Raw genomic sequence first — 57,671 nt, 5'->3', positions numbered from 1 at the left:
CGTCAGCTGACGGCGGACTTGCAGGTGGTGGGGGTGGCGTGCGCCGGGTCGAGCGCGTTGGCCACCTCGTGGAAGGCGATCGTGTCGATCGTGCCGATGGCGGCGTGCTCGGAGATGTCCCACTTGCACAGGTCCTGGACCACGACGTTGCGCACGTTCGGGCCCGAGAGCTGCTGCGACTTGTAGGGCGTGGCGATCTCGTCGTACTTGGTCGAGATGACCGTGTACGTCACCCCCGGCACGGTGTCCGGCTTGGAGTTCAGCTTCTTGAGGAACTCCGAACCCACCAGCTGGTCCTCCACCCCGGGCAGGGTGAGGGAGAAGACCTTGCGTGCGCCGGGGACGGCGTCCACGAGGCGGGATATCCCCGAGACGGTGGTGCCATGGTTGTCGGGGGCGATGCCCACGAGTTTGCCGACCTTGGCGGCGCCGTCCAGGAAGTTGAGGTAGTAGCGCGGCAGCGGGCCGCCGCCCTGGGAGTGGCCGACCAGGTCCACCTTCTCGGCACCGGTCGACTTCCGGACCTTGTCCACGAACGCGGACAGCTGCTGGGCCGACTTCACGATCGGTCCGAGGCCGTTGAAGAGCGGCACCCCTGCCTTGTGCCCGTAGTCCAGCGAGTAGACGCAGTAACCTCGCTTGACCAGGTACGGCGCCAGCACGAGCCAGTTGTCCCAGGAGTTGCCGAAGGTGCCGTGCATCAGGACGACGGGCTGGGGGTGGGCGGCGGACGGCTTGCAGGACCAGTTGTTCCAGCCACTGGTGACGGTCTTTCCGGTCTTCGTGTCGGACGGGGCCGCGGACGCGGAAGAGACGCCTGCTGTCATGGCCAGGGCCAGCGCCGAGGCGGCGCAGGCGAGGGCGCGGAACGCTCTCTTGTGCGAGGGCATGGGGTACCTCCCAGAGTGGGTGGGGGTTGGACAGGGGGAGTTACTTGAGGGCGTGGGGAGTTAGGGGAGTTACTTGAGGGGTGGGGAATTACTTGACCAGGGACTTCCAGTCCGGTGACTGCGCCGGGTCCAACTGGCGCATCCTCTCCAGGACCTGGGGATCCTGGACGTCCAGCCAGTCGGCGAGCTGCTTGAAGGTCACGCAGCGCACGCCGTCGCGTGTGCACACCGACTTCACGACGTCCTCGACGGCCTTCATATAGATGCCGCCGTTCCAGTCCTCGAAGTGGTTGCCGATGAACAGCGGCGCGCGGCTGCCGTGGTAGACGCGCTCGAAGCCGTTGAGATAGCTGTCCCTGGCCAGCCTGCGCCACTGCGCGTACTTCGCCGGATCGCCCTGGGTGCTGTCACCGGACTGGTTGTAGAGGAAGTTGAAGTCCATGGAGAGGACCTGCCGCTCGGTCCCGGGGTAAGGGACGAGTTGCAGTGGGAAGTTCCAGATGCCATCGATTTTGGACGGCCAGATCTGGAAGTCGCCCGGCGAACTGGCGTCGTAGCGCCAGCCGAACGACTTGGCGGCCTTCAGCAGGTTCTGCTGACCCTCCAGGCAGGGAGCCCGGCCGCCGGCCAGTTCCTTCCGGTAGTCGAAGGGCAGTGGGGGAAGGTCCTGGTATCCGGTGTTGGTCTTCCAGTTCTCGACGAAGGAGTAGGACTGCTCGATCTCGCTCTTCCATTCGGCGACGCTCCAGTCGCCGCCGCCCTTGGCGCCGCAGAAGTGCCCGTTGAAGTGCGTGCCTATCTCATCGCCCTCCAACCAGGCGCCGCGCAGCTGTTCCAGGGTGTCCCTGATGTGCTGGTCGGTGGCGTACGAGATCGCCATTTCGCCGCGTTTGTGCTGCGGCGGCCGGTACTTCGACGCTTTCGACTTGGGCAGCAGATAGGTCCCGGTGAGGAAGAACGTCATCTGCGCGTTGTTCTTCCTGGCGACCTCACGGAAGTGTGAGAACTGCTCGTCGTCGCCCTGGAGGGCACCGTCCCAGGAGAACACCACGAACTGCGGTGGCTTCTCGCCCGGTTTGAGCTTCACCGGCTTGGGCTGGTGCGGCTGCGGGCCGGTGGAGGACGTCGAACCGTCACCCAGGATCCGTACCTTTCCGTCCCACTTCTCCTCCGGGTTCGAGGTCTTCGACCCGGATGGGGTGGGGGTCGGTGAAACGGACGGAGGAGCGGACGAGGGACGGGCGGAGGGAGCGACCGCGGTCCTCTTCCCGGCCCCGGCCCTGTCCCCATCGGATCCGCAGCCCGACAGCAGTCCGAGTACGAGGGTGGTCCCGGTCACCAGGACCGCCACGCTACGCTCCGTACGCATCAGGTGCGGTACGCGTACCACTTGGTGAACGGCAGCATCACCGAGAGGCTCAGCATCGACCGGCGGTAGGTGTCGAAGGAGTGGTACGTCAGATACGGGGTGCCGAGACGGTCGCGGTACGTCACCAGCATGGTGTGGTCCTTGGACCCGTCGCGGTTGAAGTCCGCCTGGAGGACGTCCCCGACCTCCATTTGGTAGACGTTCTTCAGCGGCTTCACCCGCTGCGAGTTCAGCGCGAACCAGGACCACTCGTTGGCGCCGGTCCAGGAATCCGACTGGGTGTCGGACCCATACCACCACTTCGTGTAGTCACCGGCCCTGCCGGGGGCGTGCTTCCAGCCGCCCGCCTTCAACGCCTGGCTGACGAAGTTCGTGCAGTCGCCGCCGGTCCCCAGCGGGTACGCCCGGTAGTCCGGGTTGTAGTGCTTCCAGTACTTCTCGGCGTAGTTGGCCATCGCCTGGTAGTCGAGGCCGGTCTTCGTGTCCTTCGGCAGCCGCTTGGGGAACGGCCAGACACTCGCCTGGGGTGCGTCAGGCATGTCGCCCGCGCCCGCTGCGGCCGTCCCCTTGGTCTTGGGCGCCGTCGGTGCGGGTGCGGGTGCGTTGATCTGCGGTATCTCGTCCAGCTCCCGGATGCCGGTCAGCTCCCACGCCCCGTTGCCGGCGGGGGCGAAGCTCAGCTCGTGGTGGGCCTGGAAGCCGGTGGTGCCCGGCTCGTCACCGCTGATCTTCCGGTAGGTCAGCTGCGTGGTCTCGGTCACGCGCACCGTGGCCTTCTTGCCGTCGACGCTGGTCCGGTCGACCGCGACCCGGGTGTCGCCGGCGGAGTACGCCTCGCCCAGGGCCTTGAGCTGCGTCTTGCGCTTGCGCAGCGAGGCCACGACAGACTTCTCCGAACGCGCCGTCGCGGACGAGAGGTGCGCCACCTTCGTGGACGGCGCAGTGGCGTGCCCCGTCACCTTGCCGTCGACGATCGCCGCCGTCCGGTTCGTGAGCACGACACCTGCGATGCGGCCGAAGGATTCGGCCGTCGTCTTGTCCACGCCTCCGGGCCGGGCCTCCGCCCCCGCGGTGGACGCCGGCACCAGCGCGGCCGACACCGCCAGGGAGACGACCGCCCCGGCAGCAGCTCTGAACGTCAATGATTTCACCGGTCTCCTTTCTCCTCCGGCCCTTTCGAGCCGGTCGGAAGGAATCCTCGAACACAAAGATCCGGAGTGGCAAGACCGAGGCGGCGGAAAAATTTACGGACGAATTCCGGGCAGAGCTGACGGGTAGCCAGTTAGCCTTGTTCTCCGTGGAGTTGAGTCTGTTGTCGCAGCTGGTACGGACTAATTCCGCGGTGAATTCCGTACCCCGCTGTGGGCTTCCCGCAATTCCCTTGCGGGTTTCCCGCAACCGGTACTGACCCGATTATGAATGTGATGTAAAACATTCGCCGGATAACGCTGATCGGGGTATTCCATTCGCGCCCCGCCGTGTAATGATCCAGCCAGGCCCAGGGGCGGTTGACCGTCGCACCCCCTCGACTCATCGCACCCCCCTCAACCCATCTCACCGGCACCGATCGCGGCGTCCCTCCGGCTGGGGCGTCCCTCCGGCTGGGGCGTCCCTCCGGCTGGGGCGTCCCTCCGGCTGGGGCGTCCGACGCTCCCGCGCGTTCCCGGTGCTTCCGAACGACCCTCCTGCCTCCCGGAGTGCCCATGTCCACAGAAACAATCCTGGGCGTCAGCCCGTTCGGTGAACCCGACCCGCGTCTGGTGGCGGCGGTCTGCCGTGCCGGAGCTCTGGGCGTGCTCGATCTCGGAAGGGGCCGGCGCCGCGCGGCCCGCGCGGCCCTCCAGCTGGTGCGGCAATGGGTGCCGGGCCCCTTCGGGGTGCGTGTCGGGGCGGGATGCGCGCTCGGGCCGGACGACCTGGCGGCCGACGGGGGCGTGCACACCGTACTGCTCGGTGCGGATGCCGGGTTGGCCCCGGGCGACCTCGCTGCCGGCCGGCACCGCGTCCTGGTGGAGGTAACCGACCATGAGGCGGCCCTGGCAGCCGCGCGCGCCGGGGCGCACGGTCTCGTCGCCCGAGGGAACGAGGCCGGCGGACGGGTCGGCGAGCTGAGCACCTTCGTCCTCCTCCAGCAGCTGGTGGCGGACCCGGAAATCGGCCTGCCGGTCTGGGCCTGCGGGGGCATCGGGCCGCACACCGCCGCGGCTGCCGTCGTCGGTGGTGCGGCAGGGGTCGTCCTGGACACCCAGCTGGCGCTGCTCGACGAGTCCGGCGTCCCGGAGGAGGCGGCGGCCGCCGTCCGGACCATGGACGGCTCGGAGACCGTGGTGGCCGCCGGCCAGCGGGTGCTGCGCCGCCGGGGACCGGACGCACCGCCGCTGCCGGACGAGCCCGGCGAGGTCGCCCGGCTGCTGGCCGCGGACGATCCCCGGACCCGGCTGCTCCCCGTGGGCCCGGACGGCTTCCTGGCCTCCTCGTTCGCGCGCCGGTGGGGCGATGTGGGCACGGCCGTCCGCGGTGTCACCGCCGCCATCCGGGAGGCCGTGCGCGACGACGCCGCCGCGGACGCGCTGCTCCGCCGCTCCCCGATGAGCCGGGCGCTGGGCACCGTGCTGCCCGTCGCCCAGGGGCCCATGACCAGGGTCAGCGACCAGGCGCGGTTCGCGGCCACCATCGCCGGCCACGGCGGGATGCCCTTCCTCGCGCTGGCCCTCGCCGGGCCGGTGGATGCCCGCGCCCTGCTTGAGCAGACCCGCGACGAACTGGGCGAACGCCCTTGGGGCGTGGGCATCCTCGGCTTCGCGCCCGCGCACATCAAGGCCGTGCAGCTGGAACTCGTCCGGGAGATCCGGCCCTCCTGCGCCGTCATCGCGGGCGGCCGGCCCGCGCAGGCCGCCGAGCTGGAGGCGGCGGGCGTCGACGCCTTCCTGCACGTGCCCTCGCCCGGGCTGCTCCGTCAGTTCCTGGACGCGGGGGCGCGCAAGTTCGTCTTCGAGGGCTCGGAGTGCGGCGGCCACGTCGGACCGCGGAGCAGCTTCGCACTGTGGGAGGCGCAGGCCGAGGTGCTGGAGGAGTTCCTGGACACGGCCGCGGGCGCGGACCCCGCGGAGCTGCGGGTGTTCTTCGCCGGCGGCGTGCACGACAAGCGGTCGGCCGCGATGGTGGCCGCGCTCGCCGCGCCGCTGACCGCCCGCGGAGTGGCCGTCGGACTGCTCATGGGCACCGCGTACCTGTTCACCGAGGAGGCGGTGGACCGGGGCGCCGTGCGGCCGTCGTTCCAGCGGCAGGTCCTGGCGGCACGGCGGACCGAGCTGCTGGAGACCGCGCCCGGGCACGCCACCCGCTGCGTGAGCAGCCCGTTCACGGACGAATTCCGCGGCGTCAAGGAGGAGTTGCGGGAGCGGGGTGTCCCGGAGCGGCAGGCGTGGGAGCGGCTGGAACAGCTCAACGTCGGGCGGCTGAGGATCGCCAGCAAGGGTGTGGAGCGGACCGGCGAGACGCTCACGGAGGTGGACGAGTCCCGGCAGCTGACCGAGGGCATGTTCATGGCCGGCCAGGTGGCCGTGCTGCGGTCCGCGGTCACCACCGTCCCCGAACTGCACGCCGCCGTCAGCGCGGAGGCCGCCGGCTTCTTCGCCGCGCGCGCCCGGCGGCTGCGCGAGGCGTTCCGGCAGGAGGCCCCGGAGCCCGTCCCGGCCCCGCTCGATATCGCCGTGGTCGGCATGGCCGGCATGTTCCCCGGCGCGCCGGACCTGGCCGCCTACTGGGCGAACGTGGTGGCGGGCACCGACGCGGTCGGCGAGGTGCCACCGGAGCGCTGGGACGCGGAGCTGCACTACGCGCCCGATGCGGACGGCGCCCGCACCGAGTCGAAGTGGGGCGGCTTCCTGCCGGACATCCCCTTCGACCCGCTGCGCTACGGCATCCCGCCGTCCTCGCTCGGCAGCATCGAGCCGGTGCAGCTGCTCGCGCTGGAGGCCGCGCGACGGGCGCTGCGCGACGCCGGCTACGAGGAGCGCCCCTTCGACCGCTCCAGGGCCTCGGTCGTGTTCGGGGCCGAGGCGGGCAGCGACCTGTCGAACGCCACCACCGTGCGCACGGTGCTCCCCGCCTACGTGGGGGAACTGCCGCCCGGGCTGGACGAGCAACTCCCGCGGCTGACCGAGGACTCGTTCCCGGGCATGCTGGCCAACGTCATCGCCGGGCGGATCGCCAACCGGCTCGACCTCGGCGGCGCGAACTTCACCGTGGACGCCGCCTGCGCCTCCTCACTGGCCGCGGTGGACGTGGCGTGCAAGGAACTGTCCGCCGGCACCAGCGACCTCGTCCTGTGCGGAGGCGCGGACCTGCACAACGGGATCAACGACTATCTGCTGTTCTCCTCCGTGCACGCGCTGTCCCCGACCGGCCGCTCCCGCACCTTCGACAGCGCCGCGGACGGTATCGCGCTCGGCGAGGGCGTCGCCTGCGTCGTCCTCAAGCGGCTGGCGGACGCCGAGCGGGACGGCGACCGGGTCTACGCGGTCGTCAAGGGCGTCGGCAGTTCGAGCGACGGCCGGTCCCTGGGACTGACTGCACCCCACCCGGCGGGTCAGCGGGCCGCGCTGGAACGCGCCTACCGCCACGCCGGGATCTCGCCGGCCGAGGTGGGCCTGCTGGAGGCCCACGGCACCGGGACGGTGGTCGGCGACCGCACCGAACTCACCACGCTCACCGAGGTGTTCACCGAGGCCGGGGCGGCGCCGGGCGGATGCGCGCTCGGCTCGGTGAAGTCCCAGATCGGCCACACCAAGTGCGCGGCCGGACTGGCCGGCCTGATCAAGACGGCGCTGGCCCTGCACACCGGGGTCAGGCCGCCCACGGCGCAGCTGACCCGGCCCAACCCGGCCTGGGAGGCGGAGAGCAGCCCGTTCGTCTTCCACACCGTCGCCCGCCCGTGGGCGGCCGCGCCCGGTGAACGGGTCGCCGGGGTCAGCGCGTTCGGCTTCGGCGGCACCAATTTCCATGTGGTGCTGCGCGGGCACGAGGCCGGGCCGCCACCCCGGCACGGGCTCGACGCCTGGCCGGCGGAGCTGTTCGTCTTCCACGGCGCCGACCGGGCGGCGGCCGCCCGGGAGATCGGCCGGCTGCTGGAGCTGGTCGCGGAGAACGACCGGCAGGGCCGTACCTGGCGGCTGCGCGACCTGGCGCTGAGCGCCGCCCGGCGCGCCGACACGTCCGGGAAACCGGCTTGGGCGGCGGTCGTGGCCCGTGACCTGGACGAGCTGCCCGGGCTGCTGGAGCGAGCCAGGGAGGGCGAGCACGATCCCCGGGCGGGGGTCTTCGGCGGGGGGCCGGACCGGTTGGAGCGGTCGGACGGGTCGGGCCGCTCGGACCGGTCGGACGGGTCGTATGACTCGTATGGCTCGGAGGGCTCGGCCGGCGAGGTGGCGTTCCTCTTCCCCGGCCAGGGAAGTCAACGGCCGGACATGTTCGCCGAGTTGTTCATCGCCTTCCCGGAGGTCCAGCGGTATCTGCAGACCGGTGACGAGTGGGGCGAGCAGGACGGGTGGGACGAGTGGGCGGACATCATCTTCCCGCCGACCGCCTTCGACTCCGCCGCCGAGGAGGCGCGGCGCGCCCGGGTCACCGACACCAGGGCCGCCCAGCCCGCACTGGGCATCATGGGGCTGACCGTGTCCGAGCTGCTGGGCCGGGCCGGCGTCCGGCCCGCGGCGGTGGCCGGGCACAGCTACGGCGAACTGGTCGCGCTGTGCACGGCCGGGGCGTTCGGCCCGGAGGCGCTGCTGGAGCTGAGCGCGGCGCGCGCGGAGGCGATCCTGGCCGCCGCAGGCGCGGAGCCGGGGACCATGGCCGCCGTGGCCGCCGGGCACCAGGACGTCGCCGAGGAACTGCGGGCGGTCGGGTTGGCCGACCGGGTGGTGGTCGCGAACCACAACGCGCCGCGGCAGACCGTGATTTCCGGTCCGGCCGAGGAGGTCGGAGCGGCGGTGCGCCGGCTGCGCGAGCGGGGCCTGGGTGCCAAGGCCGTGCCGGTGGCGTGCGCCTTCCACAGTCCCCTGGTGGCCCCGGCCGGCGAGCGGTTCGCCGAGGTCCTCGCCGCCCGGCACGTGGCCGCACCGGAGATCCCGGTGTGGGCGAACCGGACGGCCGCCGTCTATCCCGGCCAACCAGACGCGATACGGGCCGAGTTGGCGGCCCAGATCGGTTCCCCCGTGCGCTTCGCGCAGCAGATCGAGCGGATGTACGAGGCCGGCGTCCGGGTCTTCGTGGAGGCCGGGCCGGGTTCGGTGCTGACGGGCCTGGTGGGCCGGATCCTCGGCGACCGTCCGCACACCGCGGTGGCGTGCGAGGGCCCCGAAGGCACCGGACTGCGCGGCTTCCTGAGCCTGCTCGCCCACCTCGCCGTCGCCGGCGTCCCCGTCCGTACCGGCTGGACGCACCAGGGGCGCGACAGCGTCGAAGCCGTCCCCGGGACCTGCCCCGCGGCACCCGGCTGGATCGTCAACGGGCAGCTGACACGCACCCGCGACGGTGGCCTGCTGCCCGGCTCGCTCGCGCCCGCCCGACGCATTCCGATGGAGGAGATGACAGTGATCCGAGACCAGGACGGCGGCGCGGCGGACGACCGCGACCGGATGGTCCGTGAATTCCTGCGCACCAGCCGGGAGCTGGTCGCGGCACAGCGCGATGTGCTGCTGACGTACCTCGGTGGGGCGGCTGGTGTGCCGCCGGCCGCGCCGGGGCCGGTGCCGGACACGTTCCGGCCGGACGTGCACCGGCCGGGCGTGCTCCCGCCGGCCGTGCCGGAGCCCGCTCCCGGTGCCGCTGCCAGTACCGCCCCCGTTGCCGTTCGCGCGGAGTCCGCCCCGGCGCCCCCCGCGGCACCGGCCGACGTGCTGGCAACCGTCCTGGGCATCATCAGCGAACGCACCGGCTATCCCCTCGACATGATCGAGCCCGGTCTCGACCTGGAGGCCGACCTGAGCATCGACTCGATCAAGCGGGTCGAGATCGTCGGCGAGCTGGCCGTACGGCTGGGCTTCGGCGCCGGCGGGACGGAGCTGCCCCGGCTCGACGACGCGGAGCTGGAGGCGGTCTCCAAGGCCCGCACGGCATCTGGGATCGCCGAGCTGCTGGAAGAGCGGCTGCCCGGCGGGGCAACGGCCTCCGCGCGGCCGGTCCCCGCCACGGCGGAGGACCCCGGTCCGGCCGTCACCGGCAAGGCGCCCGTTCCGGCAGTCACCGGCGAGGCGCCCGGAAGGCTCGTCCTGCGCAGCGTCCGTCTCCCGTCCCCCGACGGGGACTTCGCGGTACTGGACGGAACCCGGTTCGCCCTGCTGGGCGGTGCCGGACCGGTGCCGGACGCGCTGGCCGCCCGGCTGGGCGCGCACGGCGCGGAGGCGGTCATCCTGCCGCCGGACCATGTGCTCACGGACGAGGACGGCCCGCTGGACGGGGTGTTCCACCTGGAGGCGCTGTCGCAGGACGGCGGCGGGCCGCTGCTGCCCGAGTCCTTCCCGGTGTTCCAGGCCGCGCTGCGGCGCGGGCCGCGCCGGCTGCTGGCGGCCGCGCCCGCCGCGGGCGGGGACGTTCCCGCTGCGCTCGACGGACGGGCGGACGGGCTGCGGGGCCTGTTCCGGACCGTCGCGCGGGAGTACCCGGACACCCTCGCCCGGTTCGTCGAGCTGGCCCCGCGGCTGACCGCCGACGAGGTAGCGGCCGCGCTGGTGGGCGAGTTGACGGCCGAGGAGCCGGCCCCGGTGGTGCTGCGGTCGGCGGACGGCGTCCGGTCCGGCCTCGAAACCGTGGCCGCCGGCCTGGGCGCCCTGGGCGACCGCGGCGCGGGCCCGGCCGGGGACGGTACGGCCGAGGCGGCCGCCATCGGCCTGGACCGGGACGCGGTGGTGCTGCTGGTCGGCGGGGCCCGGGGCATCTCCGCGCGGGTCGCCGCGACGCTTGCGGCGGCCTCCCGCTGCCGGATCGAGCTGGCCGGCCGGACCGCGCTGCCGGACGAGCCCGAGCACCTCGAAGACGCAGCCGTCCGGCAGGCGCCGGACCGGGCCGCGCTGCGGGCCGCCCTGGCCGACGGCGTCTCCTCGGAAAAGGGAGAACGCTCCCCGGCCGACATCGAGCGGGCAGTCTCGGAGATCCTCGCCCGGCGGGAGGTCCGCCGCACCCTCAACACCCTTCAGGAGCTGGGCAGTCCGGTGCGCTACCACACGGTGGATGTCCACCAACCCGAGGCGGTGCGCCGCCTGGTGGCGGACGTCCACGCCGAACACGGCCGGCTGGACGGCGTGGTGTACGCGGCCGGGATCATCGAGGACCGGGTCCTGGCCGAGAAGGACCCCGAGTCCTTCCGCCGGGTCTACACCACCAAGGTCGACGGCGCGCACACCCTGCTGGCGGCGCTGGACGGCCTGCCGCGGGCTCCCCGGTTCGCGGTGTTCTTCGGCAGCATCGCGGCCGTCCTCGGCAACCGCGGCCAGGCGGACTACGCGGCCGCCAACGACGCCCTGCAGTCCCTCGGCGGCCGGTGGGCGGAGAAGTCCAAGTGCCGGACGCTGACGGTGCATTGGGGGCCGTGGGCGCCGGACGGGGAGCACGCGGGCATGGTGACCCCCGAACTCGCCCGGGAGTACGCGCGGCGCGGCATCGGACTCATCGACCCCGAGGAGGGGGCGCTGTGCCTGCTGCGCGAGCTCGCCTGGGGCGAGGAATCGGCCGACGCCGTGGTCTACACCGCATCGGGCTGGTGAGATGAGCACGACGCACACACCGGCCGGCCGGCCCCCCGTCGCCATCGTCGGCATGGCGGTCCTCTTCCCCGGCGCGCCGGACCTCGCGGCGTACTGGCGCAATCTGACGGCGGGATTCGACGCGATCACCGAGGTCCCGTTCGGACGCTGGGACCCCTCCTTCTACGATCCGGCGGCCGCCGGCGGCCGCTCGGACCGGGTGTACTGCCGCCGCGGCGGATTTGTCGACGAGCTGGCCGAGGTGGAGGCGACCCGGTTCGGGATCGCGCCCCACTCGGTGCCCGGCACCGAACCGGAGCAGCTCATCGCGCTGCACGTGGCCGCCGAGGCGATCGCGGACGCCGGCGGCGAGGCGCGGCTGCCGGACCGGGACCGGATCGGGGTGGTCCTGGGCCGGGGCGGCTATCTGTCCCCCGGGATGGCGCGGGGCACCCAGTCCGTCCAGACGTCCAACCAACTGGTGCGGACCCTCGTGGAGTTGCTTCCCGAGCTGGACGCCGGACTGCTGGAACGGGTCCGGCGGGCGTACACCGGACAGCTGGGACCGGACGAGCCCGAGCAGGCGATCAACCTGGTGCCCAACCTGACCGCCTCCCGGGTGGCCAACCGGCTGGACCTGCGCGGCCCGGCGTACACGGTGGACGCCGCCTGCGCGTCCTCGCTGATCGCGGTCGACCAGGCGGTCGGCGAACTGGCCGCGGGCCGCTGCGACCTGGTGCTGGCGGGCGGGGTCCACCACTGCCACGACATCACGCTGTGGTCCCTGTTCTCCCGGCTGCGCGCGATGTCGCCGAGCCAACGGATCCGCCCGTTCCACCGGGACGCGGACGGGCTGCTGATCGGCGAGGGCACCGGTGTCGTGGCGCTCAAGCGGCTCTCCGACGCGCTGCGCGACGGCGACCGCGTCTACGCCGTCGTCCGCGGCACCGGGGTGGCCAGCGACGGCCGCAGCGGCAGCCTGGTCAACCCCGACCCCTCGGGCCAGGTGAAGGCGGTACGGGCGGCCTGGCGCGAGGCGGGCCTGGACCCCGCGGCACCGGATTCGGTGGGGCTGCTGGAGGCGCACGGAACCGCCACCCCCTCGGGGGACGCGGCCGAACTTGCCACCCTGGCCCAGGTGTTCGGCCCGGGCGGCGGCGACGGGGAGCGGCCGGTGCTCGGGTCCGTGAAGTCGATGATCGGGCACACCATGCCGGCCGCCGGCGTGGCCGGTCTGGTCAAGGCGGCGCTCGCGGTGCACCACGGCGTACTGCCGCCGACCCTGCACTGCGAGGAGCCCCACCCGGCCCTGGCCCGCACCCGCTTCCGGACGATCGCCGCGGCACGGGACTGGGAGACCGGCGACGGGCGGACCCGGCGGGCGGGCGTCAACGCGTTCGGCTTCGGCGGCATCAACGCCCATGTCGTGCTGGAAGCGGCCCCCGGCCCGGAACGCCGCCCGGACCGGTCACCGGCGACGGTCCGGGAGCCGGAACAGGTGCTGCGGCTGGCCGCCGACACCCCGCAGGAGCTCGCCGCGCTGCTGGACGCCGAGGACGCCGTCGTCCGCGCACGACGGTCCGCGCACGACGGACGCACCCGGCTGGGCGTCGTCGCCCCGACCGCCGGGCGCCTGGCCCTGGCCCGGAAAGCGGTGGCCAAGGGCTCCCCCTGGCGCGGGCGCGGCGACGTGTGGTTCTCGCCGGAGCCGCTGCTCGGCGGCCCCGCGGGAGGGCGGCTGGCCTTCGTCTTCCCCGGCCTGGAGGCCGAGTTCCACCCCCGGATCGGCGACGTCGTCGAACGGTTCGGCCTCTCGGGGCTGCTGCCCGCCGGGTTCGGGGGGGCCGGGACCGATGCGGCGGACGTGGCGGATGTCGGACGGCACGGGGCCGGCGTGATCGCCGTGGGGCGGGTGCTGGACGCCGCGCTGCGCCGGATGCGCATCGTGCCCGACGCCGTCGCGGGCCACAGCATCGGCGAGTGGACGGCCATGGCCACCGCCGGGCTGTACGCGGGGGACGCGGTCGACGAGTTCACCCGCTCCTTCGACCCGGACCAGGTGCGGGTGGCCGGGCTGTCCTTCGCCGCGCTGGGCGCACCGGCCGAGCAGGTCACCGCCGCGCTCGCCGCCCACCCCGAGGTGGTGCTGTCGCACGACAACGCCCCGGAGCAGTCGATGGTCTGCGGCCCGCCCGACCAAGTGGAGGGCCTGGTACGGCACTTCCGGGAACGCGGCGTCATCGGGCAGGTTCTGCCGTTCCGCTCGGGCTTCCACACGCCGATGCTGGCCCCCTACCTCGACCAGATCCGGCACTACGCGGACCTGTTCGAGCTGCGTCGGCCGACCGTGCCCGTATGGTCGGCGACCACTGCCGCGGAGTACCCCGGCGACGAAGCCGAGGTGCGGGAGCTCTTCACCCGCCACCTGCTCGAACCCGTCCGCTTCCGCCCGCTGATCGAGGCCATGTACGCGGCCGGTTTCCGGGTCTTCGTCCAGGCCGGTACGGGCCGGGTGGGCTCGCTCGTCGAGAGCACCCTGCGCGGCCTGCCGCACCTGGTGGTGGCCGCCAACTCCCCGCACCGGGACGGGACGGCGCAGCTGCTCCGGGTTGCCACGGCACTGTGGACGGCCGGGGGAGATCCGGACCTCGGGGCCCCGGCCGCCGCCGGTGCCCGCCGGGTGCCGCCGGTGCGGCTGGACCTGGGCGGGAAACTGGTGTCCCTGGACCGCGAGACGGTGGCCGCGGTGCGCTCGGCGCTCGCCGTCCGGCAGGAAACGGACTCCGGTGCGGCGCCGCCCGCCCCGGACGGCTCCCCGCTCGACGCCGAGCTGCGGGCCCTGTTGAAGGACACCGCCGACACGGCCCTCGCGGTGTCCCGCGCCGCGGCGGCGCCCACGGTCCGCACCGTGCTGCGGGTGTCCACCGACGCCATGCCGTACCTGCGCGACCACTGCTTCTTCGCGCAGCGCCCCGGCTGGCCCGACGAGGCCGACCGGTGGCCGGTGGTCCCGGCCACGACGGTCGTCCACCACATGATGGCGCACGCCGTACGGGCCCGGCCCGGGACGACCGCGGTGGCGGTGCACGACGTGCGGCTGAATCGCTGGGTGGCCGCGGCCCCCGCCGTCGACGTGCCCGTGACCGTCGAGGCACGCGGGACCGGCCGGGCCGGTGTGACGTTCGGCGCGTACGCGCACGGCGAGGTGGAACTCGCCGACCGGTACCCCGGCGGCGCGCCCCGGCCCTGGCGGTGGGCGCCCGGGGAGGAACGGGCCCCCGGGATCACGGCCGGGCAACTGTACCGGGACCGCTGGATGTTCCACGGCCCGGCGTTCCAGGGCATCACCGAGCTGACGGCGGTCGGCGACGCGCATGTGCGCGGCGTGCTCACCGCCCCGTCCGCGCCGGGTGCCCTGCTCGACAACGTGGGGCAGCTGCTCGGCTACTGGATTCTCACCACCCTGACCGAGCGGACCCTGGTGTTCCCCGTCCGCGTGCGGCACATCCGGTTCTTCGGCCCGCACCCGCCGTCCGGCACCCGGGTCGAGTGCCTCATCAGGATCGTCTCGGTCACCGACGCCACGGTGGAGGCGGATGTGCAGCTGCTCGTGGACGGGCGCGTCTGGGCGGAGATCGGCGGCTGGCAGGACCACCGGTTCGACAGCCGCACGGACACCAAGGCGCAGGAACGGTTCCCCGGGCGGCACACCCTCTCCGCGGTCCAACCGGGCGGCTGGGTGCTCCTGTTCGACGGGTGCCACGACCTCGCCTCCCGCGACCTCGTGATGCGGCGGCACCTGGGAACCGCCGAGCGCGAGGAGTACGAGCGGCGCTCGCCGTCCGGCCGCCGCCAGTGGCTGCTCGGCCGGATCGCGGCCAAGGACGCGGTCCGCCGCCGGCTGTGGGAGCACGGCGAGGGGCCGGTCTTTCCCGCCGAGATCCGGGTGGACAACGACGCGTCCGGCCGGCCGCGGGTGACCGGTGTGCACGGCCGGGTCCTGCCCGCCCTCGACGTCTCGCTGGCGCACCGGGCCGAGGCCGCGGTCGCCCTGGTCAGGACGCGCGGCACGGACGGGCGCCCGGCGCCGGTCGGTATCGACGTCGAGGAGGTCACCCACCGGCCGCCGGGGCCCCTGGCCGCCGCCCTCGGCCCCGCCGAGCGCGAACTCCTCGTCGCGCTGTGCTTCCGGACCGGTGAACCACAGCCGCTGTGGTTCACCCGGTTCTGGGCGGCGAAGGAGGCGGTGGCCAAGGCCGAGGGCACCGGACTGCGGGGACGCCCGAAGGACTTCGCCGTCATCGAGGCCCGGACGGACGAGGTGGTGGTGGCCGTGGGCGGCCGCCGGTACCCGGTGCGCTGCCGCACCGTCACCAACCCGCGGGACCTGCCCGGGCGGGAGTACGTGGTCGCCTGGACCACTGGACCGGCCGACGGGGCAGCCCACCCGCACGACGCACGACAGGAGAACCCGCAGTGAACAGCAGCCAGGCCGCGACACCGGATCAGGCCGGAGCACCGGACCCCCGGGCCCAGCAGGCCCTGCCCGAGGCCGTATTCGAGGAGATCACCGGCATGCTCCACGCCGTCCTCGGCGACTACGGGGGCGTGGACGACGCCGGGATCACCATGGACACCCGCTTCCACGACGACCTGGACCTGGAGAGCATCGACCTGGTCACCCTCGGCGGCCACCTCCAGGCGCGGTACGGGGAGTTGGTGAACTTCGCCGAGTACCTGGCCGGGCTCGGGCTGGAGGAGATCATCGGCCTGACGGTCGGACAGCTCGTCGAGCACATCACCGACTGCCTGCGGGCCGAAGGGGAGCGGTGACCCATGGCCATGATCGACGCAGGCGGCCTCACGGTCCACGTGGAACGGATGCCCGCGCGGACGACGACCGGCACGGCCCCGCCGCCCACCGTGGTGCTCATCCACGGGATGCTCATCGACAGCCTCATCAGCTACTACTTCACTCTGGCCCCCAGGTTCGCCGCCGCCGGGCTCGACGTGATCATGTACGACCTGCGGGGGCAGGGCCTCAGCGAACGGCCGCCGGCCGGCTACCGGCTGGAGGACCACCTCGACGACCTGGCGGCCCTGCTCGACCGGCTGGACCCGGCGGGCCCCGTGCACCTGGTGGGCAACTCCTACGGCGGAACCATCGCGTTCGGCCTCGCGGCGCGGCACCCCGGCCGGGTGGCCAGCGTCTCGATGATCGAGTCGGAGCCGGCCACCGGCGCCTGGTCCCGCAAGATGGCGGCCAACCTCGCGCGCGGGGCGGAGGAACTCGCCCGCGACGGCCTCTTCGAGGAAATCACCGAGAAGCACGGCAAGCACGTGACCAAACGCATCCGGTCGGCCGCCCGGCTGCTGCACTCCACCACCACGGCGCAGGACGTCCCCGCCAGCCGGGTCCTCGACGAGGACGCCCTCCGCGCGGTGGACTGCCCGGTGCTGGCCCTCTACGGGGCCGAGTCCGAACTCGCCGCGCAGGCAGGCTGGTTGGGGTCACTGCTGCCGCAGTGCCGCACCGTGGTGGTGCCGGACCAGGAGCACTGGCTCCTGGTCGGCGCCACGGAGCTGACCGGCGACCTGATCCTGGAGTGGATCCGCGCCCACCCGCCCGTACCGGCGGCCGAGGACGTGATCCGGTGAGCCGCTTCCTCTTCGTGGTGCCACCCCTGGCCGGGCACGTCAACCCCACGGTCGGCGTCGCCGCCGAACTGGCCCGGCGCGGGCACCAGGTGGCCTGGGCGGGCCTGCCGGAGATCGTCGGCCCCCTGGTGGGCGAAGGCGCGACCGTCTTTCGGTGCTCCTCCCCGGACCTGGCCGACCCCGCCCTGCTGCGGCCGCCCTCACTCCGCGGGCCGGCGGCACTGAAGTTCCTGTGGGAGCGGTTCCTCGGGCCGCTCGCCGAGCACATGGCGCCCGGAGTGCGGGCGGCCGTAGGGGAGTTCCGGCCGGACGTCCTGGTGGCCGACCAGCAGGCCGTCGCCGGCGGCCTCGTGGCCGAGCGGCTGGGGCTTACGTGGGCCACCTCGGCGACCACCACGGCGGGCTTCACCTCGCTGTCCGGCCTGCCGAAGGTCGACTCCTGGATCACTGGGCTGCTGGGGGAGTTGAGGCGGCGGATCGGCGACCCATGGAGCACCGCGGACCCCCGCCTGTCCGACCGGCTGGTGCTGGCCTTCAGCACCGAAGCCCTGGCCGGGCCGCTCCCGTCCGCCGGCGAACAGCTCCGGTTCGTCGGCCCGTCGCTCGCCGCCCGCCCGGCGGCGGACGACTTCCCCTGGCACCGGCTCGACCCCCGAACACCCACCGTGCTGATCACCCTCGGAACGGCCAACACCGAGGCGGCACCCCGCTTCCTCGCCGCGTGCGCCGAGGCGGTGCGCGGACGGCCGGACCGGGCGCAGGCGGTGATCGTCGACCCGACGGGCACGGTGCCGGAGTTCGCCGACCGGATACTGGTCCGCCCGCGCGTTCCCCAACTCGCCCTCCTGGAACGGTGCGACGCGGTGATCTGCCACGCCGGGCACAACACCGTGTGCGAGGCGCTCTGGAACGGCCTCCCTCTGGTCGTCGCGCCCATCCGGGACGACCAGCCCGCCGTCGCCGCCCAGGTGACGGACGCCGGAGCGGGCGTACGCGTCCGCTTCAACCGGGCGACCGCCGAAACGCTGGGCGCCGCACTGGACACCGTCCTCCGCGAGCCCGACTACCGCGAGGCGGCCGGAAGGGTGCGCGCGTCGTTCCGCGCCGCAGGGGGCGCCGCGGCCGCGGCCACACACCTCGAAGCCCTCGCGGCGGGAACGAAGTGACCCGCCGGCCCACAGCCCCTGCCGAACGAACAAGAGGTCCGCCCATGCCTGACCTGACGTGACATGTCTGACGTGACATGCCCCCGCCACCCCTCAGGCAGAGAATCAGCCCCTCTTACCGATCCACCCCCACCAATCCACCCACCAGTCCACGAGGATCCAGATCGCTGTGCGCAATCTCCGCAGAAAAGCAGCACTAGCACCCGTCCTGCTCACCTCCCTCTCCCTCGCCCTGGCCGGCTGCTCGTCATCGGGAAGCGGCCCCACCAACGCCTCGGACGAGGCGGCGAACACCAGTGAGACCACCCCTCGCCCCAAGATCGACTTCGGCCTCGACGCACCCTCCCCCAGGGGAGGCGAGCCCAGCGCGGTGGCCGTCCCGGCGGGCGGCGGCATCAAGGCGCACAAGTCGCCGGTGAAGGTCGACTCCATCGACCAGAACAGCGGGCGCGCCACCATCTCCCAGACCATCCCGCAGCCCACCCCGAGCGCGTCCGGTACGCCGGGACCGTCGGCGACGACGCCTGCGCCGAACAAGTCCGTCGCTCCTGCGCCGAACAAGCCTGTCGCTCCTGCGGCGAACAAGCCCGTCGCCGTGGGCGACATCGTCGCCAGCAAGCCCGTGCCCGGCGCGCCCAAGGGCGTCCTGGCCAAGGTCACGAAGGTGGAGAAGAAGACCTCGAAGGGCACCCAGGTCCGTACCGCCCCGGTCGATCTCTCCACGGTGCTGGGCGACACCAAGGTCACGAACAAGCTGCCCGTCGACCCCTCCGGCTTCAAGGTCGATTCGCTCGTCCCGGGGGTGAAGGTCTCCTGGGCCAAGCGGGGCAACGTCCACGCCGGACCCGAGGGCCTCAAGCTGCCCTTCGGCAGCCTGCGCGTCGACGTCGACACCTCGGTCGACACGGAGAAGAACGCGAAGGGGAAAGGGGTGGAAAGCCCCACCAAGGCGTCGCTCAAGGGCTTCGTCCAACTCGCGCCCGAGGTCGACTTCAACTACTACGGCCGCGGTTCCGGCGACGGCCCGTCGGGGGCCGGCCTGCGGCTGAGCGGCGACTGGTCCTCGGGGTTCCACTTCAAGGGGCGGACGGCCCCCACGACCAACGGCAAGCCGGTCCGGGTACCGTTCGCCATCCTGCACGCCAACCCGACCTTCTACATCGGTCAACTTCCGGTCACCGTCAACATCGACCTCACCTGCTACGTCCTGATCGACGCCGACGGCAAGGCGAGCCTTGACATCCAACAGGACCCGGTGAAGGGCGACTTCGCCCTCGGCTCCGCGTTCGGTCTGAGCGCGGGCTGGCAGCCGGAGGCCAAGGTGGACTTCACCCCGGCAACGCTGAAGGCGAGCGCCTCGGCCGCGGTCAACGCCAAGGTCCGGTTCGGCGCCGAGGCCAACCTCGGCCTCTACGGCAGCGTGGGCGTGAAGGGCGACGTCGCCGCACCGTACGTGCGCACCGAGGTCAAGGGCGGAGCCGGCGGGTCGACCGAGGGCAAGGCCGCGGCGAACGCCGACTGGAAGCTGTTCGCGGGAGTCGACCTGGAGGGATGGGCCATGCCCTATCTGAAGATCGGCGGCGTACAGGCACTTGCGATGCGCCTGCCGATGCCCAAGGTGCAGCACGAGGTGCAACTCGCCCACGGCAAGGGAGCCATACGGATCCCCCAGCCGCACACTCCGCAACACGACACGCCACCGGACGGCAAGCACCAGCCCGGCGGCAACAAGCCCTGACACCACTGACCCACCGCCCCTCCGCCCACCGGGCAACGCCGCGACGCAAGGCGTCGTCCGTGTGGGCCGGATGATGCGAGCGTGGGATCCCCCGTCGGGCCCCGTCATGTCTGACGGGGGTCCCACGCTCGAAGAACCTCGAAGAACTCCGCCGCCACCCGTCCATACCCGGACGTCACCGGCTGCGCCTGAAGCAACTGCCAGGACCGCGAGGTGGCGGGAGCCGGCGCAGCCCGGCCGGTTCGTCCAGTTCACCATCGACGATCGCGGACGGCGCGTCCGGCACCACGCCGTCGCGCTCCAGGCCCTTGGGCGGATCAGCAGGGCTTTCGCCGTTGCCGAAGGACAGTTCCGGCTGGAGGGCGCGGCGGGTGTGTGCACTCTGGTGGGTGAACCGGTGGTGTGAAGCTGTCTTTACTGGTTCTCGTCGGAGTACGGTCCGCGCAGGGTGTGCCGGGAAGTCTGGTCGGCGATACGGGCAGTCCTGCCCGCGCGGACCGGAAAGGCCACCCCCTTGATGAAGACCACCCGCCACCGCGGCGCTGCCCAGGCCGGCTCACGTGCCAGGGTGTCCAGGGTGTTCCACGCCAGGCCGGTGCTGCTGGTGGCGTTCGCGTTCGCAGTGATGGCCGACCCGGTGTCCTCGGTGGCCTATGCGATCGAGGCGGCGCTGCGGGCTCTGCACGGCGATCTCGACCTGCTGTTGCCGACGATGGCGCTGGTGGTCGGTCTGGTCGCTCTCGTCATTGTCAACTACCACCAGCTGGTGGCCCGTTACCCGGGCGGTGGCGGGGCTGCGGCGGCGGCCGGGGATGCCTTCGGGGAGGCGTGGGCGTTCGTTCCGATCGGTGCGCTGATCGTGGACTTCGTCCTCACGATCGCGATCAGTTCGGCCGCCGGAGCCTCCGCGGTCATCGCTTACCTTCCCGGCATCGCATCGTGGCGGATCCCTCTGGCACTGGGGCTGACGGCGGCGGTGGCGGGCCTGACCTGGTTGGGGCACTTGGGGCGGGCGGTCTTCGCCGCCATGACGCTCGCCTTCATCGCCATCACGGTTGCGGTGCTGACGGGGGGAATCGACGCTCCGGTGCACCCGAGTGGCACCATCACCCACCATGCCGCCCATGCGGCTCCGCTGTCGGTGGCTCTCGCGTTCCCGGTGGCGATGGCTCTGGCCACCGGTGTGGAGGCGCCTTCCTCGGCCATCGCCCAGCTCGGCCAGCTCGACGACGTCGGACGGCGACGGTTCGGCCGGATCACTCTGTGGCTGACCCTGCTCATCGTCGGCGGCCTCACCCTCGGCCTGACAGTCGAAGCGGTCCATCTGCGCATCGGGATCCCCGCACCGGACAGCACGCAGATCGCCGATCTCGCCCGCCGTGCCGACCCGGGCACGCGGTACGCGCTCTTCCAACTGGTCACCGCGCTGCTGTTGCTGTCGGCCGCGTCCTCCTCGTTCCAGGCGGGACCCGGGCTGCTCAAAGCCCTCGCGCGCCACCGCGGGCCAGGCGGCGATACGGGGGTCCTGCCGCGTGTGTGGGGGACCACCAACCGTCACCACACCCCTTACTGGGGTGTGCTGCTCTTCCTGGCCGTTTCCGGCGCAGTCATCTGCGCGGCCGGGGGCGAGGACCAGCGACTGGTGCTGTTCTATGCCGTGTCGGTGTTCATGTCCTTCCTCGCCGGGCTGATCGCCATGGCCCGCTTCTCCGCCCGCGACGGCGACCTCGCCCAACTCGCCGTGAATCTCGTCGGGGCCCTCGCGGTCGCCTTCGTCCTCGTGGCCAATCTCGCCCGCGGCGAACCGATCGCCTCCCTCGCCGCCGCACTTCTCATCGCCGGCGGCCTCTACTGGCTGTGGGTACGGGCAGGACGTCCGCGCGGTGTCCGTGATGTCACGGCCGAGGCCGAGTGATCCCCCGGCAGGTGGGGAAGTCCCGGAGGGCTCCGGACCGGGCGTCGCCGGCCTGTGACGGACCACGCGGTAGTCGACCGGACTTCAGCATGCAGGGTTCGTGAGGCTCCGTTGCGGAGTGCCGGGAAGTCTGGTCCGCAGCGTGACGGCAGAGCAGCCGCTGTCGACCGGGGCCCGGCACCGGCCGTTGCCGGCAGGGGTTTGTTGAAGTCCTTTGAAGCCAGCGCTCTGATCTGGTGACTGACTGATCAAGCCAGGAAAACGTGTTGCTCCGCCGGGGAGTGGCTACTACCGTCGCGTGAGCGCGACAGACGCGTGATCTTGGGATGGGGAGGTTGATGAATATGGCCGCCGTCGGCCCTCGTCAGCATGCCCTCATCCGGCCCGCGCGATAGCACAGCGCCGGCCGGGTCGTTCCAACGACCAGGAGAGACACGTGTCTTCCACTTCTTCACCCGCCCACGCCGACGTGCTCACCAAGCGCCTCGCCCTTCGGACCTGGACCCTGAGCGAGGCCACCGCGGTCCTCGACGACACCCGTTCCCGTTCCCCGCACTGGGCACACGACTTTCCCGCCGAAGGCGATCGTGTGGTCGCGGGCCTTCTCGACCAGTACCCCGCCTGGCTCGGCGCATACGGCCACCGTCTGATCATCGAGCGCGAGAGCGACTTGGTGGTGGGCTCGATCGGATTGTTCTGGCCGCCCGGCGACGGCGTCCTTGAGATCGGATACGGCATCGTCGCCTCCCGCCGCGGCCTGGGCTACGCCCCCGAAGCCACCCGGGCCCTGGCGGAGTTCGCCCTCACCACGCCCGATGTCCACACCGTGTCGGCCAATGTGGAACTGTCCAACCCGTCCTCGATCCGAGTGCTGGAGAAGGCCGGATTCCAGCGGTGGGCCACCGAAGAGAACGAGGAGAACATAGCCCGGTTCAGGCTCACGAGTCCGACTCCGAGTCCGGATCACTCACGGCGATGACCTCCCGGGCCCTGCAGGCTCTGCATGCAGGGCCCCAGTCCACACGGTCACCGTGCCCAGCGCGCCCGGGTATCTCCCACGTCCCGGGCTGTGGCCTGCTCTCCTCCTGCCCGCCTCACCGGAGCGTGCGCTCGCGGAGCGCTGCACACGAACATCACCCTGAAACGGATCTTCATCGATCATGAGCAGCACCTGGATCACGCGCGCTGAGACCAGCGCCGACATCCCCGCTATCCGTGCGATCGACCTCGCCGCCTTTCCCACAGCGCAGGAGGCCGACCTCGTCGACGCCCTGCGCACCGACCCGAGCGCCTGGATCAACGGACTGTCCCTCGTCACCGCAGAGGAGAACGGCAGCCTCGTCGGGCACGCACTGATGACGCGCTGTCACATCGGCAACGTCCCGGCCCTGTGCCTGGGACCGGTCGCCGTCCGGCCCGAACAGCAAAGTCGGGGCGCCGGCTCAGCTGCCGTTCAGGCCGCCCTGACAGCGGCCAAGGACGCGGGCGAGCACCACGTCGTCGTCCTGGGGCACCCGACCTACTACCCCCGGTTCGGCTTCACCCGCGCCTCCGCCCACGGCATCGGCCTGACCATCGATGTCCCGGACGAGGCCCTGATGGCCCTCACCCTCGACGCCGACCACCCGCTGCCCAGCGGAACCGTCCGCTACGCCGTACCGTTCGGCATCTGACGACCATCGGCAGGTAGGGCGGCTCGATGAACTCATACTTCTCATGAGTGAGTTGACTGTTCGTCATGCCCGGCAGCCCTACCGGGTTCCGCCCCCGCACGGGAGCGGAACCCGTGATGGATCACAACCTCCCCGGACAGCACACCTAGGGCTGAGGGCGTGGCAGCCGGGTAGCCACCACCGCGGAGGCCAGTGCACAGCAGGCCGCGGCGCCGAAGGCCAGCGCGTTGCCGTGGGCCAGGGCGTCAGGGCCTGTTGCGCCGCCCGCGGCCGGGTGTGATCGCGCGTAGGAGTCCGCTCCGGTGGTGGCCAGGGTGCTCAGGACGGCGAGCCCGACGGCACCGCTGACCTGGCGCGTGGTGTTCAGGATGCCTGCGGCGACTCCTGCGAGGAATGGCGGGACTCCGCCGGTAGCGCACGCCGTGATCGGGGCGAAGGCGGAACCGGCGCCGAGTCCGAAGACGACGCCCGGCAGGCCGACGGTCAGCGCGTAAGGGCCGCGCCCGTCGAGCGTCAGCGCCAGCGCGCCGAAGCCGGCTGCGGCCAGCGTCAGTCCGCCGATGGCCACGGCGCGGGCGCCGAACCGGGGGATGAGTCGTCCGGTCACCAGACCGGAGACCACCAACGCGAGGGCGGTGGGTAAGAAGCCCAGGCCCGCCCGGAGAGGGCTGTAGTGGTGGACGTTCTGCAGATGCAGGGAGACGAGGACCGGGCTGGCGAAGAAGGCCAGGCCGAGGAGGAACATGGTGGCGTTGGCGACCTGGACCGGGCGCTTGCGGACCACCGACGGCGAGACGAGGGGCTGCTCCGCCCAGCGCGTCTGTTGCACGGCGAAGAGGGTAAGCGCGATGGCTCCGGTGGCAACCGGGCCCCAGACACGGGGCGCGGCCCAGCCGTACTCGGTCGACTCCATCAGCCCGTACAGCGCGGCGGCCAGTCCAGCGGTGACCAGGATGGCGCCGGGCAGGTCGAGTCGCTGCCGGGGTGCGGGTGCGCCGTCCTCGCGCCGCTGTTCATTTTCCGGCGCGTCTCGCCGTACGTCGAACAGGACGCGCCAGGCGGTGGTGGCCGCGACCGCCCCGAACGGCAGGTTGATCAGGAACACCCAACGCCAGTCCAGGAGTTGGGTAAGTACTCCGCCCAGTACCGTCCCGGAGGCCGCGCCCACGGCGCCGACCGCGCTCCACACCGCCAGGGCCCTGGCTCTCCGTGGCCCCTCCGGAAAGGTCTGGAGGATCACGGACAGGGTGGTGGGCATCAACAGTGCCCCGCCCAGTCCTTGGACGGCTCGTGCGATGAGCAACGGACCGGTGTCTGTGGCCAGGCCGCCGACAGCGCTGGCCAGGGTGAACAGGGCGATGCCGGCCAGAAGGGTGCGGCGCCGTCCGTATAAGTCGCCGCAGCGCCCGCCGAGCAGCAGAAAGCCGGCGAAGGCGAGGGTGTAGGCATTGACGACCCAGGGCAGAGAGGTGGGTCCGATGCCGAGGTCGGTACGGAGGGAGGGCAGGGCGACGGAGACGATCGTGGCGTCCAGGATGACCAGGAACAGCACCAGGCAGGCCAGTGCGAGCAGCACACCCTCACGGACCTGGCGAATCGGTTGAACCGGTTGAACCGATCTGGCCCGTCGGGCGGGTTGGGGTGACATCGGTGATCGGAACGGGCGAAGCACGCGGCGTAATCGCGGAGTTCGGGACGTCCGGGCGGGCATGGCCTGCCGCACGGTCCTGGGCTGTGGAGCGGGTATGGGCTGTGGCGCGGGCATGGGGCGTCGTGCGGGCATGGCGGATCCTTCCGGAGGTGCGGAGGAACGGGGCGGCGCGGGGTCGGCCCCGGAACAGCGCGGATAGGCGCCGGAGACTCCTAGGTCACGGCAACAGATTAGGGCAACCTTAGCTATTTGTGAAACGCATTCATTAAATAGTGGTCGTGCCTCACTAGGCTGGTGGTCATGCGAGAGCCCACCCCCCGCCGTAAGCCCGCCGCCCGCTCCCCTCGTCCCGGTCGCCCCGCGGTGATCGACCGGGACCGCATCATCGCGGCTGCTCTGGAGCTGGACCAGGACACTCTCACCATGCAGGCGGTCGCGCGCCGCCTGGGCGTGGCGACCTCCGCGCTCTATCGCTGGGTGGGCGGCCGTGAGGAACTGCTTGATCTGGCCGGCGCCGAGCTGAGCCGGCGGATCGTGCCCCGGCGCGAACCCACGGAAGCCGACTGGCGTGACTGGCTGGCCGAACTCGCCCACGCGATCCGACGTGAGTTCCGCGCGGTGCCCGGCTTCGCCGCTCGCGCCCTCACCGGCGGGCACCGGGCGGCGGGGCATGACGCCGTCGAGCGCGGCGTGGTGACGGCCTTCACGCTTGGCGGGCTGCCGCCCGAACGCGCCCGTCAGCGTTGGTACGTCTTCGCGACCGCCATCCTGGGGTGGCTGGCCGCCGAGGAATCCGGGCGGTTCCCGGCCGACCCTCCGATGGAGTTCGACGCCTTGGTGGAGGTGTTGTTGGCGGGCGACTGAGCCGAGGGAGGCGCTGGTCATCGTGGACGGGCTCGCGCACCGGCTCGCGGTGACCCTGGACGCGGTGTGCGGTGAAGCGGTCGCCGTCGTGCTGCCCTCCAGGCGCGAGGGGCACGCACGGGAGATTGCCGCGCCGCACCGCGATCCACACTCCCCCGTCGAGCTGCTGGTGGCCGCCCGACCGGACGAGCAGACGCTGCGGGCGGCGGGAGTGGAACGGGTGGCCGCGCTCGTCCTCACCTACCGGGATGACCAGGTCAGCCTCACCGCCGCGTTGCCGGCTCGGAGCATCGACCCCACGGTCCGCCTGGTCATCCGCATGTACCACCGACAGCGCGGTGAGCATCTCGAACGGCTCCTGGACCGCGCCGTTTCGGCGCTCGGCCGGACCGGCGACACGGCGCTCCACATGTCCACCACCGTGCTGTCCGACACCGACACCGACACCGCGGTCCCCGAACTGGTGGCCGCCGCCGCGGTCGGGCAGGGGGACACGTTACAGGTGGACGGCCAGGTATTCCGCGGAGTCGTACGCCCTGCCCGTACCCCGACGCCACCACGCGCAGCCGCAGCGTCTCGGCGCTCGACGCGCTTCCCTTCGCCGCCGCCATGATGGGGCGTCATGTCCTGGGCGTCATGCCCGTCGTGGTGGTCTCGACCCGGCGTGGGCTGGACTTCCTGATGACGGGGGGCAGCCGCACCCGACGGCTCCGCGTGCGTAAGGGCTGCCCCGGTCCGCCGGGCACGTGGTCCGGCGGTCTGCCGGATGTCCGTGCCGCCGTCTACGACGTGACCGCGTCCGGGAGGTTGGGCGCGGCCGGCGGGTGACCGGCGGCGATGGGAACCGTGAGGACCATGGTCATGCCGCCGCCGGGGGTGTCCTCGGCGGTGAGGGTCGCGCCGATGGCCTCGGCGAAGCCGCGGGCGACGGCCAGGCCGAGGCCGACGCCTGCCCCGCGCGGGGCGTCGCCGTAGCGCTGGAAGGGTTCGAAGATGCGGTCCTTGGCGTCGTCGGGGACGCCGGGGCCGCGGTCGGCGACGCGCACTTCGACGCGGCCGCCCAGCGTGCTGGCCGAGACGCGGACGGGCTTGCCCTCGGGGCTGTATTTCACCGCGTTCTCGACGATGTTGGCCACCGAACGCTCCAGCAGGCCCGGATCGACGGCGATCATCGGCAGAACCTCGGGGATGTCGAGGATCACGCTGCCCTCCGGCACGCCGCCGAGAGCCATGGGCACGACCTCGTCGAGATCCACCTCGCGGATCAACGGCGTGACGGTCCCGGTCTGGACCCGGGACATGTCCAGAAGATTGCCGACGAGGTGGTCGAGGCGGTCGGCGCCCTCCTCGATGCCGGCGAGGAGCTCGGCCTGGTCCTCGTCGGACCATTCGACGTCGTTGGAGCGCAGGGAGGTGACCGAGGCTTTGATACCGGCCAGGGGAGTCCGCAGGTCGTGGCTGACGGCAGCGAGCAGGGCGGTGCGGATGCGGTTGCCCTCGGCGAGCTTCCGGGCGTGTTCGGCCTGGGATCGCAGGCGCTGGCGGTCGAGGACGACGGCGGCCTGGGCCGCGAAGGCCGCCAGCACGCGGCGGTCCTCGGCGGGCAGGACCCGGCCGGAGAGCGCGAGTGCCATGTGGTCGCCGACGGGCATGTCGACGTCCGCGTCCTCGGGGCGTACGAGCGGGCCGGCCTCGCCCACGCTGCCGGAGCAGGTCCAGGGGGCCGTCTCGGACTCCCGCTCCAGCAGCGCCACGGCGTCCATGGCGAAGGTCTCGCGGACTCGTTCCAGGAGGGCGTCGAGGGTGGTTTCGCCGCGCAGGACGCTGCCGGCCAGGAAGGAGAGGATCTCCGACTCGGCACGCAGGCGGGCGGCCTGGTGGGTGCGCCGGGCGGCGACGTCGACGACGGAGGCCACCGAGACGGCCACCAGCACGAAGATGACCAGGGCCAGGATGTTCTTGGGGTCGGCGATGGTGAGGCGGCCCACGGGTGGCGTGAAGAACCAGTTCAGCAGGAGCGAGCCCACCACGGCCGACGCCAGTGCCGGCAGCAGACCGCCGAGCAGTGCCGCCGCCACGGTCAGCGTCAGGAACAGCAGCATGTCGTTGGCGAGACCGAGTCCCGTGCCGATCCTCATCAGCATCAGGGTCAGCAACGCCGGTCCCGCCACCCCGGTCAGCCAGCCCCAGATGATCCGCGACCGGCCCAGCCGCGCGGTGCGGGCGACGGGGAGCCCGCGTCCCTTGGCGGCTTCCTCGTGCGTCACGATGTGGACGTCCAGGTCGGGTCCGGAGTCGCGGGCGACGGTGGCGCCCACACCGGGGCCGAAGACGTACTGCCACGCCTTGCGCCGGGAGGTTCCCAGGACGATCTGGGTGGCGTTCACGCCCCGGGCGAACTCCAGCAGCGCGGAGGGGATGTCCTCCCCCAGGACGTGGTGGAAGGTGCCGCCGAGGTCTTCGACGAGGGTGCGCTGGACGGCGAGTTCCTTGGGCGATCCGGAGGCCAGGCCGTCACTGCGGACGATGTGGACGGCGAGCACCTCGCCGCCCGCTCCCTTCTCGGCGAGGCGGGCGGCGCGCCGGATGAGCGTACGGCCTTCACTGCCGCCCGTCAGTCCGACGACGATGCGCTCGCGTGATCCCCAGATCCTCGAAACCCGGTGTTCGCTGCGGTACTCCTGAAGGTATTCGTCGACCCGGTCTGCCACCCACAGCAGCGCCAGCTCGCGCAGCGCGGTGAGGTTTCCGGGCCGGAAGTAGTTGGAGAGCGCCGCATCGACCTTGTTCGGCTGGTAGATGTTGCCGTGCGCCATGCGGCGGCGCAGCGCGTGGGGGGACATGTCGACCAGTTCGATCTGGTCGGCGCGGCGCACCACCTCGTCGGGGACGGTCTCCTTCTGCCGTATCCCGGTGATCGACTCGACGATGTCGCCGAGGGACTCCAGGTGCTGGATGTTCACCGTCGAGACCACATGGATCCCGGCTTCCAGCAGCTCCTCGATGTCCTGCCAGCGCTTGGTGTTGCGCGAGCCGGGGACGTTGGTGTGCGCCATCTCGTCCACCAGCGCCACGGCCGGTCTGCGTTCCAGGATCGCGTCCACGTCCATCTCGGTGAACACCGTGTCGCGGTAGTCCAGTTCCCGGCGCGGGATCTGCTCCAGGCCGTGCAGCATCACCTCGGTGCGCGGCCGGTCATGGTGCTCGACGAAGGCGACCACACAGTCCGTGCCGCGCTCGACGCGGCGGTGCGCCTCCGACAGCATCGCGTAGGTCTTGCCGACGCCCGGTGCGGCGCCGAGATATATCCGCAACTTGCCGCGTGCCACGTGGTCCTGCTCTCGGTGTCGAAGGGTGGTCGGAAGGGTGGTCAGGGGAAAGCCCGGGGTGTCAGGGGTCGAAGCGGTAGCCCTTGCCGGGCGCGGTGACGAAGTGCCGGGGATGCGCCGGGTCGGTTTCCAGCTGGCGTCTGAGCTGCACCAATGCAGACGCGGAGACAGCTGCCCGGTGTGGTGTGGGAAGGGCCCCATGCCTCCTCCAGCAACCGCTGCTGACTGACGAGCCGGCCGCTGTTGCGCGAAGACCGCGATTGTGGTGACCACGAAGGCCACTTCGACCATCGTGAGCTCCTGAGGAGAGGTACGGGCGAACGGACCAGGAGAGGGAACCGCGCCGTGGCTCGAACTCGCCCGTCGTTGACGTATCCCTTACGGCCATGGGGGCGACCTTGACGCATCTCTAACGCTTGCGAGGCAACCCTGGAAGCGACCGCGCGACTCGGCGAGAGCACTGACGGGGTGTCAACCGCCGGCGGTGGCTGCGATGGCTGCGGTGACCGGCAGCTCAGCGACACTCTCCGATCAGCTGTCCCGCCCGCGATCCCGCAGTCTGCTGCTCTGCACCACACCGAGGTGGCGATTCGGCCGTAGCGGGTTGGCTTCCAGGATCGCGGGTTCAGCCCACATGGACGCGGGGGCGGCGCTCGCGGTCGGGTTCCGCCTCGCGGAGGACTTCACGGGTGACGGGGGCGACTTCGCCCTGGCCGAACAGGAAGTAGCGCAGGAACTGGGCGAAGGGGTTGCCTTCGGTCCACTCGAAGTAGATGTGCGGTCGCTCGCCGGTCTCGTCGCGCACGTGCAGCAGCAGCGCGGCCAGCGCGTTGGAGACAGCCGAACTCTCCAGGCACAGCACGCGAAAGCGGCCGTGCAGCACCTCGCCCCGTACCCGCAGCTCGCTTTCGAACTCCGAGGGATCGACCACGGTCACCTCGACGAAGATGAGGTCGTCGGATGGCGGAAGGTCGTTGTCCGCGCGGATCTGCTGGAGCTTGTCGCGGTACTCCGCCACATCGCGCTGGTCGGGCTCGTTGGCGATGAACCGGATCTTCCGGTGGGCCGCGTCGCGGATGAACCGCTCGGCCATCGCGTCGAGCGCGACGCTCGTCACGCGCAGCTCGAAGGCACGGGCGAGACGGGAGAGAAACGACAGCAGGACGATGCCGGCGATGAAGCAGGCGCCGATCTTCACACCGTCCGGCCGCTCGATGACGTTGGCCACGGTCGTGTAGAGGAACACCACGGACACCACCGCGAAGCCGATCGTCCAACCGCGTTCCCCGGCCCGCCGGGCGGCAATCGTCACGGCGATCGCCGCGGAGCTGATCAGGACCAGCACACCGGTCGCGTAGGCACCGCCCTGGGCGTCCACGTCGGCGTTGAAGATCCAGGTCACCAGGAAGGCGACGGCGGTGAAGACCAGCACCATCGGACGCACCGCCCGGGCCCAGTGGGGCGCCATGCCGTAGCGCGGGAGGTACTGCGGCATGAGGTTGAGCAACCCGGCCATGGCCGAGGCGCCGGCGAACCAGAGGATGGCGATGGTGGAGAGGTCGTAGACGGTTCCGAACGGGGAGCCCAGGTACTCGTGCGCGAGGTAGGCCAGCGCGCGACCGTTCGCCGCCCCGCCGGGTTTGAAGGCCGGCTCGGGGATCAGCAGGGTGGTGACCAGGCTGGTGAGGATCAGGAAGACGCTCATGATCACGGCGGCGGTGGTGAGCAGCTTCTTCGCGCCGCGGATCCGTCCGGTGGGGCGCTCCTCGGTGTCGGTGGGTTCGCCTTCGACGTGGGGCATGACCGCCACGCCGGTCTCGAAGCCGGACAGACCCAGGGCGAGTTTCGGGAAGACCAGCAGGGCCACGCCCACCATCGCCAGGGCGTTGCCGTGTTGGGTGAGCAGAGCCCGGGACCAGTCGGGGACCACGTGCGGCGCGGCCAGGACGTGCCACAGCGCGGTGACGACCACGGCGACGTTGAGGGCGAGGTAAAGGCCCACCAGGGCGACCGCCACCCCGATCGCCTCCAGGAAGCCCTTGAGGAAGACGGCCCCGAGGAGCGCGACCAGGATCAGGGTGATGACCATCTGCTGGTCGTGCAGGACTCCACTGACGTGGGGGTTCTCCACCAGGTGGGTGGCGGCGTCGGCGGCGGAGAGGGTGATGGTGATCAGGAAGTCGGTCGCGGCGAAGCCGAGCAGGGCCAGCACGAACAGCTTGCCCTTCCAGAAGGACAGCAGTCGCTCCAGCATCGCGATCGAGCCCTGGCCGTGGGGGCTTTCCTCGGCGACCCGCCGGTAGACCGGGAGCGCGCCGGCGAGCGTCACGACGACCAGGACGACGGTGGCGACCGGTGACAGCAGTCCGGCGGCCAGGGCCGCGATGCCAGGCTGGTAGCCAAGCGTGGAGAAGTAGTCCACACCCGTCAGGCACATCACGCGCCACCACCGCTGCCCCTGATGGGCGCGCTGCGGGCCGGCGTGCGGACCGGGATGGCGCCTGGCCATATCGGTCAGCCCCTCCAGCATCCATGCCCGCAGGCGATGCCGCACGGACCCGGCAGCGGAACCGGCAGGGGCGGAGTCGGTCATCGTGAGCTCCTGTCGTACCACGAGCAGATCCAGCCATCGACGCGACTGCCAGGACAGGGTACGCAGGCATGGTCATCCCACCAAGGGATTCGTCGATATCGCGGCAACTGTCCCCTGAACTGTCCCCTGAACAGCCGTCGCGACGTCACGGGTACTGCCGGGGCGGAGAAACGGAGGCGGCCGTGGGCCGGACCGCGGCGGGCGCGGCCTCAGGCCGTGGCGGCCGGGGTACGCAGCATCAGGATTCCTCGGTGTCGGTGGTGTTCAGGCGGCGAGCCCCGCGACACGGCGCGCGGGCTGCCCGGTGCGGTAGTGCACGTACTCGTGCTCCAGGCGGAAGCCGGCGGTCCAGGCGAGGAGCCGGCTGGGCCGGTTGTCACGCGAACAGGTCCAGCTGGGGGTGCGACCACGGTCGGCGATGTCCTGGCACAGAGCCGTGACACAGGCCAGTGCCAGGCGCTGGCGGCGGTGTTCGGGAACGGTGAGGCAGGCGACGTCCTCGTATCCGCTGCCGCGGAAGTACGTGCAGGCCAGGGCGAGGACACGGTCCTTCTCGAAGGCCGCCCAGCCGTGCCCGGAGGCGGCGAGACCCGACGCGCCGCCCCAACTGGCGTGAATCCAGGCCGACTCAGGGCCCAGTGCGGCGATCGCGGCGGCATCCGCAGACCTCAGCCGACGCACCGTCACCCCACGGGGCGGGCGCGACGGCACCACCGGAACCCGGTGCACGTACCCCATGCGCTCCCACGGCACGAGGTCGTCGAAAGCGCAGCCCAGCAGGGGGAGGAAGCGAGCCGGTGCCTGGACGTAGTGCGCGGTGAAAGGGGCGAGGCCGAGCGGGGCCAGGGCGGTGGGTTCGCCGCGGAGCAGCAGGTGGTCGGCGCAGGCCACCGCGACGGCTCGGGGACTGACGGGGCGGTCGGCCCACCAGTGGCCGACTCCAGGGGCCAGCGCGTGTTCGGCCAGCGCCGTCGCCCCAGGAGGCCCGGCGGCGAACCAGTGGGACACTGCGGTGGCTTGTTCGGGGGAGAGCTTGATCACGGTGGCTCCTTGCGATGCTCGCGGGGTGCACCGGGCGGGGCGTCCGGTCGCCGCCCCGCCCGGTGGTTCAACTCTGGCCGGCCTTGCTGCCGTGGTTGGCCTTCTTCTTGCGGCGGGTTCTCTTCTTGCGGGCGCGCTTGGACATGGGTGTACGGGCCTTTCGTTTCGTGGCGTTTCGCGGGAGGCCGCTCGTGGGAGGCCGCCTGATGCGGCCTCAGCCGGTGGTGTGTCGGATCAGGCGTGCTGGCCGACGAGTTGGTCGGCGAGCTTGGTGAGGCGCTTGATGGTGCGGTCCTCGGTGGCGGCGGGCGCCGGGTCGACGTGCTGGTCGCGGTCGTAGTAGGCGCCGTTGACCAGCTCGGTGGCCGGGTCGCAGAGCCGGACCACATGGGCCGCGCCGGCGGCCGCCGGGTCGCCCTCGACGCCGTAGAGGGACAGCAGGCCCGTCTCGCAGACGCCCGGGTGGACGGAGACCGCCGTGACCCGGGGGTCGGCGGCGAAGACGGTGAGTGCGAGCTGGGACTGGGCGTAGGCGGCGAGCCGGGAGTAGCGGCGGGCGCGCTGCGGGTCGTTCCACTGGATGGAGGCGGTGCGGTGCAGCGACGAGGAGACGTTGACGACGCGGCCGCCGGCCCCGCTGGTGAGTGCCGGTTCGAGGAGACAGGTCAGCAGGTAGTGGGCGAGGAAGTTGACCTGGAGGGCGATCTCGTTGCCGTCGGCGGTGAGGGTGTGGCGTTCGGGCGCGGCGATGGCGGCGTTGTTGACCAGGACGTCCAGGCGGGGGTGTGCGGCGATGACGCGGCGCGCCATCTTCTCGACCTCCTCCAGCTGCGTGAAATCCGCGGAGAACGCGCACAGTTGGGCGGCGTCGATGCCTTCGTTGGCGACGAGTGCGTCGGTGGCTGCCTGGGCGTCCTCGGCGGTGCGGCCGTGTACGAGGACGGTGGCGCCGCGGTCGGCGAGCTGGCGGGCGGTCTCGTAGCCGATGCCGGAGGTGGCGCCGGTCACCAGGACGGTACGGGAGGAAAGGTCGAAGACGGACATGATCCATTCACGGGAAGAAGGGTAAAGGGGGGCGAGTGCGCCGTACTGGCTGCCGCTGGGGGCAGCGGAATACGGGCGCACAGGAGCGGGGCGCCTGCTCAGGTCAGGGCGCCCCGTCCGAATGCGGGAGAGGTCTCAGCGGGAGGCGGAGCTCTCCGGGCAGCGCGGCGCACGACACGGGACCCCCGGATGAGGAGGACGGTCGAGCAGGAGCCAGGCGCTGTTCACCCCTTCATCAAATGGTGCCCCGCACCCGCCTTCAAGAGGGCCGCACCGCTTTTGACGCACCCCTGATGAATCCGGTGGTCTGATCCACCGGTACGTACTTCCCTACGTCGGCCGTGTCCTCAGTTCATCGGCCGTGTCCTCAGGTCGCAGGCGTGCGCCGGTCGCGCATCGCGGCCGCGACCGTCACGGCGGTGCCGGCGAGGAGCGGCAGAAGCATCGCCGCGAACAGCCAGCCGGATACCTCCTGATCGGGCGTCGAGCGCCACAGCACTCCGCAGCCGATCAGGAGTGAGACTCCCGTGCAGGCGTTGAGCACCAGCAACGCCCGGGCGGTGCGGAGTGCGGAGGCGCGCGTGCGGGGCCGGTTGAGCGAGGACCTGACCAACCCCTCGCCGAATGATGCCGCTTCCTTCGGCAACTCGGCCTGTGGAGTCACCCGCAGCGTCAGCTCGGCGCAGGCGGTCACCAGCACCGTCACCCCGACGTGGACGAACACCAGGACAAACGCGCTGCCGATCGACCGCTCTGTCCAGGCGTCCACCCCGTCGCTGCCGATGTGCCGGGGTATCCGGCTCGGCAGGTGTGGGTAGCGGAGGACGCCCCAGAGGAGCAGCGCGGCGAGCAACGCGGCATTGGGAAGCAGCCAAAGCCGGACGGGACGTGAGAAGACCATGGGCATGGGACCGATTGTCCGACGACGACGAGTCCGTTGCCCAGCTTGTCGCCGGCGGCCTCGGCACCGTTCCGGCTCGCAACTCCGCTATTCCGTCTTGCTAAGTACTAGTAGTCAGTGTTACGTTCTACCAGTACTCAACGACACCGAATAGCTCGGGAAGGAGGTGTTCCATGGCCAAGCTGCTGACGGAGATGCTCAAGGGCACGCTGGAGGGCGTCATTCTCGCGTCCCTGTCCGGCCGGCCCGCCTACGGCTACGAGATCACGGCACGGCTGCGGGAGCAGGGTTTCTCCGACATCGCCGAAGGGACCGTCTACGCGCTGCTCATCAGGATGGAGAAGCGGGGTCTCGTCGACGTGGAGAAGGTCCCCTCCGAGAAGGGGCCGCCCCGCAAGGTGCACTCCCTCAACGCTCAAGGGCGGGAGTACCTCGAAGAGTTCTGGAGGACCTGGAGCTTCCTCACGGAACGACTGGAGCAGCTCCGCGAAGGGGGAAAGTGACCATGTCCGAGGTCGAAAAGAGCGGCATCATCGCGAAGGTGATCGGGCCCAAGAAGCGCTGGCGGGCGTACAAGGCGCGCGTCAAGGAGCTTCCCGAGAACCACCGCACGGCGGTCGAAGCGATCGAGCGGTACCTGATGCACTTCGTGCCGGCCGACAGCGACAGCGCCGAGTCGATGTTCGAAGACCTCGCGGACCTGTTTGAACGGGCCGCGGCGGACGGAACGTCGATCCGCGAGATCGTCGGCGAGGACCCGGCGGAGTTCGTCAAGACATTCGCCCAGAACTATTCGGAGGGCGGTTACGTCCCCGCCCGCGCGCGGAAGCAGCTGACCGACGCCATCGAGCGCATCGCCGGCTAATCCTCGCCCGTCGGCGGCGGCTTCAGGACGGCGGTCGCCGGCCCCATGAGCGCCACGCCGGGACGGGTCTCGCAAGTTCGAACACTGTGTGTATCCAACACTCTTATGCAGGGGGATTGATGAGGGGAACAGGCAAGAGCGGCTTCTCCGAGGCAGGGTTGCGCAGGCTGCGCGAGGTACTGGCGCGGTATGTCGACTCCGGGCGGATTCCCGGGCTGGTCGCCCTGGTCAGCCGGGGCGAGCAGACGCACGTCGAGGCGATCGGGACGATGCGCCATGACGGTGGCGCGCCGATGCGCCGGGACACGATCTTCCGGATGGCCTCGACGACCAAGCCGGTCGCGGTCGCGGCGGCGATGGTCCTGCTGGACGAGTGCCGGCTGCGGCTGGACGACCCGGTAGACCCGTGGCTGCCGGAACTGGCCGACCGGCGGGTGCTCAAGCGGCCCGACGGCCCGCTGGACGACACCGAGCCGGCGCGACGCCCGATCACCGTACGGGACCTGCTCACCTCCACGTTCGGGCTCGGACTGGATATGACGGCGATGGGCTCCCCGATGATGGGCGCGCTCTTCGAGCGCAGGGTCTACGGCGAGAACGGATGGCTGCTGCCGGCGGTCGAGCCGGACGAGTGGATGCGCCGCCTGGGCACACTGCCGCTGATGTACCAGCCCGGCCAGCGGTGGCAGTACAACATCAGCAACGACGTGCTCGGGGTGCTGGTGGCCAGGGTCACCGGCCAGTCCTTCGAGACGTTCCTGCGCGAGCGCATCTTCGCCCCGCTGGGCATGAAGGACACCGCCTTCCACGTGCCCGCCGACAAGATCGACCGGCTGCCGCCCCTGTACGCCCCCGATCCGCAGACCGGACAGTTCACCGTGGAGGACCCGGCTGAAGGGGGACACCACAGCAAGCTCCCGGCCTTCGCCTCGGGCGGCGGCGGACTGGACTCCACCGCCGACGACTACCACGCCTACTTCCGGATGCTGCTCAACGGCGGCATGCACGCAGGCGAGCGGATCCTGTCCCGGGCCGCCGTCGAGCTGATGACCACCAACCGCCTCCCGGCCGAGCAACTGGCCGCCCGAGAAACCCTGGCCCGCAACGCCGTCCACCTGGCCTACGGCCAAGGCCAACACGGCGGCTGGGGCTTCGGGATGGCGGTGCGCACCTACCGGGGTGACTACGCACCCATCGGCCAGTTCGGCTGGGACGGCGGATCCGGCACCACCACCTACGCCGACCCGCACAACCAGCTCGTCGGCATCCTGCTCACCCAGGTCGGGATGTCCACCCCGGACTCGGCGCGAGCCATCCACGACTTCTGGACCACGCTCTACCAGGCAATCGACGACTGACCCGCCTGCCTGCCTGGTCGAGGCCGGTCCGATAGCAGACCTCGACCAGGCTCGGGCTCGGTCCTACGGAGGGTACGTCGCGGCGCACTGGGCCAACCGGAATCCGGACCGTGCCCTGGGCGCGGTCCTGGTCGACGGCGGGGCACCGTACGACTGGATGGACGAGGCCATGGAGGAGCGGATCCGGAAACTCTTCCGGCGCATCGGCCATCGAAATCAGCGCGAAGGTCCCCAGCAACCACGGCTCGATCCTGAGGAAGGACTTCCGCGCCATCGCCGCGGCCGTACGCGAGGTCGCCGCCCTCGACCGCGCGAAGGCGCCGAAGACCTGACCAGCGGACTGACGATCTGCTGGCCAGGCTCGACCGGCACACCGCCGATCACACGGGCCCGAGGAGGCGTGTCACCAAGCAAGTTGGTATGAGAGGAAGCCGTCTTCGTCCGTGACGGTCCTGGCGTTCAAGCGGGTGGCGATGCCCTCGGCAAGGCCGGGCTCGGCCGGGCCCCACTTCAGATGGGTGTAGCCGGCGCGCTGGGCCTGCCGTGCGGCTGCGGACGCGAGGGCGGTGAGGTCGTCCACGTCCGCTGTGGAGGCGGCGGTGGTGGTGTGGTATCCGGTGGTGATCCGTTCGCGTTCCTGCCTGACCATGATCCACTGAAGGGTCGCCTGGCTCTTGTCATTGTTCCCGGCGAAGAACACCACCCAGCCGACCAGTTCGCCGCCCCGACGCCCGGCGAGGACTCCCGCCGGCGCCGGCCACGGCTCCTCGCCCAGCTCCGGTACCGGAACGGACGTCGGCGCATAGAGCTCCCGGTACAGCGCCACCTCACCTGCCCCCAGGGGGACCTCTTGCACAACCAGCACGCAAACCTCCGAAACGTCACGTATGTGACTGGGAATACCCTCCTGCACCCGATGAGGTTGAGCCCAGTCCGACCTTGTCCGGGACGGCGGCGATCAACGATTTACCAGCGCATGACCAGCTTCAAGTACGGTGCGTGTTCCCGACATAGCAAGGAGTGTCATCCGGCCAAGGGGGACGGGGAGCCGTGGACGGCCGGCTCACCCACCTGCGCCCGACGCCGCCACACGGCCCCCTTAGCGCCGTCCGAAGCCGGCGGTGCCCAGACCGTACTCCGGCAGCACGATGTCCCCGGCCTTGGCGGACTGCGCGGCGAGCAGCTTCCGCATCGGCCAGCGGGTCATCGATCGCATGGAGAGGTCACGCAGGCGGATGCCGAGCGGGCCCGAGGGCGCGTACCCCGATACGCCGCCCGGCGGCAGCTGCTGGGCCTGGCTCACATACGGACGCATCGCCTCGTCGTAGCGGCCAAAGGCGATGCGGTGGTCGCCGCCGGCGGTGGCGAGTTCACCGGCCAGGAGGTAGGCGCCGACCAGCGCCAGGCTGGTCCCCAGGCCGGTCAGCGGGGTCGCACAGTATCCGGCGTCGCCCAGCAGCGCCACCCGGCCGCGCGACCAGCGGTCGAGGCGGACCTGGCCCATGGAGTCGAAGAAGAAGTCCGAGGCGGTGCGCATCGCCCGTAGCAGGCGCGGGACTTCCCAGCCGACGCCGGCGAAGCGCCGGGCCACAAGGTCCTGTTGGGCGGCGACGTCGTGGCGGTCGTAGGCGATCGGTGTTGACCGGAAGCTGAGGCCGGCTTTGATCTCGCCGGGGAGCCGTCCGGGCCGTGCGGAGGCGACCAGCCCGCCGGGCGCGTTGTGCATCAGGAACCAGCCGTCGAGTTGCAGGTCGTCGGTGGCGGTGAACCAGGCCGTGTGGAGGCCGAGTGGGTGGACGAACTCCCGCTCCGGGCCGAAGGCCAGCGCGCGCACCACGGAGTGCGGGCCGTCCGCGCCGATGACCAGCCCGAAGCGGCGCGGTGCGGCTTTCTCGAAGGTGACGGTGACTCCGTTCGCGTCCTGGTCGATCCCGGTGACGGTGTCGTCGAAAAGGTACTCGGTATCGGGCACGGTGGACTCGTACAGCAGGCGGGCGAGATCGCCGCGGAGGATCTCGATCTCGGAGATGATCCCCTCGCCGCCGAAGCTGTCGGCGGGCATCCGCGCGGTGGTCCGGCCGGCGGCGTTGACGAGTGCGAGGCCGTGCTGGTCCACGCTCTCCGCCCTGGCCCGGCCCATCAGGCCCATCCGCTCGATCACGGTGCGGCCGGCGCCGCGCAGATCCACGGTCTGGCCGCCCGGTCGGGGTGCCGGCGCTCGTTCGACGACTGTGACGGTGAAGTCTGCCTTGCGTAGCCAGTACGCCAGCGCGGGCCCTGCGATGCCGGCGCCGGAGATGAGTATCTCGGTGTTCTGCATGACCCTGGAATGTACGCTGCACGCAGGGGCGCGACAAGCGCGAAATACCGTTCTGATCAGCGATGTTGAGCACATGCGCACTAGTGCGTTGATGGTGCGCCGGTGCCTGCCGGAGGTAGTCGCACCCCATCGGCGTCTAGGATGGCAGCTGTCCATGCGCACTAGTGCGGGAGGGGAATGATGGGCGGACGGTCCGTACCGCGTTACCGACAAATCGTCGCCGAACTGAGGCAGCGGATCGAGGCGGGCGAGCTGAAGCCGGGCGCGCGGATGCCCTCGACCCGTGAGATCACCCGGCAGTGGGGCGTTGCGATGGCGACCGCGACCAAGGTGGTCACCGAACTGCGGCGCGACGGTCTGGTCCGCGCCGTTCCGGGCGTCGGGACCGTGGTCGAGGCCCGCGTTGAGCCCGCGAGCCGCCCGGCACAGAACCCCCGTCCCTCGTCCCCTCGTTCCCCGTCCGCCCGACACCTGGGCGCGCCTTCTGAGGTGGCATCAGCCCAGGCCCTCACGCTCGGACGGATCGTCACCGCCGCCGTCATGGTCGCCGATGCGGAGGGACTGGCCGCGGTCTCGATGCGCAGGGTGGCCGCCGAGCTCGGGGTGGCGACCATGTCGCTCTACCGGCACGTGGCCAACAAGGACGACCTGCTGGCACGGATGATGGACACGGTCTTCGCCGAGCAGCCCCTGCCCGCCGACCCGCCGGAAGGCTGGCGTGAGCAGATCGAGCTCGCGGCCCGGCTGCTGTGGGAGCTGTTCCGCCGCCACCCGTGGCTCGCGCCGGCCCTGTCGGTGACCCGGCCGCAGATGGTCGCCGCGGCACTGCCCTTCAGCGAGTGGATGCTCGCCGCCCTACACGCACGTGGCCTCGACCTCTCGACCGCCTTCACCGCGCACCTCATGCTCTTCAACTACGTCCGGGGCGTCGCCATCAACCTGGAAGCGGAGCAGGAGGCGGAGGCCCTCAGCGGCCTCGACAGCGAGGAGTGGATGGACACCCAGGAGCCGGCCCTCCAGGAGATCCTGGCCACCGGCCGGTTCCCGATGCTCGCACGCCTCGCTGCGACCGGTTACGACCTCGACCTCGACGCACTCTTCGACTTCGGTCTCCAGCGCCTCCTTGAGAGTCTCGCCGTGGTGCGGTAGGTGGGGTGCGTCGGTGAGCTCATGTCGCCGCACCATAAGACGCAACTGCCCAGTTGGAGCACTGATCCACCACCCCGGCAAGAGTCATCGGAAACGGCCTAATGGACCATGTTCCACATCTGGTACCGGTTGGTGTGGTTGTAGCAGGTGGTCTTGGCGACCGGGGCGCCCTGCGGGTGGCCCTGGTCCCACAGCAGCTGGTTGTAGTGTCCGTCCTGCCCGCGATCAAGGCAGAGCACCTCGTTGAGACGGGAGTCCGCCTGGTAGTTGGCGAACTGCCAGCTGTTGCGCGGGTTGCCGGAGCTGTTGCCGACCCAGGTCATGTTCCACTGGTCGTGGTAGTCGCTCGAATCGCACCCGGCCGCGCGGGTGGCGAACCAGCCACTGGGATCCGAGACGGAATGCGACCACTGGACTCGAAGGCAGTTGCCCTCCTTGCGATGGACGATCTGCACCCGGTCGTAGTAGCCACCGACGTTGCCGTCGTAGGACACGACGTTCCACCGCTGCCACGGATTACCGGGCTGGCACGGATTGGTGTAGACATCGCCGCCGTTGGAGTCCAGGCAGTAGCCGGTGGCGTAGTCCTGGAGCATCACGTTGTACTGGTAGGTGTTCGCTTGGGCGGTGCCCGCTGTTCCCGCCACTGCCGCAGCCGCCAGCACGCCGGCCGCCAGTGCCGATCTCACCTTTAAGTTCACCGAGAGACCTCTCTCCGTACCTCAGGGGCTTCCGTAACTCAGTGGCTTCCGTACCTCAGTGGTTTGCACGAGAACCCTGGCAGGCGAGCGAACAGGCGAATAGGGGACGGAGGGTCAAGAAACGGTTCATTCCGCTCTTTGGTGCCGCGCGCTCAACCCGTGATCCCACGAAGCTTGGGCCACATCGGAGCACATCGGAGCACATCGGTGTTTGCGCTCATCCCATCGGACACGCCCTAGTCATGGGTGATCGCGGTCGGCCCTGAGATGGTCCCGATCGCGATGTGCGGCCGCTGCCGGGGATCGACCCAGGCCAGGATCCGGCGCATGGCATCCGCGGGCACGGAGACACAGCCGGCCGTCGCTGCCCGCCCGTTGACGTGCAGAAAGATGCCTGCGCCCCGGCCGCGTACCGGCTTTTTGTAGTTGAAGCCGATGACGAGTGCGTGCGCGTACTGGGTGCCGTAGTCGGCCAGGTGCTCCGACTCGGCGGCGCGGCAGTCCCGGGGCAGCGGCTCGGCCCAGCGGTTGTAGGCGCGCGAGCGATTGTCCTCGCACCACCAGGAGTTCTGGTTCACCCGGCGGTACGGCACCGAGGTCCCGCTCGGCGCGGCCTTGATCCCGAAGCCGTAGGGGAGGTCGTACAGGCCGGTGGGGGTGGTGTCGGTGTTCTGTCTGCGCTTGTCGCCCTCGACAAGACCCTTCGCCCCGAACCGGGCGGGCGCGCTGCCGGCGACCACCCACCTGCCGCCCCGTCGGTCCCACCACGTCAGCACCCCCGTCGTGGCGTCGGCGCGGGGCGCGACGGCGGTGATCAGCTGACTGCCGCGGCCGGTGTCGGCCAGCCGGTCCGGCAGCGGCGGACCGCTGCTGTCCGGAGTCATCGGAGTCATGGTGAACAGGACGGCGCAGAGTGCGACACGGGCGGGTACGACGGCCATGGCAACCCCCGAGTGGAGAGGGACGGTTGCTCAGAAGTTACCGGGCGGCAGCGGAAGGAGGCAGCCCGGACAGGCCGTCGATGCTCAGCTCTCCTTCATCCCTGACATGCCTCGGCCGGGGCTTCCCGCGCCGCCCAGTCACCGCATTTGGGTAAAGCGTTCGACATGGGCATTTAAACAATCTTGTCCTGAGCATGACTTAACCGATGAGATCGCGACAGCCGCTTGGTGCGGCTCAGGCCCACTCAGGGAGAATTCATGCGCATAGCCCGCCCCCACAGACGTGCCGCGGCGACGACGGCCGCAACCGCCACCCTCGCCGTCGTCGCCCTGGCGACCACCCCGCTCGCCGGCACCGGTACCGCTGCCGTACCGCACACCAAGGCCGTCCCGGCCATCGCCGGGCACCAGTTGGTGCACGGCGTGGGCAGCCCGCTCTCCATCGCGGAGTGCCGGGCCAAGTTCAAGCTCGCCTGCTACAACCCTCTGCAGTACCGCACGGCGTACAACCTCAACGCGCTGTACCGCAAGGGCATCACGGGCAAGGGCCGCACGATCGTCATCGTCGACTCCTTCGGCTCCCCGACCATCCAGCACGATCTCGACGTCTACAGCAAGCAGTTCGGCATCCCCAGCACCAAGGTGAACGTCGTCAAGTGGGGCAACGTCCCCGCGTTCGACCCCAAGAACCCCGACATGACCGGCTGGGCCGGCGAGACCACCCTCGACGTGGAGATGGCCCACGCCGTGGCGCCCGACGCCAAGATCGTCCTGGTGGAGACGGCGGTCGCCGAGACCGAGGGCACCACCGGACTACCGGAGATGATGGATGCCGAGAAGGCCATGATCAAACGTGGCGTCGGCGATGTGATCAGCCAGAGCTTCGGCGCCACCGAGAACACCTTCCCCGGCTTCGACAAGGGCGATTTCTCCAGCATCAACAACCTGCGGTACGCCTTCAAGGAGGCCGCCGGCAAGCACGTCACCGTCCTGGCCTCCTCCGGTGACGGCGGTGCCACCGACAACACCGCCGACGGCAAGGGCTACTACAAGGAGCGCGTCAACTCCTGGCCGTCCTCGGACCCGTTGGTCACCTCGGTCGGCGGCACCCAGCTGCACCTGAACGACAACGGTCAGCGCATCAAGCCGGACAGCGTCTACAACGACCACGGCGCGGGCGGCGGCGGCCAGTCGCACGTGTTCCCCCGCCCGGCCTTCCAGAACGGGGTGAAGGGTGTTGTCGGCGACCGCCGCGGCACCCCGGACATCTCGATGACCGCCGCCGTCGACGGCGGCGCCTGGATCTACTCCAGCTACGACCCGACCGCCACCGGCTGGGGCATCACCGGCGGCACCAGCGAGGCGGCCCCGCTCTTCTCCGGCATCGTCGCCCTCGCCGACCAGGCCGCCGGCCACCGCCTCGGCAACATCAACGACGCGCTGTACACGCTCTACAAGCGCTCCGCCCACGACAAGAGCACCGGCATCGTCGACGTCAACGACGGCACGAACAACAGCTACGAAGGCGTCACCGGCTACACCGCCGTCAACGGCTACGACATGGCCACCGGCCTCGGCACCGTGGACGCCGCCCGCTTCGTCCCAGCCCTCGCCCGGACCAGCCACCACGGCTGACCCACACACCGCCCCCGGGCCAGGCCCACGCCATCCGGCCCGGCCCGAGGGCGACTGAGACGGCTCAGCCGCGTACGGCATACCTCACGAACCGCCTCCACTCGTCGCGTCCGACGCCGAAGTGGGGGCGGTTCACGTCCTTGGAGTCCCGTACGTGGATGGCCTGTTCGGTGATGGCGACCTCGATGCAGTTGTCACCCTGGGTGCCGCTGTAGCTGGACTTGAACCACGCCAGTTCCGTGGTTCTCATAGCTCTCCTCTGATGCGCTCCAGCAGGCCCACGGAGTCCATGGGGTTGAGGGCCTGTGAGCGGAGTGTGACATATTGCCGATGCAGAACGGCGGCCTGTTTCGGGTCGGCGATCAACCGGCCGTTCTCTTGCCCCTCGGAGTAGGCGAGTCGCCGTCCGTCCGGCAATTCCAGCAGGGCCAACGGGCCGTCCAGACCGGCGTGGCACGCGCTGTCGGTCGGCATGATCTGGACGGAGACATTGCGCAGCGTGGTGAAGTCCAGGATGTGATCCAACTGCCCACGTGTGACCTCGGTTCCGCCGAGACGGCGCCGGACGATGTATTCCTCCATGACGAAGCTGAACGAGGTGTTGGGCCGCTCTCTGATGAGCTGTTGACGTTCCAGACGTGCGGTCACCTGCGCCTCCATTTGCTCGTCCGACAACGGCGGAACACTGTTGTCGAACACCGCCCGCGCATACGCCTCCGACTGCAACAAGCCCGGCACCAGCCCGCGCGCGTCAGACTGTGCCCGGCAGGCGGCAGGTAACAGGACGCGGAAGCCGGGGAGTTGGCAGCTGGGGCGCGGATGCGGATCAGCCGGATCAACGACTTCTGGTGCGGTGTCTGGGGGCGGGTGTGTGGGGAGGTGTGTCGGAGACCGTTGCTGCCCAGCAGGTCCGGAGTGCGGTTGCTGTGGGGTGGTTGAGGTGGCGGGCGAAGGTGTGGAGGCGGGAGGTGACGGTGGTGGGTTCGATGCCGAGGGTGTCGGCGGTGGTGGTGATGTCGAGCCCGATGACGTGGTGGAGGAGGGCGGTGTCGGCTTGTTCGGTGGGGGCGAGGTGGAAGAGTGCGGCCGCCGGTGTGGAGATGTTGTTGCAGCGGGGGTGGTGTGTGGCGCGGTGAACGTGTCGGGTCAGGGTCTGCCAGGCGATGGCGCGGGCGTGGTGTCCGGCCAAGGCTTCGGTCCAGGAGGCGAGGATGTCGCCGAGGGCGTGTTGGACGGCCGGGATGGCGGTGGTGGGGTCGGGGACGAGGTGGTGGGCGTACTGCTGGTAGACGTCGTGGTGGAGTTGGCAGAAGGCGATGAAGTCGGCGGGCAGGGCCACGGTGATGGTTGTCTCGCCGGTCTTCGGGCGCACGGGTGCGTGCGGCTCGGTGCCGACGGCGGCTCGTAATGCGGACGGCATGTCTTCCCCAGAACGTCGAGAGAACGTCGATGGAACAGCGATCGCGAAGTGTCGGGCTATGTGGTGGGTGGATCAGCCGAAGCCTTCGGCGGGCAGGCCGGAGTGTGGGGTGAGTTCGTCGATGCGTTTGTGCAGTTGCCGGATGGCGTGGGGGTCACCGTTGAGGGCGGCGGTGAGGGCGTTGACGACCGGCCATCGCAGGGCGTGGGGCGGGGGCGGGTCCGGCGCCAGCAGTGCCTGGGCGGTGCGTTGGGTGAGGGACGCGGGGGCGCGTTGCAGGAGGGTGGCTATGTCGGGTGCGGTGGCTGCCAGGCGAAGTCCCCGGAGGGCGGCTTGGAGGGCGCGGACGGCCTGGTCGTAGGTCTGGATGGCTGCCGGGTCCGGGGTGATGCCGCGTGCTTGGTTCCACAGGAAGACCAGGTCGTCGGGGTCGGCGTCGCAGGCGCGGGCGAAGGCGCGGGTGACGGCCCAGGTGGGTGTGCGTTCGCCGGAGAGGATGCGGTAGATGTACGACGTGGAGACGCTTGACCAGGCGGCTATCTGCTGGACGTGCACGTCGCTGTTTTCGCGTTTGAGGCGGGAGAGGGCTCTGGAGAGGGCATAGCCGGGCGTGCCGGGGAGCAGGACACGCTCCTTCTCGGAGCGGGTGGGGCTGGTGGGGCGGGTGTCGCACTGAAGGGCGGCCGGCCGGCAGGGGAGTCGGGCGGGACCGCGGGCCGCCCGCTGCGCCAGGACTTTGTCGGCTTTGTCGGCGGAGAAGTTGGATTTCAGGGTGCTGGGGGCGATGTCCATGACCTTGGCGACCTGCGGGACGGTGGCCCCGCCGGCGCGGGCCTGGCAGACCGCGACGACGGTGATGTCCACCAGGTCGCGGCGGAGTGCTTCGCACCATTTGACGACGTCCAGGGGGAAGGCCGAGGCGCGGTGGGTGGCTGCGTGGTCGAGTGCCTGGGCTTTGACGAGCAGGGACCGGCTGAGGCGTTCGACATCGGCGTCGTAGTTGCGTCGGGGGGAGGGGGTTCTGCGGCCGCGGTAGTGCGCACTGCGGCAGCGTGAGCTGCAGTACTTCGGGATGCGGCCGTTGGACCGTGGGCGTTGGAAGGTGCGCCGGCAGTTGCGGCAGACGATGGACGGCTGCTGGTTCTTCTTCTGGTTCTTCTTCATCGGATTCTGTGTCAGCGAACAGGGGTGCGTGAACGAGGACTGCAACGAGGACTGAGGGGTCGCTCATGGGGGCCTTGGGGGCACTCATGCGGGGCTATTCGTCACGTCGCGGCAGGCGTGGTGGTCGGCTGGACGCGACGAAACGACTCGTCCGGCGCTCGGTGCGGCGCTCGGATCAGGGAGCCAGGCCCGGCCGGCCGAGGTCTCGATCGGCGCGGCCGGGCCGGGCCCCGACCGCGGCTACCTCAACCGTGCGGCGCGTACACGCAGGTAGAAAAGCCTGGAGAACAGCCCGGAGGCGGCGCCCAGCGGCACTGACAGTGCTGCGGCAGGTGCGGCTGCCGCGGGTCCGTAGACCAGGATGATGCCGAGGAAAATCACCGCGATGAACGGCGCGATGGTCGGGCTGACACGTATGTCGACAGGGTTCTGTGTTTGCCGACCGGTAACACAGGTCATGCTAACTTCGAATCCGCTGGTGAACGGCCCGATGGGCTGACCTGCGGATTCCGGATGAAGAGGCATCAGGTTTCCCTTTTCGTTCGTGATGACTGATGAACACTGATGAACAGAGAGGCCCTGCGGGTAGGTTGGCGCCGCCGCAGGGCTCCTCCGTGTGTGACCTTAGTCCGACGCCTGCACGGAGAGCGACGGATCCGTCACGAAAGCGGAAAGGCGGTTCGTTCGCTGCACGAAAGCAACAAGACTTACGGCGACCTCCGCTCGGGCGCCGAATTATGCCGGGCAACACCCCCCTCGACATCGTTATTTGCAATAAGCGCACGCAAATCTACGAGCGTCTCTACGATGAGCGCCCCTACGAGGCCCGCCGCGTGCGGCCCCGGCGCAACCGGCACAACCGGCGCACCGACCATCACCCCGTCAGCTCCTCGATGCGAGAGGCGAAGTCCGCCTCTGGCAGCGGAAGTTCGACGTCCTCATCGACGAACCCCAGAGCTTCAGGAACGTAGGCGATCACCGCGATGACCGCCTCCGACAGCTCGGCATCGTTCCGAAGGACCTCCAAGATGCGCAGTGCGGTCACCACGTCCCGGCGATCCGCCCACTCGGGCGAGGGCGGAAGCGGCACTTCCATCTCGGCCTGCTCGCACCACAACTGCGCCTGGTCGACCTCACCCAGGGCCATGTGGTGCAAGTACAGGCAGCACGCCGCTCCGGTATCCCCGGCACCGGCGGCGAACTGCCACCAGAACTGGGCGCTGTCCGCCCTACGCGCCAGATGCAGCACACACCCCAGCACCAGTGCCCCCTCCGGCTCCAGCACCCGACGGGACAGGAACGTGCCGAGCTTGTGCAGTTGCTTGGCCACCACCGTCTCGCACAGCGTCCGCAGGTGCTGATGGTGAGTCCGGCACGGCGCACACGGTCTGCCTGCCTCACGCAGCGCCGCCATGCGTGCCGGCTCCATCTGGTCGTCGAAGCTCAATGCCCCATGCCACACCCGCTCGGCGATCCGCGCCGTCAGCCGGGCCTCCGCCTCCTGGACACCGCTGTACGGACGGCGCGGAAGGCGCGCCTTGGCAAGGGCGCGGTCAACGGCTCCGGTCATCACTTATCCCCCCGTCTGAAGACTGCTGCAAAATCTCGCGCAAGCGACGGCGGGCGTAGCGTGCGGTCGAACGCACACCGGCCTCGCTCACCCCGAGGATGTCCGCGGTCTCCCGGACGCTGTAGCCCAGGCAGTGCAGCAGCACGATGGTGTCGTGCTGCCGCTCCGGAAGTGCCTGGATGGCTGCGTAGATGTGCAGACCCTCTTCGAGTTCGCTGATCTCGTCGACCGCGTCACGGATCGCGGTGGTCTCGAACGCCGCGGTGTCGACGAGGACCGGACGCCGACCACGGGCACGGGCGCAATCGATGGTGCGGTTCTTCACCACCGTCCATGCGTACGCGTTGGGGTTCTGCGAGTGCAGCAGATCGTCCCAGATCAGGTAGAGCTGCTCGAAGGCCTGGTCGACGGCTTCCTCGGCGTCGGCCCGGTTGCTCAGATACAACTCCGCCCAGTGGACGTACGGTCCCCGGTAGAGCTGGTGGAACGCACGGAAATCTGCGGGCAGTTCAGTCACGGGCGGGGCCCCGCTACGGGACCGGCTCACCCCTCGGCTCCCTCACGGTCACGTCCGCCGCGTACTTCGCGCACGTTCATCACCACGCCGGCCAGGCCGGTCGCGACCGGAGGGCCCGCGGCCCCTTGAGGCTCAGGGCCTGAGACGCGCCCGGCCGATATGGTCGCCGGCATGTCTCCTACGAGATGAAGGTTCACGGAGCGGAAATCCCTCCGGTGGTCGGTGAGACGCGCCATTGCGTCCCGAGGTGCCCTTCGCATCCTCAGTATCAATGGCGCTCAGCGGAGCCTGTGCGTGCAACAACCGCGCGCGAAAAACCATGTTCGAACGATTCCGGTCGGGGTTCGCGGTTCGCGTACTACCCGCCTTCTGGTGAGGGCGCGCGGCGCGCCCTGCTGCCCCTGCTACCCCTCCTGCCCCGGGCGGAGTGGACTCCTACCCGGAGCCGCTACACCATGCTCAACGCCGGTGTCCTGACAGCAGCGGTGCAGAAATTGTCGGGCGGTGCTCCTGCCTCGATGGCACGTTGGCAGCATGAGTGAATCGATGATCAGTGACGACGAGGTGTCCGAGTTCGTGGAGAAGGGGTTCCTCCGTGTGGAGGGGGCGTTCTCGCGCGATCTCGCGGCGGAGTGCCGGGAGATCATGTGGCGGGACATCGAGGGTGAGCCCGATGACCCGGCGACGTGGAAGAGCCCCGTGGTGCGGCTTGGCGCCTATGGGCAAGAGCCCTTCCGGGCGGCTGCCAACTCGTCTCGACTGCACGCCGCGTTCGATGCCCTCGTCGGCAAGGGGCGCTGGGCGCCCCTCGGTGGGCTTGGCACGTTCCCGGTGCGGTTCCGCAGCGACCAGGAGCCGGGCGACGACGGATGGCACATCGATGCGAGCTTCCCGGGAGACGATCCCGCCGACTTCATGTCCTACCGGGTGAACGTCACTTCCCGGGGACGGTGGCTGCTGATGCTGTTCCTGATGTCCGACGTGGGGGAAGACGACGCGCCTACCCGGATCCGGGTCGGTTCCCACCTGGACGTCGCCGCACTTCTCGAACCCGAGCGAGAGGCCGGCCTGGCCTTCATGAACCTCGCCGAGCGCGCCGTGCCGGCCACCGATCAACGACCGCTTGCCCTGGCCACGGGCCGGGCCGGGGACGTCTACCTCTGTCACCCCTTCCTCGTACATGCCGCGCAACCTCACCGGGGTGCCGAACCCCGCTTCATGGCGCAGCCGCCGCTGCTTCCCAACCCGGGGCAGGGTCCGAGCATCGAACGTCCCGACGGCGACTACTCCCCTGTGGAGACCGCGATTCGTCGCGGGATCGGACGCTGACGCGTGCGGCGTGCGGGGGTGCTCGTGGGTGACCGACGACAACCAATGACAACCAATGACAACCAATGACAACCAATGGCTTCCGGTCGAGAGCCGGTCAGGGACGGGTGGCCACAGCGCCGAGATAGTCGGCCACCTGTCGGATCCGGTTCGCGTCGGCCTCGGACACGGCGCCGAGGATCTCAGGTGCCAGCGCAATCGGGACGCCCAGCCGCTCCACGCATTCAAGCGCCTTTTGCCGGCACGCCGCGGCGATCGGTTCCGTGTTGAAGATGTACGGCAGCCTCATGCCGCGTTCGACGGCGACGAGAAGTGCCATCTGCGCGAAGCGCTCCGCGGCGTCGTCCACCGTCATCGTCTCGATGGGCTTCCGGCCGGGCGCGAAGACCGCGTACGGATCGAGCTCCGAAGCGACGTCATCCGAAGCGACGCCGTCCGGAGTGACGCCGTCCGTGAGGAGCCCGGCCAGGTAGCGGGCGATCGCGGGGGCGCTGTGGAAGCCGTCCCGGTAGGTCCCCGTTGCGAAGAACAGGCGCGGCACCGGCGCCCGGCCCAGAAGCGGGAAGGTGTCGAGCGTGACGGGTCGCAGGCCGTAATGCCAGCGCCGCACGGCCGAGAACGCGATGTTCCGGTCGAACTGCGCGACGTAGCCGGACAGCAGTGCCTGGACGATGCCCAGCCGCGGTCCGGCAGGCGCGTCGAAGTAGACGTGGTTGGTCGCGCCCAGGTACTCGACTCCGTCCCCGAGCGGCACCGCGTGCAGCCCGCAGCCGCCGACGAGGGTGGGCGTGCGCACGACGTACGGCACGGCCTCGCCCCGCACGCGCTGGGTCTCCAGTGCCACACCCGTTCCGTTCAGCATCGGCTGCACCGTGCCCGCGGGCAGTTGCTCGATCAGGTGCCCACTCGCCGCGCCCGCCGCGAGGACGACGGCTCCCGCGGGGAGCGTAGTTCCCGAGGACAGTCGCACTCCGGTGACCGCGTCCTTGGCCGTCACCAGAGACACCACCTCGCCGGCGACGCGCGTGACGCCGAGCCCTGACGCAGCGGCGTCCAGGGACGCGAGCACACGGCGGGCATCGATGGCTCCCTCGTTTTCCAAGTACAAGGCGTCCACGGGCTGGTCACCCGCCTCCGCCTCCAACACGCCGATGCCGTAGGGGTCCACGTCCTGGAACCGCTCGCCGTGCTCCTCGGCGGCCGCGCGGATCGCCCGCATGCCGGCCACGCCGTCACCTGTGGAGCGCGCCCCCAGCACGACCAGCGTCCCCCGGGTGCTCCTGACCGGAACCGCCACGTCTCGCGCCGCGTCCGCAAGCCGCTCCAGCCAGCCCGGCCACAGGCGACTCGCTTCGCGCGCCAGCGCGAACTTCGCCCGGGACGCAGGGTGTTCACCGGTACGCGCTGTGACCTCGGCAAAGCAGTTGAGCATCGCTCCCGCCGCCACGGAAGCGGAACCAGGGCGCGCCTCCGGGCCAACCACGACAATCCGCAAGGAGCGATCCCGCAGCGCCGTCGCCACGGCGACCGACAGGCCCAGCGCGCCGTTCCCCACGATCACCACATCGGCTGTCACGACCATCACCATCCCCGAAAGACAACAGGATGGAACAGGATCGTCCTGCCGAGCGAAAGGCCACGAACAAGACAGTAGAACCCGTCGATGTACGTGAGGAGCGCGAGGTTCGCAGCGGAGTGAGTCGCACGTGCGAGGGGCACCCCGTTTCCGGGGCGCCCCTCGTTGGTGTCCGGTTGCGCTACGAGCGTGGCAGGTCGGTCAGCGAACGCTGATACCGGCGCACGGCCTCCGCATCCAGGAGCCAGCGTGCCGCCGCGCCGCTCAGCTCGTCTTCCAGTTGGCTGGCGGACGAGCCCTGAGCCAGGGCGTCCCAGTACGCGATGCGGTCGTTCTCCTGCCGCCACATCTGTGCCGTCGAGTCCAGGGCGGTGAGGGCCTGGTCGACGTGTGCGGCCAGTCGCTCGACATGGCCCTTGAGGGTCGCGAACACCCCCACCTGCAGACGGTCGGCGGTGAGCTTCGTCAGTTCGCTCCGGTATCGCGCGATGCCGGCGGCAGAGCGGTCCATGGCGGCGTGGGCTTCTTCGACGGCCTTGGTGACGCTCTCGAAGAGGACCGGTGACTCGACGGACTTCTTCACGCCCTGGTAGATGCCGGGGACCTTCTTCGCCTCGCCGTAGAACTTCACGGCGCTGTCGGCGATGGCCTCGGTGTCCCAGGCCGCGGTGGAGCGGGCGAGGGTGATGCCTGTCTGGATGACGGCCTTGCCCGTGCCGACGATGTCCTCCGCGGCCAGTGCCAGCTGGATTCCCAGCACGAGGGCTCCGGGGATGGCCTTGGCCGCGCCCAGGGCGATGGCCTGGTTCGTCTCGCGGAGCTCGCTCTCCAGTGCGGCGAGGTTCTTCTCGATCTCGGCGATTTCACCGCCAGGGCCCGTGTACTGCTTTTCCAGGGTTTTCCCGTCGCTGCCGAAACGGACGCGATCGTCGTCGACCAGCTGCTTGAACTGCTCGATCTCACCCTTGGCCGTGGTCACACCGGCCTGGTTCTGTGACACCAGGCGGCGCAGGATCGTCAAACCCTGGCGGAGTTCGGCCTGCGCGGCGGCATCACCGTCACCCGCCCGCCGCGCGAGGTCGTCCATGTGCGGCGTGAACGAGATGAACGTCCCGGTGTAGCCCTGGACGTCGGTCAACGGCTGGAGCAGCGCCGTCTGATAGGCGCCTCCCCACTTGACGGCGTGGCTTCTCGCCAGGTCCTGGGTCTGGGTCAGGGTCGGCACCAACTCCAGGGAGAGGGAGGGCTGTTCGGTCACCGCAATCGCTGCGGCCGTGGTCAGCTGGTAGGCGGTGAAGAGTGCCTCGGTGGCAGCCGAACCCAGCCCGGCCGTCGGCGAAGGCACAACAGGGGCTGAGGCCGTCATGCGTCGTTCCTCTCGCTTGAGCCACCCAGCAGCATGTCGAGCTGGCTGCCGAGATCCCGGAAGTTGGCGGCGACCGTGTCGAGCAACGCGGCGACGAACCCCTTGTACGACGGGGACGTTCCGTTGACGGAGGCGATGACGTTGGCCATGTGGCCGGAGGTCACGTTCAGGGAGTTGCCGAGCGTGGTCATCGCGTTCACCGCCAGGGAGACCGAGTGCGACAGCGCCGTCAGTCGGCCGGTAAGCGCGGATACGGCGGCAGCCTGGCGGTCCTTGCCTCCGCTCTCCCTCTCCAGTTCGGAGATGCGTCGCTCAAGGCCGTCGATGTCGGCGATGTTGTCGCCCCAGATGCGGGCGATGCCGTAGCCGAGGGGGCCGAGGATCCAGCCGACGTTCTCCCACTTACGGGCTTCGGCGATCTTGTCGCGCAGTGCCTGGGCCTGGCCGCGGAGTTCTCCGGCCATCCGCTGATCGGTGGCGATCACCGCCGAGATGGTGTTCAGGTCCTCGGCGAAGCGGGAGGCATCGGCGGTGAAGGCCCGGTTGAGTCCGTTGACCTCGGCCGTGTTCGCCGTCACGCGCTGCTGGAAGAGGTCCAGGTCGCTCTTGATGCGCTGGAGATGGGTGACGAACTCGTCCGTGGCCGCCTGGTCGCCGGCTTCCGCCTGAGGCGTCAGTTCCGCCAGGCGCCGTGCGGCGGTGTCGAGGTAGTAGGAGACGAGTGACTGGGTCAGGGACAGCGGCTCCCTGACGCTGGTCCGCGTCTTGTCGAGCCACGTCGCCGCGTGGGACCTGGCCGCCGCCACATGTTCTTGGAGCCCCGGGATCGCCGAGGCGTCGCCCACCTGGCCGTCACGTACGTTCTGGGCTGCCTGGTCGACAGCCGGGAGAACCGTCGCGGTCATCGGTCAGGCCGCCTTCGTGACGAGGCCGCTCTTGTCGACGGGGAGCGTGCTCAGCTGGTTGTTGATCAGCTGGGCGGTGTCGTGCACCGACTCCCAGTCCTTCTTCGCGGAATCGAGCTCGTAGGCGAGGAAGGGCCCGTCGTCGGGGTTCACTTCGTCGTGCAGCTTCGTGATGACGCCGTTGAACTGCGTGTGGAGAAGAGTCCACGTGTCGGCCATCGACTTGAGGCTCTGCTCTGCCTTTTCGTTGGCCACGGCGAGATTGTTGAATTGCAGCTCTACACCGGAAAGAAGGCCGATCTCGGACCTGATGTTGGCCAGATCGGTGATGTTCTTCGCCAGCTCGGACTTCTTCGCGGTGAAATCCGCGCCCGCCACGCCCATTGCCACCGTGCCGCCGCCCACCGCGGCGAGACCGCCGAGCACGATGGCGGTCGACGCGCCGCCACTCGGTATTTCCGCCAGCAGACCCACGGCGATGGCGAGTCCGCCGACGACGGTCAGGGCCGCCCCGCCCGCAATGATCGACAGGTCCGTGGACATGGCCTGCCTGATCGCGTCCTGGCGGTTCTCAAGCTGGCTGATGATCCCCTTGTCGCCCTCGTAGAGCGACTTGGACTTGGTCGCCAACTCCAGGAAGTGTCCGTGGTCGTCGGCCACATCGTTGCGGAAGGACTTGAGCGCATCCAGCGCGCCGTCCGCCTTCGTCCGCTTGTCCTCGATCTGCGAGACCAGGATCTGAAGGCCCTTGACGAACTGCGCCCGGTTGTCGCCCGTCGCGATGTTCTGGGCCATGCTCATCAGCGGGTTGTAGAAGCTGGTGAAGGAGTTGCTGAAGCTCATCAGGTCGGTGTTGGCGCCGATGAGCAGCCCCGACACCGAGTCACGCCACGACGTGGCGTGCGCCTTGGCCGCAGTCTGGTACTTCTCGGCGTCCGTGAGCTTGTCGAGCTTCACCGCGGGCTGTTCCAGCACGTTGGTGGCGTAGGTGTCGACCAATGCCCGGTGGGCCCCGGTGTTCTGCGCGTGCTGCTGCAGCTTCCCGTTGGTGCCGAATGCCTGCTGCTTGCTGTCGGCGAGGAAAAATAACATACGAAGTCCTCCATTCCACGCGGAATTTCCGCGAGAAATGACGTGAAGGTGTGTGGGTGTGCAAGGCGGCATCCGGAATCGTTACGGCTCTGCCGGCGAGGACCGCCGGCGCATCGCGCGGATGCCCCCAATACTGAGCGTGCCGGATTGATCACCGGCGCGCGGCAATTAATATCGCAGACAACTCGGACCTTGATCCATTCGGGGTGGTGTGACGTGTGCCACGGAGGGTTGGTGGCACGACTCCCCGGCCCGCCTGCGGTCTGTGGGCCCTCGGAACGTCGCTCGGGAGCCGTCCCCCGCCTTCACCCGCTGTGCCCTGCCGGGGCCGCCTGCTCGCGGCGCTCGCGCTGAGCCGGCCCGGGGGCGGATCGCCGAGAGCGGCACCGGATGCGGCGTCGGTGCTGCCTCTGCTCCGCCAACACGGGCCGTACGGCCTTCTGTTCAGCGACGGCGGCGGTAGACGCGAGGACCCGGACGACGTCGTGGACCTGCTCGCGCCGGGCGGCATGCACGCGTCCTTGTCCGTCCCGGGGCGGCGATGACGGCGGTGGTGGTCGGTTGTCCGGGCGGAGGCGTCGCATGGCTGAGCCGAGATGCATGGCCGAGCGAAGACGCATGGCCGGGCAATGAGTTTCCTAATGTTTCGCTAAAACCGACCCGCTGGATTGTTAGGTAAGGCTCACTTGCCTTACCGTCTGTGCCTGTCCCCGCACACGCCGACAGGAGTCCCCTGTGTCCAGCGCGAATATCGCTCTGCTCGGTGCCATCGCCGGCTTCACCATCTACCTGGGGCTGCCGATCGGCCGCCTGCGTAAGCCCACCCCGCGGCTGAAAGCCGGGCTGAACGCCGTCGCCATCGGCATCCTGATCTTCCTCGTCTGGGATGTGCTGACCCATGCCTGGGAGCCGACGGACGAGGCCCTGGGCAATCACGCCTGGGGAACGGTCGCCTCCGGCGGCGCGACCCTCGCCGCCGGTCTGGCGATCGGGCTCGTCGGGCTCGTCCACTACGACGGCTGGATCGCCCGCCGGCGACAGGCCGCCGCCGAGCGGCTCGCCGGGCCCGGTGCCGCTGCCACCACCGAGCTGGCGCCCAAGGTACGCAGCCAGGCGAGTTCGCTCGCGCTGATGATCGCGACCGGCATCGGCCTGCACAACTTCGCCGAGGGCCTCGCGATCGGTAACTCCGCCGCCCAGGGCGAGCTTTCCCTCGCCGTCCTCCTCATCATCGGCTTCGGCCTGCACAACGCCACCGAGGGCTTCGGCATCGTCGCCCCGCTGGCCGCCGAGGGCGAACGCCCCTCCTGGGTCACGCTGCTGTGGCTCGGCCTGATCGGCGGCGGCCCGACCTTCCTCGGCACGCTGGTCGGCCAGCACCTGGTCAACGACACGCTCTCGATCGCCTTCCTGGGCCTGGCCGCCGGTTCGATCCTCTACGTGGTCATCGAGCTCCTGGCCGTCGCCCGCAAGGCCGCGCTGAAGACGATCACCACCTGGGGGATCCTGGCCGGTCTGCTGCTCGGTTTCGCCACCGACGCCGTCGTCACCGCGGCCGGGGCCTGAGCCCCTCACCGGGGCGGCTCGGCTGCGCTCGTCGGCCAGTTTGCCGGCGGCTTGGGGCGGTGCGTTCGGACGGGTCAGGCTTCCTTGCCGTAGCGTCAGGCGTCCTTGCCGTAGCGACTGAGGGAGACGGTCACCGGACCGCCTCCGGGGACGGCTTCCACAAGTCGCACGACGACGATGTCCCGGCCGTCGGCGCTCCGGACGCAGAAGGGGTGCTGGTCTTCGAGTTCGCTGAACTTCAGCGAGGTCACCGGGCTGCTGTCGATGCCCTTGAGGCAGTCGGCAGGATTCAAGCTGTTGCCGGGAGCGATGAAGGCGTCGCCGTCCTCGGGGATCACGAACTCGGTGGCCGTGCGCGACAGGTACCCGTCGACGCTGGACTCCGGTACGACCTTGCCGTTCCGCAGGTCGAACTCGTAACCCGGATCCGGGGAAGTCAGCTCGACGCCCGCGTACCCAGGGCGGAACCCGTCACCGGGCACGTCCTGCGCCTGCTCGGCCTTGTCCTGCGCCCGTTGGCACGATCCAGCGAACGGGTCTCCTGGTGCGCCGGGCCGGGGCGGTGGCGGTGCGGACTGAGCCCCTCGGCCCGGCGGGGGAGGGGCACCGCTGTGGCGGTGACGGTGGGCTGCGCGTGCCGCTCCGCGGGCGGTTCGGGCAGCTCGTCGTGGCGGGACAGTTCCGTACGGACGGCGGTCGGCAGCCAGCCGTCGGCGAACCGCACCTGTGAGCCGATGGCGGGGTGGCGGCGCACGGCCTCGATCAGCGCGCTGGTGGTGGACCGTTCAGCGGGTTCCTTCGCCAGGCACTGCCCCAGCAGGGTGCGCAGTTCGGCCGGTACGCGGGTGAGGTCGGGCTGTTCGTGGACCGTCCGGTACAGGGCCACGGATTCGGGGCACTCGCCGAAGGAGGGTGTGCCGCCGGCCGCGTACACGGCCGGCGCGCCGAGCGCGAAGACGTCGGTGGCCGGCGTGGCGGGCTGCCCCAGGGCCTGCTCGGGAGCCATGAAGGCGGGTGCCGATCCGTAGGCCGGTGCCGGTGAGTGCGAGGGCGTCGGCGGCGCGCGCGATGCCGAAGTCGATCACCCTGGGGCCGTCGGCTGCGACCAGCACGTTGGCCGGCTTCAGACCAGCCAGGCAAGCCGGGCAAGTAGCGGCCGCGAGCGCACAAACGCGAGCGCACAAACGCGAGCGTACGAAGACGTGGCCTGGCAGACGTGGTCCGGCGAACCGGCATGGCTGTGCTGTCAGTTCGTCTGCGCGGCGCTGTCGGTCCGCCTTCGCGGCGTGTCAGTGCCGTGTCAGCGCCGTGTCCGCGCCGTGTCCGCGCCGTGTCCGCGCCGTGTCCGCGGACTGGACGATCGTCGCCTGCATGGAAATCACGCGGAATCCTGTGCCCACTGCGGCAGGGGCTCGACCGAGCGGAATCGTTGGGCGGTTGCTGGCCGACCGCCACTCCCTGCCACTGTCCATCGCGCTGCACCTTGTCCCCGGAGTTCTGATCGTCGCGGTCTACCTGCTCCTCACCCAACCGCTGGTCAAGTCCATCGGCTATCCGCCGCTCCTGGGCTGGGCGATCGCCATGCTCCTGGCTCTCGTACCGTTCGAGCTCGGCCTGCTGCTGT

The 57,671-nt window shown here is 70.5% G+C and carries 45 protein-coding genes and 2 pseudogenes (1 of these 47 cut by a window edge); 19 read left to right on the top strand and 28 right to left on the bottom strand.

Annotated elements, in window-relative coordinates; genetic code table 11:
* Positions 1 to 2: 2 nt before the first annotated feature.
* The 3 genes from ACRAS8_RS06250 to ACRAS8_RS06240 all read right to left on the bottom strand — a co-directional run bounded on the left by ACRAS8_RS06250 (position 3) and on the right by ACRAS8_RS06240 (position 3,410).
* Positions 3 to 890 carry an esterase/lipase family protein gene (locus ACRAS8_RS06250; protein ID WP_438484778.1) on the bottom strand — a complete coding sequence of 296 codons (888 nt, stop codon included), beginning with the start codon at positions 888 to 890 and terminating at the stop codon, positions 3 to 5.
* An 88-nt stretch (positions 891 to 978) separates the two neighbouring features.
* The gene (locus ACRAS8_RS06245) at positions 979 to 2,259 is read right to left on the bottom strand and encodes a hypothetical protein (RefSeq protein ID WP_438484777.1); all 1,281 of its coding nucleotides are present in this window, start codon (positions 2,257 to 2,259) and stop codon (positions 979 to 981) included.
* On the bottom strand, positions 2,259 to 3,410 hold the full coding sequence (locus tag ACRAS8_RS06240; protein ID WP_438484776.1) for an amidase domain-containing protein: 1,152 nt from the start codon (positions 3,408 to 3,410) through the stop codon (positions 2,259 to 2,261). Before ACRAS8_RS06240 ends, ACRAS8_RS06245 begins: the two co-directional genes overlap by 1 nt.
* Positions 3,411 to 3,962: 552 nt before the next feature.
* On the opposite strand from ACRAS8_RS06240, the gene ACRAS8_RS06235 reads away from it, so the two are divergent.
* From ACRAS8_RS06235 to ACRAS8_RS06195, 9 genes are all read left to right on the top strand, one after another.
* Positions 3,963 to 11,021 carry an SDR family NAD(P)-dependent oxidoreductase gene (locus ACRAS8_RS06235; RefSeq protein ID WP_438484775.1) on the top strand — a complete coding sequence of 2,353 codons (7,059 nt, stop codon included), beginning with the start codon at positions 3,963 to 3,965 and terminating at the stop codon, positions 11,019 to 11,021.
* 1 nt (position 11,022) lies between these two features.
* Positions 11,023 to 15,480 (top strand): beta-ketoacyl synthase N-terminal-like domain-containing protein, encoded by a 4,458-nt coding sequence (locus ACRAS8_RS06230; protein ID WP_438484774.1) that lies wholly within the window; start codon positions 11,023 to 11,025, stop codon positions 15,478 to 15,480.
* Positions 15,477 to 15,833 (top strand): acyl carrier protein, encoded by a 357-nt coding sequence (locus tag ACRAS8_RS06225; protein WP_438484773.1) that lies wholly within the window; start codon positions 15,477 to 15,479, stop codon positions 15,831 to 15,833. The genes ACRAS8_RS06230 and ACRAS8_RS06225 overlap by 4 nt, the downstream gene beginning before the upstream one ends.
* 3 nt (positions 15,834 to 15,836) lie before the next feature.
* Positions 15,837 to 16,658, top strand: coding sequence for an alpha/beta fold hydrolase (locus tag ACRAS8_RS06220; RefSeq protein ID WP_438484772.1), 822 nt, complete (start codon positions 15,837 to 15,839; stop codon positions 16,656 to 16,658).
* Positions 16,655 to 17,824: a glycosyltransferase gene (locus ACRAS8_RS06215; RefSeq protein ID WP_438484771.1), complete on the top strand. Its 1,170-nt coding sequence runs from the start codon at positions 16,655 to 16,657 to the stop codon at positions 17,822 to 17,824. Before ACRAS8_RS06220 ends, ACRAS8_RS06215 begins: the two co-directional genes overlap by 4 nt.
* A gap of 169 nt (positions 17,825 to 17,993) precedes the next feature.
* Positions 17,994 to 19,562, top strand: coding sequence for a hypothetical protein (locus ACRAS8_RS06210; RefSeq protein WP_438484770.1), 1,569 nt, complete (start codon positions 17,994 to 17,996; stop codon positions 19,560 to 19,562).
* A 577-nt stretch (positions 19,563 to 20,139) separates the two neighbouring features.
* Positions 20,140 to 21,477, top strand: a complete 1,338-nt coding sequence (locus ACRAS8_RS06205; protein WP_438484769.1) for an amino acid permease — start codon at positions 20,140 to 20,142, stop codon at positions 21,475 to 21,477.
* 436 nt (positions 21,478 to 21,913) lie between these two features.
* Positions 21,914 to 22,456: a GNAT family N-acetyltransferase gene (locus ACRAS8_RS06200; protein WP_438484768.1), complete on the top strand. Its 543-nt coding sequence runs from the start codon at positions 21,914 to 21,916 to the stop codon at positions 22,454 to 22,456.
* 181 nt (positions 22,457 to 22,637) lie between these two features.
* On the top strand, positions 22,638 to 23,150 hold the full coding sequence (locus ACRAS8_RS06195) for a GNAT family N-acetyltransferase (protein WP_438484767.1): 513 nt from the start codon (positions 22,638 to 22,640) through the stop codon (positions 23,148 to 23,150).
* Between the two features lie 145 nt (positions 23,151 to 23,295).
* Here the strand turns inward: ACRAS8_RS06195 and ACRAS8_RS06190 are convergent, their stop codons facing one another.
* Positions 23,296 to 24,726 carry an MFS transporter gene (locus ACRAS8_RS06190; protein WP_438484766.1) on the bottom strand — a complete coding sequence of 477 codons (1,431 nt, stop codon included), beginning with the start codon at positions 24,724 to 24,726 and terminating at the stop codon, positions 23,296 to 23,298.
* A 375-nt stretch (positions 24,727 to 25,101) separates the two neighbouring features.
* Between ACRAS8_RS06190 and ACRAS8_RS06185 the strand changes: the two genes are divergently transcribed.
* Together ACRAS8_RS06185 and ACRAS8_RS06180 are read left to right on the top strand one after the other, a co-directional pair.
* On the top strand, positions 25,102 to 25,665 hold the full coding sequence (locus tag ACRAS8_RS06185) for a TetR/AcrR family transcriptional regulator (protein ID WP_438484765.1): 564 nt from the start codon (positions 25,102 to 25,104) through the stop codon (positions 25,663 to 25,665).
* A gap of 22 nt (positions 25,666 to 25,687) precedes the next feature.
* Complete coding sequence (locus ACRAS8_RS06180) at positions 25,688 to 26,278, top strand: NAD-binding protein (protein ID WP_438484764.1); 591 nt, start codon at positions 25,688 to 25,690, stop codon at positions 26,276 to 26,278.
* Positions 26,279 to 26,447: 169 nt separating this feature from the next.
* Here the strand turns inward: ACRAS8_RS06180 and ACRAS8_RS06175 are convergent, their stop codons facing one another.
* From ACRAS8_RS06175 to ACRAS8_RS06145, 7 genes and pseudogenes are all read right to left on the bottom strand, one after another.
* Positions 26,448 to 28,994: a DUF4118 domain-containing protein gene (locus ACRAS8_RS06175; RefSeq protein WP_438484763.1), complete on the bottom strand. Its 2,547-nt coding sequence runs from the start codon at positions 28,992 to 28,994 to the stop codon at positions 26,448 to 26,450.
* A gap of 61 nt (positions 28,995 to 29,055) precedes the next feature.
* Positions 29,056 to 29,242, bottom strand: a pseudogene (locus ACRAS8_RS06170) (winged helix-turn-helix domain-containing protein); the annotation flags it as partial.
* 377 nt (positions 29,243 to 29,619) lie between these two features.
* A complete protein-coding gene (locus ACRAS8_RS06165; protein ID WP_438484762.1) occupies positions 29,620 to 31,587 on the bottom strand; it encodes an amino acid transporter in 1,968 nt (655 codons plus the stop codon).
* A gap of 264 nt (positions 31,588 to 31,851) precedes the next feature.
* A complete protein-coding gene (locus ACRAS8_RS06160; protein ID WP_438484761.1) occupies positions 31,852 to 32,628 on the bottom strand; it encodes a GNAT family N-acetyltransferase in 777 nt (258 codons plus the stop codon).
* A 67-nt stretch (positions 32,629 to 32,695) separates the two neighbouring features.
* Positions 32,696 to 32,773: a 50S ribosomal protein bL37 gene (locus ACRAS8_RS06155; RefSeq protein WP_438490359.1), complete on the bottom strand. Its 78-nt coding sequence runs from the start codon at positions 32,771 to 32,773 to the stop codon at positions 32,696 to 32,698.
* Positions 32,774 to 32,862: 89 nt separating this feature from the next.
* A complete protein-coding gene (locus tag ACRAS8_RS06150; protein WP_438484760.1) occupies positions 32,863 to 33,672 on the bottom strand; it encodes an SDR family NAD(P)-dependent oxidoreductase in 810 nt (269 codons plus the stop codon).
* Between the two features lie 367 nt (positions 33,673 to 34,039).
* Complete coding sequence (locus tag ACRAS8_RS06145; protein WP_438490358.1) at positions 34,040 to 34,573, bottom strand: DUF1648 domain-containing protein; 534 nt, start codon at positions 34,571 to 34,573, stop codon at positions 34,040 to 34,042.
* A gap of 173 nt (positions 34,574 to 34,746) precedes the next feature.
* Between ACRAS8_RS06145 and ACRAS8_RS06140 the strand changes: the two genes are divergently transcribed.
* The 3 genes from ACRAS8_RS06140 to ACRAS8_RS06130 all read left to right on the top strand — a co-directional run bounded on the left by ACRAS8_RS06140 (position 34,747) and on the right by ACRAS8_RS06130 (position 36,796).
* On the top strand, positions 34,747 to 35,076 hold the full coding sequence (locus tag ACRAS8_RS06140; protein WP_438484759.1) for a PadR family transcriptional regulator: 330 nt from the start codon (positions 34,747 to 34,749) through the stop codon (positions 35,074 to 35,076).
* Positions 35,077 to 35,078: 2 nt separating this feature from the next.
* Positions 35,079 to 35,438: a DUF1048 domain-containing protein gene (locus tag ACRAS8_RS06135; protein WP_438484758.1), complete on the top strand. Its 360-nt coding sequence runs from the start codon at positions 35,079 to 35,081 to the stop codon at positions 35,436 to 35,438.
* Between the two features lie 119 nt (positions 35,439 to 35,557).
* A complete protein-coding gene (locus tag ACRAS8_RS06130) occupies positions 35,558 to 36,796 on the top strand; it encodes a serine hydrolase domain-containing protein (RefSeq protein ID WP_438484757.1) in 1,239 nt (412 codons plus the stop codon).
* Positions 36,797 to 37,199: 403 nt separating this feature from the next.
* On the opposite strand, the gene ACRAS8_RS06125 is transcribed toward ACRAS8_RS06130, so the two are convergent.
* The gene (locus ACRAS8_RS06125; protein WP_438484756.1) at positions 37,200 to 37,661 is read right to left on the bottom strand and encodes a hypothetical protein; all 462 of its coding nucleotides are present in this window, start codon (positions 37,659 to 37,661) and stop codon (positions 37,200 to 37,202) included.
* Between the two features lie 234 nt (positions 37,662 to 37,895).
* Positions 37,896 to 39,116, bottom strand: coding sequence for an FAD-dependent monooxygenase (locus ACRAS8_RS06120; protein WP_438484755.1), 1,221 nt, complete (start codon positions 39,114 to 39,116; stop codon positions 37,896 to 37,898).
* Positions 39,117 to 39,296: 180 nt separating this feature from the next.
* On the opposite strand from ACRAS8_RS06120, the gene ACRAS8_RS06115 reads away from it, so the two are divergent.
* Entirely contained in the window at positions 39,297 to 40,265 is a 969-nt protein-coding gene (locus ACRAS8_RS06115; RefSeq protein WP_438484754.1) for a TetR/AcrR family transcriptional regulator C-terminal domain-containing protein, read from the top strand.
* A 98-nt stretch (positions 40,266 to 40,363) separates the two neighbouring features.
* Here ACRAS8_RS06115 and ACRAS8_RS06110 read toward each other — a convergent pair whose 3' ends face one another.
* Positions 40,364 to 40,954 carry a hypothetical protein gene (locus tag ACRAS8_RS06110; RefSeq protein WP_438484753.1) on the bottom strand — a complete coding sequence of 197 codons (591 nt, stop codon included), beginning with the start codon at positions 40,952 to 40,954 and terminating at the stop codon, positions 40,364 to 40,366.
* Positions 40,955 to 41,202: 248 nt separating this feature from the next.
* Complete coding sequence (locus ACRAS8_RS06105; protein ID WP_438484752.1) at positions 41,203 to 41,859, bottom strand: L,D-transpeptidase family protein; 657 nt, start codon at positions 41,857 to 41,859, stop codon at positions 41,203 to 41,205.
* Positions 41,860 to 42,165: 306 nt separating this feature from the next.
* On the opposite strand from ACRAS8_RS06105, the gene ACRAS8_RS06100 reads away from it, so the two are divergent.
* Entirely contained in the window at positions 42,166 to 43,542 is a 1,377-nt protein-coding gene (locus ACRAS8_RS06100; protein ID WP_438484751.1) for a S53 family peptidase, read from the top strand.
* Between the two features lie 64 nt (positions 43,543 to 43,606).
* Here the strand turns inward: ACRAS8_RS06100 and ACRAS8_RS06095 are convergent, their stop codons facing one another.
* The 7 genes and pseudogenes from ACRAS8_RS06095 to ACRAS8_RS06065 all read right to left on the bottom strand — a co-directional run bounded on the left by ACRAS8_RS06095 (position 43,607) and on the right by ACRAS8_RS06065 (position 48,213).
* The gene (locus ACRAS8_RS06095) at positions 43,607 to 43,792 is read right to left on the bottom strand and encodes a DUF397 domain-containing protein (protein ID WP_438484750.1); all 186 of its coding nucleotides are present in this window, start codon (positions 43,790 to 43,792) and stop codon (positions 43,607 to 43,609) included.
* Positions 43,789 to 44,340: pseudogene (locus tag ACRAS8_RS06090) on the bottom strand (DUF5753 domain-containing protein); the annotation flags it as partial. The pseudogene ACRAS8_RS06090 and the gene ACRAS8_RS06095, both read right to left, overlap by 4 nt.
* A 37-nt stretch (positions 44,341 to 44,377) precedes the next feature.
* Positions 44,378 to 44,962, bottom strand: coding sequence for a hypothetical protein (locus ACRAS8_RS06085; protein ID WP_438484749.1), 585 nt, complete (start codon positions 44,960 to 44,962; stop codon positions 44,378 to 44,380).
* A gap of 72 nt (positions 44,963 to 45,034) precedes the next feature.
* The gene (locus ACRAS8_RS06080; RefSeq protein ID WP_438484748.1) at positions 45,035 to 46,126 is read right to left on the bottom strand and encodes a helix-turn-helix domain-containing protein; all 1,092 of its coding nucleotides are present in this window, start codon (positions 46,124 to 46,126) and stop codon (positions 45,035 to 45,037) included.
* A gap of 240 nt (positions 46,127 to 46,366) precedes the next feature.
* Complete coding sequence (locus ACRAS8_RS06075; RefSeq protein ID WP_438484747.1) at positions 46,367 to 46,651, bottom strand: hypothetical protein; 285 nt, start codon at positions 46,649 to 46,651, stop codon at positions 46,367 to 46,369.
* A 349-nt stretch (positions 46,652 to 47,000) separates the two neighbouring features.
* On the bottom strand, positions 47,001 to 47,696 hold the full coding sequence (locus ACRAS8_RS06070) for a hypothetical protein (RefSeq protein WP_438484746.1): 696 nt from the start codon (positions 47,694 to 47,696) through the stop codon (positions 47,001 to 47,003).
* A complete protein-coding gene (locus ACRAS8_RS06065; protein WP_438484745.1) occupies positions 47,680 to 48,213 on the bottom strand; it encodes an RNA polymerase sigma factor in 534 nt (177 codons plus the stop codon). The genes ACRAS8_RS06070 and ACRAS8_RS06065 overlap by 17 nt, the downstream gene beginning before the upstream one ends.
* A 534-nt stretch (positions 48,214 to 48,747) precedes the next feature.
* Here ACRAS8_RS06065 and ACRAS8_RS06060 point away from each other — a divergent pair.
* Entirely contained in the window at positions 48,748 to 49,542 is a 795-nt protein-coding gene (locus ACRAS8_RS06060; protein WP_438484744.1) for a phytanoyl-CoA dioxygenase family protein, read from the top strand.
* 97 nt (positions 49,543 to 49,639) lie between these two features.
* Here ACRAS8_RS06060 and ACRAS8_RS06055 read toward each other — a convergent pair whose 3' ends face one another.
* The 4 genes from ACRAS8_RS06055 to ACRAS8_RS06040 all read right to left on the bottom strand — a co-directional run bounded on the left by ACRAS8_RS06055 (position 49,640) and on the right by ACRAS8_RS06040 (position 54,481).
* The gene (locus ACRAS8_RS06055) at positions 49,640 to 51,130 is read right to left on the bottom strand and encodes an NAD(P)/FAD-dependent oxidoreductase (RefSeq protein WP_438484743.1); all 1,491 of its coding nucleotides are present in this window, start codon (positions 51,128 to 51,130) and stop codon (positions 49,640 to 49,642) included.
* 169 nt (positions 51,131 to 51,299) lie between these two features.
* The gene (locus tag ACRAS8_RS06050) at positions 51,300 to 52,484 is read right to left on the bottom strand and encodes an HBL/NHE enterotoxin family protein (RefSeq protein WP_438484742.1); all 1,185 of its coding nucleotides are present in this window, start codon (positions 52,482 to 52,484) and stop codon (positions 51,300 to 51,302) included.
* The gene (locus tag ACRAS8_RS06045; protein ID WP_438484741.1) at positions 52,481 to 53,389 is read right to left on the bottom strand and encodes an HBL/NHE enterotoxin family protein; all 909 of its coding nucleotides are present in this window, start codon (positions 53,387 to 53,389) and stop codon (positions 52,481 to 52,483) included. Before ACRAS8_RS06045 ends, ACRAS8_RS06050 begins: the two co-directional genes overlap by 4 nt.
* A gap of 3 nt (positions 53,390 to 53,392) precedes the next feature.
* On the bottom strand, positions 53,393 to 54,481 hold the full coding sequence (locus ACRAS8_RS06040; RefSeq protein WP_438484740.1) for an HBL/NHE enterotoxin family protein: 1,089 nt from the start codon (positions 54,479 to 54,481) through the stop codon (positions 53,393 to 53,395).
* A gap of 735 nt (positions 54,482 to 55,216) precedes the next feature.
* On the opposite strand from ACRAS8_RS06040, the gene ACRAS8_RS06035 reads away from it, so the two are divergent.
* Positions 55,217 to 56,047: a ZIP family metal transporter gene (locus ACRAS8_RS06035; protein ID WP_438484739.1), complete on the top strand. Its 831-nt coding sequence runs from the start codon at positions 55,217 to 55,219 to the stop codon at positions 56,045 to 56,047.
* A gap of 95 nt (positions 56,048 to 56,142) precedes the next feature.
* On the opposite strand, the gene ACRAS8_RS06030 is transcribed toward ACRAS8_RS06035, so the two are convergent.
* Both ACRAS8_RS06030 and ACRAS8_RS06025 read right to left on the bottom strand, forming a co-directional pair.
* Positions 56,143 to 56,529, bottom strand: coding sequence for a hypothetical protein (locus tag ACRAS8_RS06030; protein WP_438484738.1), 387 nt, complete (start codon positions 56,527 to 56,529; stop codon positions 56,143 to 56,145).
* Complete coding sequence (locus ACRAS8_RS06025) at positions 56,484 to 57,053, bottom strand: hypothetical protein (protein WP_438484737.1); 570 nt, start codon at positions 57,051 to 57,053, stop codon at positions 56,484 to 56,486. The genes ACRAS8_RS06030 and ACRAS8_RS06025 overlap by 46 nt, the downstream gene beginning before the upstream one ends.
* Positions 57,054 to 57,484: 431 nt before the next feature.
* On the opposite strand from ACRAS8_RS06025, the gene ACRAS8_RS06020 reads away from it, so the two are divergent.
* Positions 57,485 to 57,671: the 5' portion of a lysostaphin resistance A-like protein gene (locus tag ACRAS8_RS06020; RefSeq protein ID WP_438484736.1), read on the top strand. Its footprint extends 563 nt past the window's final position; only the first 187 of its 750 coding nucleotides appear in the window; it begins with the start codon at positions 57,485 to 57,487; the stop codon falls past the right edge of the window.

The organism is Streptomyces sp. S186 (assembly GCF_051603415.1).
Taxonomy (GTDB): Bacteria; Actinomycetota; Actinomycetes; order Streptomycetales; family Streptomycetaceae; genus Streptomyces.
The sequence above is the reverse complement of the archived record's forward strand: the minus strand, read 5'-3'. Positions and strand labels throughout refer to the sequence as shown.

What these genes read in the sequence shown, in the direction of transcription:
- ACRAS8_RS06250 (WP_438484778.1), bottom strand. Translation starts at nt 890, where the DNA reads ATGCCCTCGCACAAGAGAGCGTTCCGCGCCCTCGCCTGCGCCGCCTCG.
- ACRAS8_RS06245 (WP_438484777.1), bottom strand. Translation starts at nt 2,259, where the DNA reads ATGCGTACGGAGCGTAGCGTGGCGGTCCTGGTGACCGGGACCACCCTC.
- ACRAS8_RS06235 (WP_438484775.1), top strand. Translation starts at nt 3,963, where the DNA reads ATGTCCACAGAAACAATCCTGGGCGTCAGCCCGTTCGGTGAACCCGAC.
- ACRAS8_RS06230 (WP_438484774.1), top strand. Translation starts at nt 11,023, where the DNA reads ATGAGCACGACGCACACACCGGCCGGCCGGCCCCCCGTCGCCATCGTC.
- ACRAS8_RS06220 (WP_438484772.1), top strand. Translation starts at nt 15,837, where the DNA reads ATGGCCATGATCGACGCAGGCGGCCTCACGGTCCACGTGGAACGGATG.
- ACRAS8_RS06195 (WP_438484767.1), top strand. Translation starts at nt 22,638, where the DNA reads ATGAGCAGCACCTGGATCACGCGCGCTGAGACCAGCGCCGACATCCCC.
- ACRAS8_RS06185 (WP_438484765.1), top strand. Translation starts at nt 25,102, where the DNA reads ATGCGAGAGCCCACCCCCCGCCGTAAGCCCGCCGCCCGCTCCCCTCGT.
- ACRAS8_RS06165 (WP_438484762.1), bottom strand. Translation starts at nt 31,587, where the DNA reads ATGACCGACTCCGCCCCTGCCGGTTCCGCTGCCGGGTCCGTGCGGCAT.
- ACRAS8_RS06155 (WP_438490359.1), bottom strand. Translation starts at nt 32,773, where the DNA reads ATGTCCAAGCGCGCCCGCAAGAAGAGAACCCGCCGCAAGAAGAAGGCC.
- ACRAS8_RS06150 (WP_438484760.1), bottom strand. Translation starts at nt 33,672, where the DNA reads ATGTCCGTCTTCGACCTTTCCTCCCGTACCGTCCTGGTGACCGGCGCC.
- ACRAS8_RS06145 (WP_438490358.1), bottom strand. Translation starts at nt 34,573, where the DNA reads ATGGTCTTCTCACGTCCCGTCCGGCTTTGGCTGCTTCCCAATGCCGCG.
- ACRAS8_RS06140 (WP_438484759.1), top strand. Translation starts at nt 34,747, where the DNA reads ATGGCCAAGCTGCTGACGGAGATGCTCAAGGGCACGCTGGAGGGCGTC.
- ACRAS8_RS06135 (WP_438484758.1), top strand. Translation starts at nt 35,079, where the DNA reads ATGTCCGAGGTCGAAAAGAGCGGCATCATCGCGAAGGTGATCGGGCCC.
- ACRAS8_RS06130 (WP_438484757.1), top strand. Translation starts at nt 35,558, where the DNA reads ATGAGGGGAACAGGCAAGAGCGGCTTCTCCGAGGCAGGGTTGCGCAGG.
- ACRAS8_RS06120 (WP_438484755.1), bottom strand. Translation starts at nt 39,116, where the DNA reads ATGCAGAACACCGAGATACTCATCTCCGGCGCCGGCATCGCAGGGCCC.
- ACRAS8_RS06115 (WP_438484754.1), top strand. Translation starts at nt 39,297, where the DNA reads ATGGGCGGACGGTCCGTACCGCGTTACCGACAAATCGTCGCCGAACTG.
- ACRAS8_RS06105 (WP_438484752.1), bottom strand. Translation starts at nt 41,859, where the DNA reads ATGACTCCGATGACTCCGGACAGCAGCGGTCCGCCGCTGCCGGACCGG.
- ACRAS8_RS06100 (WP_438484751.1), top strand. Translation starts at nt 42,166, where the DNA reads ATGCGCATAGCCCGCCCCCACAGACGTGCCGCGGCGACGACGGCCGCA.
- ACRAS8_RS06095 (WP_438484750.1), bottom strand. Translation starts at nt 43,792, where the DNA reads ATGAGAACCACGGAACTGGCGTGGTTCAAGTCCAGCTACAGCGGCACC.
- ACRAS8_RS06085 (WP_438484749.1), bottom strand. Translation starts at nt 44,962, where the DNA reads ATGCCGTCCGCATTACGAGCCGCCGTCGGCACCGAGCCGCACGCACCC.
- ACRAS8_RS06080 (WP_438484748.1), bottom strand. Translation starts at nt 46,126, where the DNA reads ATGAAGAAGAACCAGAAGAAGAACCAGCAGCCGTCCATCGTCTGCCGC.
- ACRAS8_RS06075 (WP_438484747.1), bottom strand. Translation starts at nt 46,651, where the DNA reads ATGCCTCTTCATCCGGAATCCGCAGGTCAGCCCATCGGGCCGTTCACC.
- ACRAS8_RS06070 (WP_438484746.1), bottom strand. Translation starts at nt 47,696, where the DNA reads ATGACCGGAGCCGTTGACCGCGCCCTTGCCAAGGCGCGCCTTCCGCGC.
- ACRAS8_RS06060 (WP_438484744.1), top strand. Translation starts at nt 48,748, where the DNA reads ATGAGTGAATCGATGATCAGTGACGACGAGGTGTCCGAGTTCGTGGAG.
- ACRAS8_RS06055 (WP_438484743.1), bottom strand. Translation starts at nt 51,130, where the DNA reads ATGGTGATGGTCGTGACAGCCGATGTGGTGATCGTGGGGAACGGCGCG.
- ACRAS8_RS06050 (WP_438484742.1), bottom strand. Translation starts at nt 52,484, where the DNA reads ATGACGGCCTCAGCCCCTGTTGTGCCTTCGCCGACGGCCGGGCTGGGT.
- ACRAS8_RS06045 (WP_438484741.1), bottom strand. Translation starts at nt 53,389, where the DNA reads ATGACCGCGACGGTTCTCCCGGCTGTCGACCAGGCAGCCCAGAACGTA.
- ACRAS8_RS06040 (WP_438484740.1), bottom strand. Translation starts at nt 54,481, where the DNA reads ATGTTATTTTTCCTCGCCGACAGCAAGCAGCAGGCATTCGGCACCAAC.
- ACRAS8_RS06025 (WP_438484737.1), bottom strand. Translation starts at nt 57,053, where the DNA reads ATGGCTCCCGAGCAGGCCCTGGGGCAGCCCGCCACGCCGGCCACCGAC.